Source organism: Micromonospora sp. NPDC047793, from assembly GCF_040642635.1.
Taxonomy (GTDB): Bacteria; Actinomycetota; Actinomycetes; order Mycobacteriales; family Micromonosporaceae; genus Micromonospora.
In genome coordinates, this window is the sequence record NZ_JBEYSG010000004.1 from 458,533 (window position 1) to 514,142 (window position 55,610).

A 55,610-nucleotide genomic window follows, 5' to 3' on the forward strand; every position below is an offset into this window, starting at 1 on the left:
CCCGGGCTGGTGCACGCCGCCGCCCGGGCACTCGGCACCGTACCCGCGCGCTGCGTCATGATCGGCGACATCGGCCGGGACGTCACCGCGGCGCTGGCCGCCGGTGCGGCGGGCATCCTGGTGCCCACACCGGTCACCCGCGCCGAGGAGATCGCCGCCGCCGGGTGGCTCGCCGCCGACCTGCCGTCGGCCGTGGACGAGATCCTGCGCCGTCAGCAGGCGCTACGCCCGGCCACGCCACGGCCGACCGGTGCGGGACGGGGGCGGACGGTGCTGGTGGTGCGCGCCGACTCGGTCGGGGACGTGCTGGTCACCGGCCCCGGAATCCGGGCCGTGGCCGCCGGTGCGGACCGGGTGGTGCTGCTCTGCGGCCCGCGCGGCCGGGCCGCCGCCGAGATGCTGCCCGGCGTCGACGAGATCGTGGAGCACCGGCTGCCGTGGATCGATCCCGCGCCCGGTCCCGTCGACCCGGCCGAGATGGCCGCGCTGACCGCCCGGTTGGCGGCCGTCGCCGCCGACGAGGCGGTCGTCTTCACCTCGTTCCACCAGTCGCCGTTGCCGCTGGCCCTGCTGCTGCGGATGGCCGGTGTCCGGCGGATCGCCGCGATCAGCGACGACTACCCGGGAAGCCTGCTGGACGTCCGGCACCGGGTGCCGGCCGGTGTGCCGGAGGCCGAACGCGCCCTGTCGCTGGCGGCCGCCGCCGGGTACGCGCTGCCCGCCCACGACGAGCCGCGCCTGCGACTGCGTCCGGCGCTCGCCCCGCCGCCGGAGACCGGCGCACCGGGCTACGTGGTGCTGCACCCGGGTTCGGACGCGCCGGCCCGGGGCTGCCCGCCGGAACTGGCCGAGCGGATCGCCCGGGACCTCTCCGCCGCAGGCCACCGGGTGGTGGTCACCGGCGGCCCGCAGGAACGGGACCTGACCGCCCGGGTCGCCGGCCGGTACGCCCACGACCTCGGCGGCCGGACCGGGCTCGCCGAGCTGGCCGCCGTGGTGGCCGGTGCCGGCGCGCTCGTGGTCGGCAACACCGGCCCGGCGCACCTGGCCGCCGCCTCCGGGGTGCCGGTGGTGAGCCTCTTCGCCCCCACCGTCCCGTTCGGGCAGTGGGGTCCCTGGCGGGTGCCGACGGTACGCCTCGGCGACGCCGCCGCCGGATGCCGCGACACCCGCGCCGCACGCTGCCCGGTGCCCGGTCACCCCTGCCTCAGCGGGATCTCCCCGGGCGCGGTCGTCGAGGCGCTCCGGCTGCTGGGCGTACCGCCGGACCGGGTGCCCTCCCGCCCGGCGGTGTCCCGTGCGGCGGTATCCACCGGAGGCGGCCGATGAACATCCTGCTCTGGCACGTGCACGGTTCGTGGACCACGTCGTTCGTGCACGGCAAACACCGCTACCTGGTCCCGGCCACCCCGGACCGGGGGCCGTACGGGCTGGGCCGGGCACGGACGTACACCTGGCCGGAGAGCGCCGCCGAGGTGAGCCCGGAGCAGTTGCGCGACACCGAGGTCGACGTGGTCGTCCTGCAACGCCCCGAGGAACTGGAGCTGGCGCAGCGGTGGCTGGGTCGTCGGCCCGGCCGGGACGTGCCGGCGGTCTACGTCGAGCACAACACCCCGAAGGACGGGGACGTGCCGCACAGCCGCCACCCGATGGCCGACCGCGACGACCTGCTCGTCGCCCACGTGACCGCCTTCAACGAGCTGTTCTGGGACACCGGAACGACCCGGACCGCCGTCGTCGACCACGGCATCGTGCCGCCGACGGTGGAGTACACCGGGGAACTGGACCGGCTGGCCGTGGTGATCAACGAACCGGTGCGCCGGTGGCGGGTCACCGGCACCGACCTGCTGCCCCGGTTCGCCGAGATCGCCCCGCTGGACGTCTTCGGCATGAAGGTGGCCGGGCTCGCCGACCACCTCGGCCTGCCCGCCGACCGCCTCACCAGCCACGACGACGTTCCGCAGCACCGGATGCACGCCGAGTTGGCGCGCCGCCGGGCGTACCTGCACCTGTGCCGGTGGACCTCGCTCGGGCTGAGCCTGATCGAGGCGATGAGCATCGGCATGCCGGTGGTGGCACTGGCCAGCACCGAGGCGGTGATGGCCGTGCCGCCGGACGCCGGTGCCCTGGACACCCGCGTCGAGGAGCTGCTGGAGGCCGCCGGCCGGTTCGTCGCCGAGCCGCAGGTGGCCCGGCTCGCGGGACAGGCGGCCCGGGCCGCCGCCCGGGAACGCTACGGCCTCGACCGTTTCCTCGCCGACTGGGACCGGCTGCTGGAGGAGGAAGTATGCGGATAGCGATGATCTCGGAGCACGCCAGCCCGCTCGCCATCCTGGGCGGGGAGGACGCCGGCGGCCAGAACACGCACGTCGCGGAACTCTCCGCCGCGCTCGCCGCGGCCGGGCACGACGTCCGCGTCTACACCCGGCGCGACGCGGTGGACCTGCCGGTGACCGTGCGCAGTCCGGACGGCTACGACGTGGTGCACGTACCCGCCGGGCCGGCCGAGCCGGTGGCCAAGGACGCGCTGCTGCCGCACATGCGCGCGTTCGGCGCCTGGCTGGTGGAGCGCTGGCGCGGCGACTGGACGCCCGAGGTGATCCACGCGCACTTCTGGATGAGCGGGCTGGCGGCGGTGCAGGCCGGTCGGCAGGTCGGGGTGCCGGTGGTGCAGACGTACCACGCCCTCGGCACGGTCAAGCGCCGTCACCAGGGCGTCCAGGACACCAGCCCGGCCCGGCGGATCGGCTACGAACTCCAGCTCGGCCGCTCGGTGGACCGGGTGGTCGCGCAGTGCCGCGACGAGGTCGGCGAACTGGTCCGGATGGGGGTGCCCCGCTCGGCGATGACGGTCGTGCCGTCCGGGGTGAACCTGGGCACGTTCGCCCCGCTCGGCCCGGCCGCCGAGCGGGAGCCGGGACGGCCCCGGATCCTCACCGTCGGGCGGCTGGTGGAACGCAAGGGCTTCCAGACCGTGGTCCGCGCGATGGCGCACGTGCCGGACGCCGAGTGCGTGGTGGTGGGCGGCCCGCCCGCCGGGCTGCTGGAGACCGACCCGTACGCCCGGCGGCTGCGCGCGTTGGCCCGTAGCTGCGGGGTGGCCGACCGGGTCCGGCTGGTCGGCGCGGTGCCGAGGGAGGAGATGGGCCGCTGGTACCGGTCGGCGGACATCCTGGTCGCCGCCCCCTGGTACGAACCGTTCGGCCTGACCCCGCTGGAGGCGATGGCCTGCGGGGTGCCGGTGGTGGCGACCGCTGTGGGCGGGTTGCGGGACACCGTGGTCGACGGGGTGACCGGGGACCTGGTGCCGGCGCGGGACCCGAGGGCCCTGGGCGAGGCGCTGGCCGGGCTGCTGGACGACCGGATCCGCCGGTTCGCGTACGCGGGCGCGGCGCGGGCACGGGCCCGGCAGCACTACTCGTGGACGGTCACCGCGGAACGTCTCGCCGAGGTGTACGCCGAGGTGGCCGCCGTGCACCGGCCGACCCGGGTGGTGGCCTGATGCCGGGGCGCAACCCGCTGGAGACGCACCTGGCGCACCTGGCCGCCGCGCTGCCGCCGTACCGGCGGTGCGAGCCGCTGCTGGTCCGGTGGGGAGCCGCCCTGGCGCAGCACCTGACCGCCGGGGGCCGGTTGCTGGTGGCCGGTAACGGGGGCAGTGCCGCCGAGGCGCAGCACCTCACCGCCGAGCTGGTCGGCAAACTGCGCGAGGACCGGCAGCCGCTGTCCGCCATCGCCCTGCACGCCGAGACCTCGGCGTTGACCGCGATCGGCAACGACTACGGCTACGACGAGGTCTTCGCCCGGCAGGTCCGCGCGCACGGCCGCCCCGACGACGTCCTGCTGCTGCTCTCCACCAGCGGCGGCAGCACGAACCTGCTGGCCGCCGCGCGGGCGGGCCGCCAGGCCGGGCTGCGGTGCTGGGCGTTCACCGGACCGGCGCCCAACCCCCTCGCGGACGCGTGTCACGAGGCGCTCGCGGTGGACTGCCCGGACTCCCAGGTCGTGCAGGAACTGCACCTGGTCTCCAGTCACCTGCTCTGCGAGTACGTGGAGTTGGCGATGGCCGAGCGGCCGACGGTGGAGTACGTGGAGCCGGTGGTGCCGGCGGCGTCGGACGCACCGGCGGCCGGTCCGGTCCGCGCCGGGGTCGAGGTGGTGCTGGACGGTGGGGCCGGCCGACCGGTCGAAGCATGAGGAGGCAAGTGTGAGGGGACCCGTGGTGGTGGTCGGCGACACCCTGCTCGACCGGGACGTGGAGGGCGTGGTGAACCGCCTCTGTCCGGACTCGCCGGTCCCGGTGCTCGACGAGACCGCGCACGTCGACCGGCCCGGCGGGGCCGGGCTCGCCGCCGTCTTCGCCGCCGCGCAGGGCGCCGAGGTGGTGCTGGTCACCGCGCTGGCCGACGACGCCGGTGGAGCCCGGCTGGGAGTGCTGCTGGCCGCTGCCGGGGTGCAGGTGTACCCGTTGCGGCTGGCCGGGTCCACCCCGGAGAAGATCCGGTTGCGGGCCGGCGGGCGGGTGCTGCTGCGCCACGACCGGGGCGGCGGCGCCCAGACGCCGGGCGAACCCGCCGAGGCGGTGCTGCGCGTCATCGAGCGGGCGTCGGTGGTGCTGGTCAGCGACTACGGCCGGGGGGTGGCACGGCAGCCCGCGCTGCGGGCGGCCCTGGCGGCGACCCGGGCCCCGGTGGTCTGGGATCCGCACCCCCGTGGCCCGGCGGCGGTGCCCGGGGTGCACCTGGTGACACCGAACGAGACGGAGGTGCAGGAGCTGGTGGAGGCGCCGGCCGCCGCCACCCGGCTGGCCACCGCCGCCGACGGTGCCGAGCGTCTGCGGCAACGCTGGCGGGCCGGTGCGGTGGCGGTGACGTTGGGCGCCGACGGCGCGTTGCTCAGCCACGCCGGGTCGACGCCGCTGGTGGTGCCGACGCCGATGGCCGCCGAGGGTGACACCTGCGGCGCGGGCGACCGGTTCGCGGTCGCCGCCGGCCTGGCCCTGGGCCGGGGTGCGCTGCTCTCCGAGGCGGTGCAGGAGGCGGTGACCGAGGCGTCGGCGTACGTGGCGGACGGGGGCGTGGCGACCGCGTTGCCGCCGCCGGTGCGGCGGGCGCCGCAGGCGGTGCACACGGCGGTGGGCGGTGACCGGGTCGGGGTGGCGGCAGCCGCCGCCGCGGTCGCCCGGGTCCGCGCCGCCGGGGGGACGGTCGTGGCGACCGGAGGCTGCTTCGACCTGCTGCACGCCGGTCACGTGGCGACCCTCCAGGCCGCCCGGCAACTCGGTGACTGCCTGGTGGTGTGCCTCAACTCCGACACCAGCGTCAGCGGCCTGAAGGGACCGGACCGGCCGGTCGTGGGGCAGGACGACCGGAGCCGCCTGCTGGCGGCGCTGAGCTGCGTGGACGCGGTGATGATCTTCGACGAGTCGACCCCGGCGGCGGCCCTGTCCTGGCTGCGGCCGGACATCTGGGTCAAGGGCGGGGACTACGCCACCGGCGGCGGGGACGGTGACTGTCTGCCCGAGGCCGAGATCCTGCGCCGCTGGGGCGGCCACACCGTGGTGGTGCCGTACCTGGACGGCCGGTCCACCACCGAGATGATCGCCGCGACGGCCGCCCGTACCGGCGTGGGGGTGTCCCGATGAGCGCGCCCGGCACCGGCCGCACCGTGCTGGTCACCGGCGGATCCAGCGGGTTGGGCGCGGCCGTGGTGGCCGCGGTGGCCCGCTCCGGCGGGCGGCCCCTGGTGCTGGACCGGCAGGCGCCCGGCGACGGGGTGGCCTGGGTCGAGTGCGACCTGGCCGACACCCGGGCGGCGGAGGCCGCCACCCGGCAGCTCGCCGAGCGGGAGGGCGGTCTCGACGCGGTGGTCACCGCCGCCGGGGTGGACGTGCCCGGCCGGTTGGCCGACGTGCCCGGCGAGACCTGGGACCGGATCGTCGCGGTGGACCTGCTGGCCACGGCGGCGGTGATCCGGGCCGCGCTGCCGTTCCTGGAGGCCGCCCGGGGCAGCGTCGTCACGGTGGCGTCCACGCTCGGGGTGAAGGCGGTCAGCGACGCCACGGCGTACTGCGCGGCGAAGTTCGGCGTGGTCGGGTTCACCCGCGCGCTCGCCGCCGAGCTGGCCGGGTCGGTGAACGTGACGCTGCTGGTGCCGGGCGGCATGCGGACCGCCTTCTTCGACGACCGCGACGCGCAGTACCGGCCGGGGCCGGACGCGATCCTCAACGACCCGGCGCACACCGCCGCCGCCGTGATGTTCGCGCTCTCCCAGCCGGCCGGCTGCGCGGTCCGCGAGATGGTGGTCTGCGCCGAGCAGGAGACCTCGTACCCGTGATCCTGGCGCTGCGTGCCCTCGGCGTCGGTGACCTCGCCACGGCGGTCCCGGCGGTGCGGGCGTTGCGGGCGGCGTACCCGGACCGGGAACTGGTGCTCGCCGCGCCGGCCTGGCTCGGCCCGCTGGTCGAGCTGGTCGGCGGCGTGGACCGGCTGCTGCCCGCCGACGGTCTGGACCGGCTGGGGACTCCCGGCGGGCCGGTGGAGGTGGCGGTGAACCTGCACGGCCGGGGGCCGCGTTCGCACCGGCTGCTCGCCACCACCGGCCCGGACCGGTTGTTCGCCTTCGCCGACGCGCGGGCGGACCACGCCGACGGGCCCGGGTGGGACGAGGAGGAGCACGAGGTGGCGCGCTGGTGCCGGCTGCTGCGCTGGTACGGGATCCCGACCGACCCGACCGACCTGGACCTGCGACGGCCGGCGTCGGGGACGATGCCGACCGGCGTGACGGTGCTGCATCCGGGCTCCAAGGTGCCGGCCAAGCGCTGGCCTCCCGGGCGGTACGCGGCGGTGGCCCGGGAGCTGACCGGCCGGGGACACCGGGTGGTGCTGACCGGCGGTACGGGGGAGCGGGCCACCGCCGTACGGGTCGCGGACGAGGTCGGGTTGCCCGCCGACGCGGTGCTGGCCGGGCAGACCGACCTCGGGCAGCTCGCCGCCCTGGTCGCCGGTGCGCGGCTGGTGGTCAGCGGGGACACCGGAGTGGCGCACCTGGCCACCGGCTACCGCACCCCGTCGGTGGTGATCTTCGGTCCGGTCCCGCCCGCCCGATGGGGGCCGCCGCCGGAGCGACGACGACACCGGGTGCTCTGGGCCGGACCGGCGGCATCCCCGGGCCGGGACGGGGTAGACGGTCATCCGGCGGTCACCGCCGTCGGGGTCGACGCGGTGCTGGCCGCCGTCGAGGAGGTGGAACGGGTGGTGCGGGCGGATCGTGCGGTTGCGGCGTAGTGATCCGGGCCGGCCGGGATACGGCCGCCGGCGACGCGGTCCGGGCTGGTCGTTCGTCGACCCGCGCGGCGAGCCGGTGCGCGACCCGGACGACCTGGCCCGGCTGCGTGCCCTGGTCATCCCGCCGGCCTGGCGCCAGGTGTGGATCTCGCCGCACCCGAACGGGCACATCCAGGCCATCGGGACCGACGCCGCCGGCCGCAAGCAGTACCTCTACCACCCGATGTGGCGGCAGCGGCAGGACGAGGCCAAGTTCGAGCACGTGCTGGAGGTGGCCCGCCGGCTGCCGGTGCTGCGCGAACGGGTCGGCCACGACCTGACCGGGCGCGGGCTGCGCCGCGAGCGGGTGCTGGCCACCGTGACCCGGCTGCTCGACATGGGCACCTTCCGGGTCGGCAGCGACCAGTACGCGGCCGGGGACGACCCGACGTTCGGCGTCGCCACCCTCCGCCCCGAACACGCCCGGTCCCGCCAGGGCTGCGTGGTCTTCGAGTTCCCGGCGAAGGGCGGCATCGAGCAGGTGCGTCGGGTCTCCGACCCGGAGCTGTGCCGGGTGCTCACCCATCTGCGTCGCAGTCGCCGGGCGGCGGACCGGTTGTTCGGCTACTGGGACGGCCGGCAGTGGCGCGACGTGCGGGCCGACGAGGTCAACGACTACCTGCGCGACGCCAGCGGCGGCGAGATGACCGCCAAGGACTTCCGCACCTGGCACGCCACCGTCCGGGCGGCCACCGAACTGGCCGTCCTCGGGCAGCCGAGGTCGGTCACCGCCCGTCGGCGCGCGGTGGCCGGCGTGATGCGCGAGGTGGCGGAGCTGCTCGGCAACACCCCGACGGTGGCCCGGACGTCCTACGTGGACCCGAGGGTGGTCGACCTGTTCCACGACGGTGTGGTGGTGCCGGTCACCCGGGACACCGACCGCGAGCAGGCCGAGCGCGCCGTGCTCGACCTGCTGGACCGGTCCTGACCGGTCACCGGCCGCCCGCCGTACGCGTCCGGATCATCGCCTCGACTCCGTCGAGCACGCGGCCGAGCCCGAACCGCCACTCGGCGTCGACGTAGTCCTCGTCGTCGTCGCCCTCGGCGATCAGTTCGTGGATCGCCGGGTACGGCCCGTCGGCGGTGAGCCGGGCCAGGTGCCGCCAGTAGTGCAGGCCCACCTGTTCGGGGGTCTGCCCGCTGCGCACCGCCGCCTCCATTAGGTCGGCGGTGGTGGTGGCCCAGCTCCGGGCGTACCCGCTGACCAGCATGATGGTGGAGACCCGCTCGGTGCCGCGTAGGCCGGTGCCGGCCAGGGCGAGGAGTCCGTACTCCAGCCAGCGGACCTGGTTGGGGTTAATCGGCGGGCCGCTGATCGGCACGTGCCGTATCCACGGCTGTCGGCGTAACGCCTCCAGGCTCCCCTCGGCCCACCGGGTCAGTGCGGGACGCCACCCCTCGTCGGGGGCACGTGGGCGCGGGGGCGGTCCGTACGCGGTGTCGACCATGAGGTCGAGCAGGTCGTGTTTGGTCGGCACGTACCGGTAGAGCGACATCGTCGACGCGCCCAGCTCGCGGGCGACGCGGCTCATCGACACCGCGCCGAGCCCCTCCGACTGGGCGACCTGGATCCCGGCGGAGACCACCTGCTCCAGACTGAGGCCACGCTTCGGGCCACGGCTCGGACGCTCGCGCAGCCCCCAGGCGAGCGCGACGTTCTCGGGCAGTTCGACCTCGGGGCCGTCGCTCACTTCCACCTCCACCGGACCGGCTTGACCCTCATCCTAACTTCTGCGTATGTTCTACGCAGATAAGCGTACGGCATACGCAGAAAGCGGAGGGTGACCCATGACGAACGGACCACCGGCGGTCGAGCTGGTCGAGCTGAGGAAGTCCTTCGGCGACCTCGTCGTCCTCGACGGGCTGACCATGCGGGTGCCGGCCGGCGGCGTACACGCGCTGCTCGGCCAGAACGGGGCCGGCAAGACCACCACCGTGCGGATCCTGGCCACGCTGACCCGGCCCGACGGGGGCAGCGCCCGGGTCGCCGGCCACGACGTGGTGCGCGACCGGCGGCGGGTCCGGCGGACGATCAGCCTCGCCGGCCAGCACGCCGCCCTGGACGACACCCAGACCGGCCTGGAGAACCTGACCATGCTGGCCCGGCTCACCGGGCTGTCCGGGTCGGCGGCCCGGAAGCGCGCCACCGACCTGTTGGAACGCTTCGCGCTGAGCGACGCGGGCGGGCGGCAGGCGATCACCTACTCCGGGGGCATGCGCCGCCGCCTGGACCTCGCCGCCAGCCTGGTCGGGCAGCCGTCCGTGGTCTTCCTCGACGAGCCCACCACCGGCCTGGACGTGCGCAGCCGGCAGGGGCTCTGGGAGGTCGTCGGCGAACTCGCCCGCACCGGGGTGACCGTGCTGCTCACCACGCAGTACCTGGAGGAGGCCGACCGACTGGCCGACCGGATCACCGTGTTGCACCAGGGCGCGATCGCCGCCGAGGGCACCGCCGACGACCTCAAGCGCCGTTTCGGCGCGCACCGGCTGGAGCTGACCTGGCACGAGGAGGCCGGCCTCCGCGCGGCGGCCGCGCTGTTGGGCGACCGGGTCACCGGCCGGGACCCCGAGTGGCTCGCCCTCTCGGTGGCCACCGACGGCAGTGCGGCACAGGTGCGCGCGCTGCTCGACGAGATCGATCCGGACCGTCACGGGGTGGCCCGGTTCGCCGTCCGGGAGGCGACCCTCGACGACGTCTTCCTCACCCTCACCGGCACTCCGGTGCCCGCGAAACGGCAGGTGGCCCATGTCTGAGCTGGCGGTACGCGGATCGCAGACGGCGGTGATGATCGGCCGTTGCGTCCGGCTGTCCCGCCGCAACGTCGACGCGTTGCTCACCTCGCTGCTGCTGCCGGTGATGCTGATGCTGGTCTTCGTCTACCTCTTCGGCGGGGCGATCGACACCGGCTCGGCGTACGTCACCTACGTGGTGCCCGGCGTGCTGCTGCTCTGCGCCGGGTTCGGTGCGGCGGGCACGGCGGTGAGTGTCACCACGGACATGACCAACGGCATGATCGAGCGGCTGCGCACCATGGACGTCGGCGCGACCTCGATCATCGGCGGTCACGTGGTGGCCAGCATCGCCCGCAACACGGTCTCCACCGTGCTGGTGCTGGCCGTCGCCGTCGCCATCGGGTTCCGGCCCGCCGTGGCACCGCTGCGGTGGCTGGCCGCCGCCGGGGTGCTGCTGCTGTTCCTGCTGGCGGTCTCCTGGCTGTCGGCGGCGTTCGGGCTGTTGGCCCGTACCCCCGAGGCGGCCAGCGGCTACACCTTCCTGGTGATGTTCCTGCCCTACCCGAGCAGTGCCTTCGTGCCGGTCGAGACGCTGCCCGGTTGGCTGCGTGGCTTCGCCGAACACCAACCCGTCACGCCGGTCATCGAGTCCCTGCGCGGGTTGCTGCTCGACCTGCCGGTCGGCACGGCGCCGGCCCGTGCGGCGGCCTGGTGCCTGGGTCTGCTGGCGGTCGCGGTGCTGCTCTCGGCGGTGCTGTTCCGTCGCCGGATCGCCTGATCCGCACGACGCGGGGGGCGACACCCGACGGGTGTCGCCCCCCGACCGTCACTGTCGCTCAGTCGTTGAGGACCTGGGCCAGCCGGTCCCGGAAGCGCCGCTCCGAGGGGCTGACCTGACTGCCGCCGAGCCCGAGGATGCCGCCGCTGGTGGCCGCCCCCACCACCTGGTCGGTGATCTCCACCAGCCAGTGCCGGTACGCGCCGGCCTCGCCCTCGTCGACCTTCTCCGCCAGCAGCGCCGCAGCGGCCTTGGCCCGGCCCAACACGTCCTCGGCGTACGCGCGCGGGTCGTCCGGCGCGATCACCGGCAACTCCTCACCGGCCTCCGGGTCGCCCACCCGGGTCACGATCTCCCCGGCCACGGCGGCCACCAACGGGCTGGCCGACTCCCGACCGGTGGAGATGGTCTCCAGCCCGGCCGCGCTCTCGGCCATCGTCGCCCGGGTGCTGTCGGACTCCGCGGCGCTCGCCGCGGTGAGCACCGCCTGCGGCAGGCCGACAAGCAACCCCCACTCCTCGTCGGAGAAACCGAAAGCGGTGTACGCCGGCTCTTCGATCACGACCGTGCCTCTCCCGTTCGTCGTCCGGATCCCGGTCACGCGCCATCCGTGCTGGCCGCGCCGGGCCCGGTATGTCCCCGCCGCCATCGCGGCGGGCTCAGGTTAGTCCAGCGTCAGCAGTCCCTGTTCGGACACCACGCTGACCGACAGCGTCTTGTACCCGACCTCCTCGAAGAGGACCGTCATCCGGTCGTCCTCGTAGCTGAGCACCAGGCCGCCGCCCCACTCCGGGTGCCGCACCTGGCTGTGCACCGGGAACGGACCCACCGCGCCGTCGTCGGCGGTGCTGGTGCCGGCGTGGCAGTTGTCGCAGTGCCCGCAGATCTGGGTCATCTGCTCGCCGAAGTACGCCAGCAGGGTCTGCCCCCGGCAGCCCGTGGTCTCGGCGAAGGCCCGCATCATGTCGGTCCGTGAGCGGGTCAGGTTCTGCTGCCGCTCGGCCTCGGCCACGGCCGCCTCGGCGGCCTCCACCGGGGTCGGCGAGTAGCGCGGCGCGCCGATCCGCTGCCGGGCGCGCGGCTGCGCCGCACCGACCTGCTCCAGCAGGGCCAGGTACTGCCCGAGCTTGCGCGGCCCCAGCCCGGTCACCTCGCGCAGCTCCTTCTTGGTGGCCGGTCCCTGCCGCAGCAGGGCGGCCAGGTCCCGCAACTCGGTGGCGTCCGGCAGGCCACCGCTGAAGAAGCGTTGCAGGCCGACGTCCTCGGCCTGCCAGAGCAGCAGGACGCGGGCGGGCTGGCCGTCGCGCCCGGCCCGGCCGATCTCCTGGAAGTAGCTGTCCGGCGAGTCGGGCAGCGCCATGTGCACCACCCAGGCGATGTTCGGCTTGTCGATGCCCATGCCGAACGCCGACGTGGCGACCATGATCGGCACCTGGTCGGCGAGGAACGCCTCGTGCAGCCGGGCGCGGGCGCTGGCGGACATTCCACCGTGGTAGAACTGCGCCGGGTAGCCGGCGTCGGTGATCCGGGCCGCGAGGTCCTCGGCGGCCCGCCGGGTGGGTACGTAGATGATGCCCGGCCGCTCCTCGTCGCGCAGCAGGGCGATCAGCCGCCGCCACCGGTAGTCCTCGGTCGGGCAGTGCGCCACCTCGAAGAAGAGGTTCGGCCGGTCCAGTCCGGACACCACGATCTCGGGATCACGCAGCCGCAGCCGCGCCACGATGTCGTCGCGTACCGGCGGCGAGGCGGTGGCGGTCAGTGCCACCACCGGCGGCCGCCCGATGCCCTCGATGAGCTGACCGAGTGCCAGGTAGTCCGGGCGGAAGTCGTGCCCCCAGGCCGAGATGCAGTGCGCCTCGTCGATCGCGACCAGCGCCGGCTTCAACGCGCGCACCTCGGCCAGCCGGTCCGGGTTGGCCAACTGCTCCGGCGTGATGAAGAGGAACTCGGCCCGGCCGTCGCGGATCTCGGCGATCGCCTCGGCCTGCTGGGCCGGCGACTCGTCCGAGCTGATCCGGACCGCCCGCAACTCGGCCCGTTGCCGCTCGTTGAGCGCGGCGATCTGGTCCTGTTGCAGGGCGAGCAGGGGGGAGATGACCACGGTCGGGCCGGGGATCAGGCTCGCCGGGATCTGATAGATCGCCGACTTGCCGGCGCCGGTGGGCAGCACCACCAACGCGTCGCGCCGCCGCATCACCGCGCGCATCGCGGCCAGCTGGTTGGGGCGCAGGGTGGACCAGCCGAACAGGCTGCGCGCCGCGCGGCGCAACGACATCGAGTGCGTGGTGAGCTTCATCGAGGGCCGCAGGTACCCGGCCGGACCAGCGCCGAAACACCGGTCCGGCCACGCGGGACCGCCAGGTGTGGCAACGGTCTCGCTACGTCACCGCTCAGGGCAGTCGGGGTAGCACGTCGCGCTGGTACAGGTCCATCAGCCCCTGCCAGTCCGGCCCGGTGTTGGCGACGTAGACCTCGTCGAAACCGGCCTTCGCGTACGCGTCGATCTTCGCCAGGTGTGCGTCGGCGTCGTTGCCGCAGACGAACGCCTCGCGCATCGCCTCCGGGTCGACCAGTTGGGCGGCCTGCTCGAAGTGCCGGGGCGAGGGCAGCACCTGCAACAGTTCACCCGGGATCGCCTCGGTCGGCCAGCGCTCGTACGCCAGCCGCATACCCTCCTCCACGGTCGGCGCGTACGCCGCCTTGAAACCCGCCTGGCACGGCTTGTCTCCGCCGCCGTTGTCCCGGAACCGGTTCACCAGCTCGGCGTCGGGCATGGTGTTGACGAAGCCGTCGCCGATCCGGGCGGCCAGGTCCACCGCCTTGGGGCCGAAGGCGGAGACGTAGATCGGCGGAGGCGTCTCGGGCAGCGTGTAGATCCGCGCGTGCTCCACCCGGTAGTGCTTGCCGTAGTGGTTGACGAAGCCCCCGTCCCACAGTTTCCGCATCACCTCGACCGCCTCCTCCAGCATCTCCAGCCGGACGCCGGCCTGCGGCCAGTGGTCGCCGAGGATGTGCTCGTTGAGTGCCTCGCCGGAGCCCACCCCGAGCACGAACCGCCCGGAGTGCAGCACCGCGCTGGTCGCCGCCGCCTGGGCCAGCACCGCCGGGTGGATGCGGACGGTGGGACACGTCACCGCCGTGGTGACCGGCAGGCGGCAGGTCTGGCTCAACGCGCCGATCATCGACCAGACGAACGGGGCCTGGCCCTGTGCGTCGGTCCAGGGGTGATAGTGGTCGGAGATCCAGAGCGCCTGGAAGCCGGCGCGTTCGGCGGCCTGCGCCTGCGCCAGCAACTGCTCCGGCGGATACTCCTCAGTGGACAGGAAGTAGCCGATCTTCATGGGTGCCCCCTCGCCGTGATGGTGTCCAGAGCCAGGCGGTACCCCGGCGGGGGCGGGTCACACCCGGCGGCGAGGTCAGCGCCGGAACATCGCCCGGATGGCCAGGAGCAGCAGCAGGCCGCCCACCACCAGGCCGAGCAGGCGTACGCCGGGGATGTCGGCCGGGCTCGTCGCGTCGGCGAGCAACAGCAGCGGGTCCATCTCCGCACTCTGCTGGCAGAGCGCTCCCAAGGCAACTGTAAGGTTTATTGACTATTCGGTGGCACGGTGTGACCATTGCTGCACCGCCGGGTGGCGGGGGGAGTCCGCGGCGGAGGATGACGGGGGTACGCGACCGCATGAGCGAGCGTCAGCGAGCGAATCTTCAACGCAGTGCGGTGGTGCCTCATGGCGGCCCGGAGCGTAGCGGAGGGCGGGCATGAGCGAGCGTCAGCGAGCGAATCTTCAGCGAGCGAACGGGAATCTGGCGGCGTTGGCCGCCGCGGTCCTGCAACCCGGGTTCGTCGGCACCGTACCGCCCGCGTGGGTCTGCCGCTGGCTCGGCGACGGCCTCGGCGCGGTGGTGTTGTTCAGCCGCAACGTCGTCGACCCGGAGCAGGTGGCGGCGCTCACCGCCGGGCTGCGGGCGGAGCGGCCGGACGTGATCGTGGCGATCGACGAGGAGGCGGGCGACGTCACCCGCATCGAGTCGGGTCGGGGCAGCACCCGGCCGGGCAACTTCGCTCTCGGCGTGGTGGACGACCCGGCCCTGACCGAGGAGGTCGCCCGCGACCTGGGTGTCGAACTCGCCGCGCTGGGCGTGACCCTGGACTACGCGCCGGACGCCGACGTCAACTCCAATCCGGACAATCCGGTGATCGGCGTCCGCTCGTTCGGTGCCGATCCGTCCGTGGTGGCCCGGCACACCACCGCCTGGGTGCACGGACTCCAGTCGGGCGGCGTGGCGGCCTGCGCCAAGCACTTCCCGGGGCACGGCGACACCCGGGTGGACTCCCATCACGACCTGCCCCGGATCAGCGGGGACCGGGATCGGCTGGACGCCGTCGAGCTGGCCCCGTTCCGGGCCGCCGTCGAAGCGGGCGTGCAGGCGGTGATGACCGGGCACCTGCTGGTGCCGGCGCTGGATCCGGAGCTGCCGGCGACGCTGAGCACCCGGATCCTGGGCGGCGTGCTCCGCGAGGAGATGGGCTTCAACGGCGTGGTGGTGACCGACGCGGTGGAGATGCAGGCGGTCGCCGGCCGGTACGGCCTCGCCGGTGCGGCGGTGCGGGCGTTGGCCGCCGGGGTGGACGCGATCTGTGTCGGCGGTGAGCACGCCGACGAGGAGACGGCCCGGCACCTGCGCGACGCCATCGTGGACGCGGTCGTGGCCGGGGACCTGCCGGAGGAGCGGCTGGCCGAGGCGGCGAAGCGGGTCGGTCAGCTCGCGGCCTGGACGGTGGCCGCCCGGACGGCCGGTGGACGTGTCCCGGTGCCGGCCGGCGGGTCGGGCGTCGGGCTGGTCGCCGCGCGGCGGGCGCTCCGGGTGACCCGTGCCGACGGGGGTGCCGCGCTGCCGTTGGCCGCCCCCGCGCACGTGGTCGAGTTCCAGCCGCCGCACAACATCGCGATCGGGGCGGAGACCCCGTGGGGAGTGGCCGCGCCGCTGACCGCGCTCGTGCCGGGCACCACCAGTGCCCGTTACGCGCGGGGCGAGGTGCCGGCCGACCCGGCCTTGGGCGCCGCCGGCCGACCGCTCGTCCTGGTGGTGCGCGACCTGCACCGGCACGACTGGATGCGGGCTGCCGTCGACCGGGTGCTGGCGGACCGGCCCGACGCCGTGGTGGTGGAGTTGGGGGTGCCCGCACTGGTCACCGGCACGGTGCACGTCGCCACGCACGGGGCCACCCGGGCCGCCGGTCGGGCCGTGGCCGAGCTGCTGGGTGGGACCGCCGTCACGCGGGGCTGGTGACCAGGTCCGCGTACTCGGGATGGCGCTCGATGTAGGCGTGCATGAACGGGCACTGCGGCACCACCCGCTGCCCCTGTGCGCGGACCTGGTCCAGGGTGCCGCGCATCAGTGCCGTGCCGACGCCCCTGTTCTGGAAGGCCGGGTCCACCTCGGTGTGCGTGAAGACCAGCGCCTCCCCCCGGGGAAGGTATGCGGTGAACCCGGCCAGCGCGTCGTCGACCAGGATCTCGTAACGGTGCTTGGCGGCGTTCTCCTCGACCAGCATGCTCACCGACCCATTGTCCACCGCCGGTTCGGCACGCCGGGCCCGTTCGCCTACGTCTCGTACGCTGAGGCGGTGACGAACCGATCGCTCGCCGGCCACCGCCGGCGCACCCTCGCCTGGAGGGTCCCCACCCGCAAGTCGGCCGGTCTGCTGGCCGGACTCGCACTCGGTGCCGCCCTGCTCATGGGGTGCAGCTCCGAGGGTGCCCGCACCGACTGCGGGCTGGACGCCTGCACGGTGACCTTCGACCGGGGGGTGGACGCGCGCGCCAACATTCTCGGTGTCGAGGCCCGGCTCGTCGAGGCCCAGGACGACGTGGTGACCATCGAGGTCGCCGGTGAGCAACTGTCGCTGACCGTCGGCCAGCAGGCCGCCGATGTCGGCGGCCTGGCGGTCACCCTGGACAGCGTCACCGATGCCGAGGTCAAGGTACGCATCTCGCGCAATTCCGGCTGACGCCGACAGCCGTCCGATCCGTCCGTCCAGCCGTCGCTTCCCCGCGGCGGCTGGACACGTTTGGAAATCTTCGCGTCCGGAGATTGAGGCCCCATGTCTCTCACCCGGAACGCCGAAGCCACCGCCGCCCGTACGGCCGACAGCCGGTGGCTGGAACTCCTCGCCCGGGCCGGTTTCATCGGCTACGGGATCGTGCACCTGTTGTTCGGTTGGTTGGCGTTGCAGATCGCATTCGGCAACTCCTCCGACGACGGTGACCAGTCCGGCGCGCTGCGGACACTCGCCGCGCAGCCGATGGGCACATTCGTGGTCATCGCCATCGCCGTCGGCATGGTCGCCATGGCGATCTGGCAGGCCCTCGAAGCCGCCGTCGGGCACCAGACCGAGAGCGGCAACGACCGGATCAAGGAGCGGGTCTTCTCCGCCGCCCGCGCGGTCATCTACCTCTGGCTGGCCTGGACGGCCTGGAAGGTCTTCTCCAACGCCAACTCCGACAGCGCCTCCCAGCAGGAGGAGATGACCGCCCGTCTGATGGAGTCGACCGGCGGTCGGTGGCTGGTCGGTCTCGCCGGCCTGGTCCTCATCGGTGTCGGCGTCGGCATGTTCATCTACGGCGTCAAGAAGAAGTTCATGAAGCGGCTGAAGACCGGCGAGATGAACGCCAAGACCACCCAGCTCGCCCGGCGGCTCGGCATGGCCGGCTACACCGCCCGGGGCAGCGCGTTCGCGGTGACCGGAGTGCTGGTCGTGCTGGCCGCGGTCAACTACGACCCGGAGAAGGCCCGGGGCCTGGACGCCGCCCTGCGGACGCTGCGGGACCAGGCGTTCGGCACCATCCTGCTGTCGCTGGTCGGCCTGGGCATCGCCGCCTTCGGCCTGTACTGCTTCCTCCAGGCCCGCTACCGCAAGGTCTGAGGTACTCCGTCCCGACGCCGGCCATCGCAGCACCGCTGCGGTGGCCGGTTTCGACGGTCCGGGGCAGACTTGCCCCTTTGCGTGGATCTTGTTGTCGGTCCGGAAGGAGAACCACACGTGCACAGCTACCTCGTGACGGTCGTCGCCGCGCTCGCCGCGGCGGCGATCGCCATTGCCGTGGTCGAGGTGGTGCATCGCTCGATCCGGCGGTGGGGCCACCGGTCACGACTCATGATGGAGTTGACCGAGCACGCCCACCGCTCGTTCCAGATCGCGGCCACCGTGCTGGCCGTGCAGTTCGCCGTCCGGTTCAGCACCGGCTACGCGGTCGGCACCGGGTGGCGGCAGGCGCTGCTGCACATGCTGGTGCTCGCGGTCATCGCGGCCACCGCCTGGCTGGTCACCTCGCTGCTGGTGGTGGTGGAGGACACCGCGCTGGCCCGGTTCCGGGTGGACGTGCCGGACAACCGGCACGCCCGCCGGGTCCGCACCCAGGTCGTCATGCTGCGCCGGGTGACCATCGTGGTGATCGTGGTGCTCACCGTCGGCGTGATGCTGATGACGTTCCCGGCCGTCCGTGGCATCGGTGCCGGTGTGCTGACCAGCGCCGGTGTGGTCGGTATCGTCGCCGCGCTGGCCGCGCAGAGCCTGCTCGGCAACGTCTTCGCGGGCCTGCAACTCGCCTTCAGCGACGCGGTCCGTCTGGACGACGTGGTCGTGGTCGAGGGGGAGTGGGGCCGGATCGAGGAGCTGACCCTCAGCTACGTGGTGGTGCAGATCTGGGACGACCGACGGTTGATCCTGCCCACCTCCTACTTCACCAGCACCCCGTTCCAGAACTGGACGCGGACCGAGGCGGCGGTGCTCGGCACTGCGGAGTTCGACGTCGACTGGTCGCTCCCGGTGCAGGCGATGCGGGAGGAGTTGCGTCGCCTGGTCGAGGGCACCGAGCTCTGGGACGGCCGGGTCTGCGTACTCCAGGTGACGGACGCGACCGGCGGCATGGTCAAGCTGCGGGCGTTGGTGAGCGCCGCCAGCGCCGGCGCGTTGTGGGACCTGCGCTGCCTGGTCCGCGAGCACATGGTGGCCTGGGTACGCGACCAGCGGCCCACCGCGTTGCCACGGCTGCGGACCGAGGTCGGTGACGGTGCCGGCTCGCTGCCCTGGCAGTGGGTGAACCCCAAGCGGCGGGTCCGCCGCTTCGAGGACGGGGAGGTCCCCGACGACGCCCGCCTCTTCGGTGGCAGCGACGACCGCGACGCCCGCAGCGAAGCCTTCGTCGGTCCCGACGAGCCCGTCGAGGCGCGTCGCTGACGCCGATCGGGTGCGGACGCCCGAACGGGACGGGCCGGGAAGGTTTGACGGAACGTGTACCGGGGACCTCGTGCGGGACGCCCTGCTCCTTCTTCGCAGACAGGATTGGCGGGCGGCTACTTCGGGCATACAGCGCGGTGACGACGAGAGGGGGACAGCATGGCTGACGTGGCTGACGTCCGTACATCCCACAACGGAAGCGAGCCCTCCACCGCCGAGCTGGTCCAGCGGGCGACGGAGCAGGTGTCCCGCCTGGTCCGGGACGAGCTCGCGCTGGCCCGTGCGGAGCTGACAGAGAAGGGCAAGCACGCGGGTATCGGCGTCGGCCTGCTGGCCGGCGGCGGCGCACTGGCCTTCCTGGGTCTCGGCGCGCTGATCACCGCCGCGATCCTGCTGCTGGCCCTGGTCCTACCGGCGTGGGCGGCCGCGCTCATCGTGGCGGCGGTCGTCTTCCTGATCGCCGGCGTCCTCGCGCTGCTCGGCAAGAAGCAGGTCAGCCAGGCGGTGCCGCCGGTGCCGCAGGCGACCGTGCAGAGCCTGCGGGCCGACGTGGACGTGGTCAGCGCGGCGGTGAAGGACAGGGGACGGGCATGACACACAACGGGACGCGCAACGGGCACGGCAACGGGACCGGTGACCCCGACGCGCTGCGGGCGGAGATCCGGCGGACCCGGGTCGAGCTGGGCGAGACGGTGGAGGCGCTGGCCGCCAAGGCCGACGTCAAGAAGCGGTTGAAGTCCTCGGCGGACCAGGCCCGCGAGCGGGTCCGGGAGCAGGCGGCGTTGACCGTCGCCCGGGTCCGTGGCCAGGCGGCGCTGACCCATCCGCCGGTGCGGGGACGGCACGGTCCGGCGCCGTTCGTCGCCCTCGCGGCGGGCGCGATCGTGACCGCCGTGGTGCTGATGATCATTCGAGGGAGGCGTGGGTGAGCAAGGGGTTGAGCAAGGTCGCCTACCGGCCGGTGGGCATCCTGGCCGGCATCGCCGCGGGTGCGCTCGCGGGTGCCATCTTCCGGCAGGTGTGGAAGATGACCGCCGGCGACGGTGACGCCCCCGATCCCGTCGACGAGGACCGCCACTGGGGCGAGATCCTCGCGGCGGCGGCGTTGCAGGGCGCCATCTTCTCCGTCGTCCGGGCGGCCGTGGACCGTGGCGGCGCGGTGGGCGTACGCCGGTTGACCGGCCGCTGGCCCGACTAGCTTCGCCGTGCCCGAGGCCGACCCGGCCCCCTCGTCCGTAACCCGGTCGAGGGGGCCTTTTGCCCTACCTCGCGCATGCCGCACAGCGGATCTTTCGCATCCGTCAGGTCACATGTCGGAGAATTTCGTCGGGTAGGCTGTGCAGAGTTTTTGCGTACGTGGTTTGCTGTTCCACGCTGTTGAGAGATGGCGTGGGTTGAGAGAAGTCTCCTTCATTGGGGGCCGCCTCAGGCGCCGCTGCTCGAAAACGGCCAACCGGCCGCACGGCGTGCTCGGCCGCCAGTTTTAGAAGGAGATACACATGGCGCAGGGAACCGTGAAGTGGTTCAACGCTGACAAGGGCTTCGGCTTCATCACCGTCGACGGCGGGGGTGCTGACGTGTTCGTCCACTTCTCGGCCATCCAGTCCAGCGGCTACCGGTCGCTGGAGGAGAACCAGCGGGTGGAGTTCGAGATCGCCCAGGGCCAGAAGGGTCCGCAGGCCGAGCAGGTCCGCCCCCTCTGACGCACCGGTCGGCGACCGCCGGCCGCCAGACGGCGAGGCTGTCCCCGCCCAGGTGCAAAAGCCCCGCGTTCCGTACGGACGCGGGGCTTTCCGCATCCGTCGGTCAGCGCCGCGTCCGGGCCCGCATGCCCCACCAGAGCAGCGCCACACCAGCGAGGGCCAGCAGCGGACCGAGTACGGCCCAGATCCGCTGGTCGGTCATCAGGCCGTCCTCGACGTACCCGAGGCCCTGCACCGTCCAGATCGCCCCGACCACCACGGCCAGCAGGCCGAGCGTGAGTCGGAACCAGCCGCTCATCCGTTCCGGCGGGGCCGGGCTGCCCGTGCCGCCGGCCGGATCGCCGGTCACCTCCCCGGTCACCATCGCTGGTGCACCTGCGGACGGATCAGCTCGTCGTAGACGGCGGCCACGGCGGCCTGCTCGTCCGTCGACAGTGGCCGCTGACCGGCCACCACGGCGTTGCCCCGGGCCTGGTCCGCGTCGCGGGCGCCCGGGATGACCACGGTGACCCCGTGCTGGTCGAGCACCCACCGCAGGGCGAACTGGGCCATCGTCCGGTCGTCGCCGACCAGCGGGGCGAGTCGGCGTACCGCCTCCAGCCCGAGCGTGTAGTCGACGCCGGAGAACGTCTCGCCGACGTCGAACGCCTCCCCGTGCCGGTTGAAGGAGCGGTGGTCGTCGGCGGCGAAGGTGGTCCGCTCGTCGTACCGGCCGGAGAGCAGCCCGCTGGCCAGCGGTACGCGGGCTATGACGCCCACCCCGGCGGCCGAAGCGGCCGGCAGCACCTGCTCCAGCGGCTTGTGGCGCAACGCGTTCAGGATGATCTGGACGCTGGCCACCCCCGGGCGGGCGATCGCGGTGAGCGCCTCGTCGCAGGTCTCCACGCTGACGCCGTACGCGGCGATGCGCTTCTCGGCGACGAGGGTGTCCAGGGCGTCGAAGACCGCGTCGGTGGCGAACACGGGCGTCGGCGGGCAGTGCAACTGCACCAGGTCCAGTGTGTCGACGCCGAGGTTGGCCCGCGAACGATCGGTCCAGTCACGGAAATTGTCCAGAATGTACGCATCGGGGGTCTGTGTCACCCGACGCCCCATCTTGGTGGCCACCGTCAGCCCGGCGTCCGGGTGGGCCGCCAGGTACCGCCCGATGAGCTGCTCGCTGCGGCCGTCGCCGTAGACGTCGGCGGTGTCCAGGAAGGTGATGCCGGCGTCGACCGCGGCGTCCAGCACCGCCATGGCGTCGTCCTCGGTGACCGTGCCCCAGTCGGCGCCGAGCTGCCAGGCGCCGAGCCCGACCACGCCGACCTGTCGGCCCATCCGGGGGAAGGTGCGTTGCTCCATACGACCGAGCCTAGTGACCCCTGGCGTCCGTGCCGAGGCCGGGCCGCGCGCCCGACCCGGCTGGACGTGCCGCCCCCTGATCGCGCCGACGGCCTGTAAGACTGCGCACGGACCGTCGTCGTCGCCGGTGTACCGGTGTCATCGCCCAGGAGAAAACGTGACCGATCTGCGTACCTTCATCGCCGGACTGCCCAAGGTCGAACTGCACGTGCACCACGTCGGTTCCGCCTCGCCCCGGATCGTCGCCGAGCTGGCCGCCCGCCACGAGGGTCGTACGCCGGTCCCCACCGACCCGGAGCTGCTCGCCGACTACTTCGTCTTCCGCGACTTCGCGCACTTCGTCGAGCTGTACCTGAGCGTCGTCGACCTGGTGCGCGACCAGGAGGACGTCTGGATCCTCACCCACGAGGTGGCCCGGGAACTGGCCCGCCAGCAGGTGCGCTACGCCGAGTTGACGGTGACGCCGTACTCGCACGTGAGCCGGGGCATCCCGGCACCGGCGTTCTGCGAGGCGATCGAGGACGCCCGCAAGCGGGCCGCCGCCGACTTCGGCATCGAGCTGCGCTGGTGCTTCGACATCCCCGGCGAGGCGGGCCTGCCGGCCGCCGAGGAGACGCTGCGGATCGCCCTCGACGAGCGCCCGGACGGGCTGGTCAGCTTCGGCCTGGGCGGCCCCGAGATCGGGGTGCCCCGGCCGCAGTTCAAGCCCTACTTCGACCAGGCCCGGGCGGCGGGGCTGCACTCGGTGCCGCACGCGGGGGAGACCACCGGCCCGCAGACCGTCTGGGACGCCCTGCGCGAGCTGGGCGCCGAGCGGATCGGTCACGGCATCTCCGCCGCACAGGACCCGGAACTGCTGGCGTACCTCGCGGAGCGGCAGATCGCCATGGAGGTCTGCCCGACCTCCAACGTCCGGACCCGGGCGGTGGCCGTCATCGAGGAGCACCCGTTGCCGACGCTGGTCGAGGCCGGGCTGCTGGTGACGATCAACTCCGACGACCCGCCGATGTTCGGCACCACCCTCGACGACGAGTACGCGGTGGCCGCCCGACTGCTCGACGCCGGCCCGGAGCAGGTGGCGGCGTTGGCCCGCAACGCGGTGGCCGCCTCGTTCCTCGACCCGGTGGGCAAGCAGCGGATCATCGCGGAGATCGACGCCTACCTGGCCGCCGCGCGCGACTGACCGCGCGGTCCGTGGGGACGTCCCCGGTCCCGGCCGACCCCGGTCGGGACCGGCGGAGGCATCGAGGTGCGCGCGACGGGAGGAGGTGTGGGGGGACCGTGTCTCCCGCCGCGCGCACGGCTCCGCCGGCCGATGTGCGCTGGGAGCGGTAGGCCGACGGAACTGCTGGTTTCGGACCTGATCCTGACACCCGTACCGGGCCAATGGGACGTCGTTAATTCGGATCTAAGGAAGACTTGTGCCGCCGCACAACCCGGCGGCTCGTGCCGTCGTCAGCCGTCGGTGGGCCGTTGCCTCGGCCAGCGCCGGCCGCTGCCCTTCTGCTCCCGTGCCTCCCGGGCCATCCGACCCACCAGGCCGAACCGGCTGACCTGCCGGGGCGTCGCCTCCGGGTCGGCGAGCAGCATCACCACGCTGGCGCCGCCGAGTCGGGCCCGGTCGATGCTCACCGAACCGTTGGCCTGCAACGCCACCCGCTTGGCGATGTCCAGCCCGAGGCCGGTGGAGCCCTGGTCGCTGGTGCCCCGGCGCAGCGCGCGATCCGGGTTGGCGATGCCCGGCCCGGCGTCGTCGATCCGGATGGCCACGTACCCGTCGCGGCGGGACACCGCCACCTCGAACGCGGTGCCCTGCGGGGTGTACCGGAACACGTTGCCGATCACCGCGTCGAGCGCGGCGGCCAACTCGGCCCGGGGCACCGGCGCCGGGATCCGCAACTGGGCCCCGACCACCCGGTGCGGGCGGTTCTGGTCGCCGGCGAGGGCCGCCCAGAACACCATCCGATCCCGGACCACCTCGCTCACGTCGCACATCGCCGGTGCCGCCTCGGTGGCCACCGCCTTGCGGGTGGTCTTGATCAGCACGTCGATCTCACCCTCCAGGGTGACGATCGCCTGCCGGATCCGCCGGATGCCGCGTCGGTGGTCCAGCTCCGCCTGGCTGAACGCGTCCACGCTGGTGTCGTCGGACTCCAGCGCCTCCGCGTCGAGCCGGAGCACGGTCAGCGGGGTCCGCAGCCGGTGGGACAGGTCCGCCACCAGCTCCCGCTCCTCGGTGCGGGCCGCGACGAACCGCTCCGCCATCCGGTTGAACGCGTGCCCGGCCTCGGCCAGCTCGCGCGGGCCGCTCGGCTCCACGCGTACGCCCAGGTCGCCGTCGCTGACCGCGCGGGCCGCCTTGACCAGCCCCCGGGTGGCGTCGACCGTACGGGCGGCGAGCCGGTCCACCACCAGCACGGCGGCACCCACCAGGGCGACGGCCACTCCGACCAGCAGCCACCAGCGGCCCGAACCGCCGAGCGCCTCGTCCGAGACGAAGACCTCCACCACGGCCGTCCGGTCGCCCAGCACCACCGGGTCCAGCCGCAGCACCCCGCCGTCGACGTCGACCACCAGTGAACGTCCCTCGGCGCGGGCCCGGTCGAGCTGGCCTGCGTCGGCGCGTCCGGCCCCGGCGTCCACGTCGTCGAGACCGTGCACCACCGGGCGGGTCGCCGGGTCGACGCCGCTCGCCTCGATCGCGCGCTCCACCAGCACCGGCTGGGTACTCACCGCGAGCGCGCCGGTGACCAGCGCGCTGCGCCGGGCCGCGTCGGCGATCGCCTCGTCGCGGGCCTGGCCGCCCAGGGTCAGGCCGAGCGGGATCAGGAAGGCCAGTGCCAGCAGGATGCCGGTGCCGCCGGTCAGCAGCGCCAGCGAGCGCCTCAGTCCGGCGCCACCAGCCGGAAGCCCACCCCCCGCACGGTGCGAAGGTAGCGGGGTTTCGCCGCGGACTCGCCCATTTTGCGGCGTAGCCAGTACAGGTGCACGTCGATTGTCTGGTCCTCGCCGACCGATGGCTGCCGCCATACCTCCTCCAAGAGTTCCCGCCGGGACACTACCCGGCCAGGTCGGGCGGCGAGATAGGCCAGCAGGTCGAATTCCTTACGTGTCAGCGCCAGCGCCTCACCGTCCAGGAGGGCGCTGCGTTCACCGACGTCGACCCGGAGCCCGCCGACGCTGTGCACGGCCGGTGCCACGCCGCGACTGGCGCGGCCGACCCGGCGCAGCACGGTGGTGATCCGCGCGTCCAGGTGCGCGCCGGTGAACGGTTTGACCATGTAGTCGTCGGCGCCGGCCCGCAGCAGCTTCACCACGGACTGCTCGTCGTCGCGGGCGGTGGCGATGATGATCGGTACGTCGGTGATGCCGCGCAGCATCCGCAGCGCGTCCGACCCGTCCAGGTCCGGCAGGCCCAGGTCGAGCACGACCAGATCGGGGGTCTCGGCGGCCACCCGGCGCAGCGCGTCCAGCGCGGTGCCGACCGCGTGCACAGCGTGGCCCCGGTCGGTGAGGGAACGAAGCATCGCGCCGCGTACGACGTGATCGTCTTCGACCAGCAGGACGGTGGCCACGCCAGAACGGTACTCGGAGTGGCGCGGTACGTCGTTGCGGCCCACCCGACAACGCGCCAAGCTGGTACGACGATGACCTTCACCCGCTATCCCGACACCCGCCTGTCCTTGGCCCGGGACTCGCTGGCCGGCCTCTCGGTCGGCGGCGCCCTCGGCTCCCAGTACTTCGTCCCCGGCAACACCCCGGCCGACCTGACCGCCGGCCGGCTTCCCCCGCCACCGTGGCAGTGGACCGACGACACCGAGATGGCCTGCTCGGTCGTGGCGGCGCTGGCCGAGAACGGCCGCGTCGACCGGGACGCCCTCGCCCTGGCCTTCGCCGAGCGCTGCGAGCCGTACCGGGGGTACGGGCCGGGCGCGGTCCGCATCCTGCGCCTGATCCGGACCGGCACCCCGTGGCCGGTCGCCGCCTCGCTGGCCGCCCGCGCGCGGCGGGACGGGGACCGCCCCGACCCGGCCCGCCTGCTCGCCGGGGTGGCCGCCGCGCTGGACCCGGCGACCGAGGTGCACCACACCGTACGTCGGGTCGCCCGGCTGCTCGACCGCCCACTGCCCGAGGTCGTGGCGGCGGTCGGCAACGGCGCGCGGGTCACCGCACAGGACACCGTCGCCTTCACCCTGTGGGTGGCCGCCGTGCACCTGACCGACTATCCGGCGGCGATCCGGGCCTGCGTCCAGGCGGGCGGTGACGTGGACACCACCGCCGCCATCGCCGGCTCGGTGGTGGCCGCCCACACCGGAGTGGGCACCCCGGGCGGGGTACCGGCCGACTGGCTGGCGGCCCGGGAACCCCTACCCGACTGGACCGGCTGACCCGCCACGCTCAACGGGTCGCGGCGGCCGGGACCGGCGTCGACTCGGCGTCGGCCGTCGGCTCGGCGGTGGGCTGCTCGTCGAGGACCGACCGGTCGATCTCCTCGGCGGTGCTGCGGCGGCGTCGACTGATCAGCCAGCCGATCACCGCGCCGCCGCCGAGACCGGCGACCAGGCCGGCGGCGAGCAGGCTGTTGGCGTTCGGGCCCTCGTCGGGCGTGGCGGCGGCCGGCGCGGGATCGCCCGGCGCGGCCCCGCCGGGGGCCGCGCCGTGAGCGCCGTGGGCGGCACCCGGGTACGCCGGGTCGCCCGGGGTGAGGGTCAGCGCGGGCAGCGGACGCTGGCCGGGACCGTTGCCCCAGTGCACCTGGAGGCCGTCGGCGTAGGTCTGGGTCAGCGCGAACTGCACCTGCTCGGTCTGCGGCAGCGGCGCCATCGAGAACATCAGCCGGGCCGGTCCCTGCGCCGCCGGCCCCGAGGCCCGGGTCCAGGTCAACGCGGCGGTCACCACGTCGGTCGCCGGGCCGTGCATGCCCGCGATCGGGACGTCCAGTTTGCGGGGAGTGATCGCGGGTGCCCAGCCCTCCACCGAGAGCGGATACACCTCGGCCACCGGCGTCTCCACCGGCATCCGGATCTCGATCCGTTCGGTCCGGACCCCGGGCCGCTCGTCGGGCACCACGAACTCGAGCTTGACCGAGTTGCCCTGCTGGGCCTCGGCCGGAGTGAACGTCACACCGTCGGCCCACGCCGTGCTCGCGGGCCAGAGCAGTACCCCGGCCGTGGCCAGGGCGGCCACCAGCGCGCCCCGGCGTCGACGGCTGCCGCCGCGCGTCATCGCCATGCTGGGTTCCCCTCCACATCGACGTGGCCGGAACCGGCTCCGGCCACACCTGGTAGTTCGGATCCCGGGCCGAAAAGGTTCAACGGTGGCGGGATTCGTCCCCTACGGTGTCGGGGACGGTGGCCACCACGCCGACCGATACCATCGCGGTGAGCCGTCACCGGCACCTTTCCGTCACATCTGCTGCGAGGAGTTCACCCGTGTCCGCACCCCGTACCCCCGCCGTGGCCGACCCCGTCGTCGTCGCCGCCGGGACCACGGCGGCCGACGCGGTGGCGGCGGCCGGGTTGCCCACCACCGGCCCGAAGGCGATCGTGGTGGTCCGCGACCCGCAGGGCACCCTGCGCGACCTGGACTGGCGTCCGGCCGAGGAGACCGCCGTCGAGCCGGTCGCGCTGGACTCGCCGGACGGGCTCGACGTGCTGCGGCACTCGACCGCCCACGTGCTGGCCCAGGCGGTGCAGGACGTCTTCCCCGAGGCCCGCCTCGGCATCGGTCCGCCGATCGAGAACGGCTTCTACTACGACTTCGCGGTGGAGAAGCCCTTCCAGCCGGACGACCTCGCCAAGGTCGAGAAGCGGATGCAGGAGATCGTCAAGTCCGGACAGCGGTTCCGGCGGCGGCGCTTCGACAGCCTCGACGAGGCCAAGGTCGAGCTGGCGGCCGAGCCGTTCAAGCTGGAGCTCATCGACGTCAAGGGCGAGGGGCTGGACTCCTCCGAGGTGATGGAGGTGGGCGGCGGCGAGCTGACCATCTACGACAACCTCGCCGCCGACTCCGACAAGGTCTGCTGGTCCGACCTGTGCCGGGGCCCGCACCTGCCCAACACCCGGCTGATCGGCGCGTTCAAGCTGATGCGCTCGGCCGCCGCCTACTGGCGGGGTAGCGAGAAGAACCCCCAGCTCCAGCGGGTGTACGGCACCGCGTGGCCGACCCGGGACGCGCTCAAGGCGTACCTGAAGCTGCTGGAGGAGGCGGCCCGGCGCGACCACCGCAAGCTCGGCGCGGACCTCGACCTGTTCAGCTTCCCCGACGAGCTCGGCTCCGGCCTGGCGGTCTTCCACCCCAAGGGCGGCATCATCCGCCGCGAGATGGAGAACTACTCGCGGATCAAGCACGAGCAGGCCGGGTACGACTTCGTCAACACCCCGCACATCACCAAGGGCCACCTCTACGAGGTCTCCGGGCACCTCGACTGGTACGCCGACGGCATGTTCCCGCCCATGGAGGTGGACGGCGCCAGCTACTACCTCAAGCCGATGAACTGCCCGATGCACGACCTGATCTTCCGGTCCCGTGGTCGCTCCTACCGCGAGTTGCCGCTGCGGATGTTCGAGTTCGGCACGGTCTACCGGTACGAGAAGTCCGGTGTGGTGCACGGCCTGACCCGGGTGCGCGGCATGACCCAGGACGACGCGCACATCTTCTGCTCCGAGGAGCAGATGGCGGGGGAGCTGAAGTCCCTGCTCGCCTTCGTGCTCGAACTCCTGCGCGACTACGGGCTGGACGACTTCTATCTGGAGCTGTCCACCCGCAACCCGGAGAAGTCGGTCGGCACCGACGAGAACTGGGAGCGGGCCACCGAGGCGCTGCGGTCGGCGGCCGAGGAGTCCGGCCTGGACCTGGTGCCCGACCCGGGTGGCGCGGCCTTCTACGGCCCCAAGATCTCCGTGCAGGCCAAGGACGCCATCGGCCGGACCTGGCAGATGTCCACCATCCAGGTCGACTTCAACCTGCCGGAGCGCTTCGGTCTGGAGTACCAGGCCGCCGACGGCACCCGGCAGCGGCCGGTCATGATCCACCGGGCGTTGTTCGGCTCGATCGAGCGGTTCTTCGGCGTGCTCACCGAGCACTACGCCGGGGCGTTCCCGGCCTGGCTGGCCCCGGTGCAGGTGGTCGGCATCCCGATCCGTGAGGACCACGCCGACTATCTGCACGGCTTCGTCGCCGCGCTGCGCGCCGAGGGCGTCCGCGCCCAGGTGGACGCCGGTGACGACCGGATGCAGAAGAAGATCCGCACTGCCCAGCAGCAGAAGATCCCGTTCATGGTGATCGCGGGGGACGACGACGTGGCCGCCGGCACCGTCTCGTTCCGCTACCGTGACGGCTCGCAGCGCAACGGGGTGCCGCTGGACGAGGCGGTCTCCCACGTACTCGACGTCGTCCGCACCCGCACCAACGTCGGCCCCTCCGCCCAGATGTAAGGAAGGGCACCTTATTAACGCCTGCGGTAGAGCAGGGGACCCTTCCTCACATCACGGCGCGTGCCGCTCCACTGATCACGACGCGTGCCGCTTCTCCGCTCACGACGGGTGCCGGGCCGAGGCTCGGCACCCGCCCGTTGGGGCCGTAGGATCGCCGGTGTGACTGGGGGAGCGGACGAGCACAGCGACAGGGACATGGCCGACGGGCTGGACCGGCTCTGGACGCCCCACCGGATGACCTACATCTCCGGCGAGGACCGACCCGAGGGCGGGTACGAGCAGCCCTCCGGTTGCCCGTTCTGCCTGGCGCCGGCCCGGTCGGCGGAGGAGAGCCTGGTCGTGGCGCGGGGCGAGCACGTCTTCGTGGTGCTCAACCTCTATCCGTACAACCCGGGGCATCTGCTGGTCTGCCCGTACCGTCACGTGGCCGACTACACCGACCTGGACGAGCCGGAGACGGTCGAGCTGGCGTCGTTCACCCAGGCCGCCATGCGGGTGATCCGCAAGGTCAGCAATGCGCACGGCTTCAACCTGGGCATGAACCAGGGCGGGGTGGCGGGCGCCGGCATCGCCGCCCACCTGCACCAGCACGTGGTGCCCCGCTGGGGCGGCGACGCCAACTTCATGCCGGTGATCGGGCAGACCAAGGTGTTGCCGCAACTGCTCGGCGACACCCGGGACCTGCTCGTACGCGCCTGGCCGACCTGACCTCACCCGCGCCTCTCGCGCCGCGCCTCCGGCACCCTGGGCTCCGCGCCTCGCGCCTCGCCTCCGCCCTGGGGCCGGCGAGGTGTGCGCCGACCGCTACCGCTGCGCCGCCTTTGCTCTGCTTCACCCCACGCAACGGTTACGCGCTGAAGTCGATGCGTATCGGTGAGCAGAGCAAAGGGGGCGGGGAGGGAAACCGGATCCGGGCCGATCCGCAGGTCGTCCGGGTGGGGCACGAAACGGGGCGGATCCGGGTCGATCAGGGGTGATCCGTGGGAGACGGTCCCCCGTACGGATGATCGTGCTGGATGTCTGTCAAACCCTGTCCGGAAGATGGCACGATGCGCCGGTGGCGGAGTCGACGCGGACGCTCGGGCGCAGCGGGATCGAGGTCAGTGCCCTCGGCATGGGCTGCTGGGCGATCGCTGGCCCCTGGTCCGAGGGACACACCCCGCTCGGCTGGGGGGCGGTCGACGACGAGGAGTCCGTCCGGGCGGTCCGCCGCGCCCTCGACCTCGGCGTGACCCTCTTCGACACCGCCGACTCGTACGGTGCCGGGCACGGCGAACGGCTCCTCGGCCGGGCCCTGGGCCGCCGGCGCGACGAGGCGGTGATCGCCACCAAGTGGGGGTACACGTTCGACGAGCGGTCCCGGCAGGCCACCGGCAGGGACGCGTCCCCGGCATACCTGCACCGGGCGGTACGGGACTCGCTGCGCCGTATCGGCACCGATCGGATCGACCTGTACCAACTGCACCTGGCCGACCTGCCGGTCGCCCCGGCGCAGGCGTTGATCGGCGTCCTGGAGGACCTGGTCACCGACGGGCTGGTGCGGGCGTACGGCTGGAGCACCGACCGGGTCGACCGGGCCGTCGCGCTCGGTCAGGACGCCCGGCACGGCGCGGTCGTCCAGCACAGCCTGTCGGTCCTCCGGGACGCCCCCGACCTGCTCGCGGTCTGCGACAAGTACGACCTGGCCAGCGTCAACCGGGGGCCGCTGGGGATGGGGCTGCTCACCGGCAAGTACCACCACTGTTCGACGCTGCCGCACGACGACGTCCGGGGGATGACCTCGGGATGGCTGGAGTGGTTCCGGGGTGGGCGGCCCGCGCCGGAGTGGCTGCGTCGGGTGCACGCCGTGCGGGCGGCGCTGACCGCCGACGGGCGCACCCTGGCGCAGGGCGCGCTGGGCTGGATCTGGGCCCGCAGCGACCGCACCATCCCGATTCCGGGGTGCCGTACGGTCGCCCAGGTCGAGGAGAACGCCGCCGCCCTGGCCCTCGGTCCGCTGCGCCCGGACCACTTCGCCGAGGTCGAACGCCGACTCGCCGCCCTGCGCTCGGCCGCCCTGCGTGAGGTGGACCGCCCCTACTGGCCCAGCCCCATGCTCCCCACCGCCCGCCCCTGACCACACCTTCGCGCCGATCATGGAGTTGTGGCGCTCCCAAAAGGCCAAATTCGGACCAATGGACAGCCACAAGTCCATGATCGCGGCGACGGCGGGCGGGCGGCGACGGCGGGCGGGCGACGGCGGTGGTGTCAGGGGGTGGGATGGGAGTCGAAGCGGAGGAAGCGGCGGTGGAAGGTGCCGGTGCCGGCGGTCATCGCGCGCAGCTCCACCGCGTACCGGAGCAGACCCGTCGCGGGCACCTCGGCGCGTACCAGGGTGCGGCCCTCGGCGTCCGGGTCCGGTTCGGTGCCGAGCACCCGGCCGCGTCGACCGGAGAGGTCACCCATCACCGCGCCCACGTTGCCGTCGGGGACCCGGACCGTCACCTCGTCGATCGGCTCCAGCACGACCGGTGCGCCCTGCTCGGCGGCGTCGCGCAGGGCCAGCGCCCCGGCGGTCTGGAACGCCGCGTCGGAGGAGTCGACGCTGTGTGCCTTGCCGTCGACCAGGGTCACCCGCAGGTCCACCACCGGGTGACCGGCGACCAGCCCGCGTTCCATCTGGGCGCGTACGCCCTTCTCGACCGAGGGGACGTAGTGGTGCGGTACGGCGCCGCCGACGACCCGGTCGACGAAATCGAAGCCGGCTCCGCGCGGCAGCGGTTCCACCTCGATGTCGCAGACCGCGTACTGGCCGTGCCCGCCGGACTGTTTGACGTGCCGGCCGTGTCCACGGGCCGGTGCGGTCAGGGTCTCCCGCATCGGCACCCGCACCGGTTCGGTGTCCACCTCGACCCCGCCGGCGCGCAACCGGTCCAGGACCACGTCGGCGTGTGCCTCGCCCATGCACCAGAGCACCACCTGGTGGGTATCCGGGTTGCGTTCCAGCCGCATCGTCGGGTCACCCGCCACCAACCGGGCCAGGTTGCGGGCCAACGCGTCCTCGTCCGAGCGGGTCTTCGCGACCACGGCCACCGGCAGCAGCGGCTCGGGCATCTCCCACGGGGCGATCAGCAGCGGGTCGTCCTTGGCCGAGATGGTGTCGCCGGTCTCCGCGCTGCCGGACTTGGTGATCGCGCAGATGTCACCGGCCACCGCGACACCGACCTCGCGCAGTGTGGCGCCCAGCGGGCTGTAGAGGTGGGCGACGCGCTCGTCGGCGTCGTGGTCCGGGTGGCCGCGTTCGGCCAGGCCGTGTCCGGCGATGTGCACGGTACGGTCCGGAGTCAGCGTGCCGGAGAAGACGCGTACCACGCAGACCCGCCCGACGTGCCGGTCCACGGTCGTCTTGACCACCTCGGCGACCAGGGGACCGTCCGGGTCGCAGGTCAGCGGCGGGCGGGGCGAGCCGTCGACGCCGGTGACCGGCGGCAGGTCGTGCTCGGGCGGGGACGGGAATCCGGCGGTGAGCACCTCCAGCAGCACGTCCAGCCCGACGCCGGTGGCCGCGCAGACCGGCACCACCGGATAGAAGTGACCTCGGGCGACGGCCTTCTCCAGGTCCTCGACCAGCAGGGCGGGATCGATCTCCTCGCCGCCGAGGTACCGGTCCATCAGGGTCTCGTCCTCGCTCTCCGCGATGATCCCCTCGATCAGCTCGTCGCGGGACTCCGCGATCGCCGGCAGGTGCTCCGGGTCGGGTTCGCGGACCTGCGCGGGCAGGCCGGCGGTGTAGTCGAAGACCCGTCGGGTGATCAGCCCGAGCAGGCCGGCGGTGGACTCGCCGTCGTCACCCAGCATCGGCAGGTAGAGCGGGACCACGTTGTCGCCGAAGACGCGCTGGCACAGCGCCACCGCCTCGTCGAAGTCGGCGCGCGGGTGGTCCAGGCGGGCGACGGCCACCGCCCGGGGCATGTCGACGGCGGCGCACTCCTCCCAGAGCGCGGCGGTGGCGGCGTCCATGCCGTCGACGGCGGAGACCACGAACAGGGCGGCGTCGGCGGCCCGCAGTCCGGCCCGCAACTCGCCGACGAAGTCGGCGTAGCCGGGCGTGTCCAGCAGGTTGACCTTGATCCCGTCGTGGTGCAGCGGCGCGCAGGAGAGCGCCACCGAGCGCTGCTGGCGTACGGCGGCGGGGTCGTGGTCGCAGACGGTGGTCCCGTCGGCGATCGAACCCGGCCGGTCGATCGTGCCGCTGGCGGCGAGCAACGCCTCGACGAGCGTGGTCTTGCCCGCCCCGGAGTGCCCGACGAGCACCACGTTGCGGATCCTGGCGGGGTCGGTCACCGCCGGCACGCCGCCGGCGGGCCCCTTGTCGTGACTCTTCTGCGCCATCGGGGCGCACCTCCCTCAACCGGTGGTGGTAGGTGGCGACCGCCGCGCGCGACGGAGACGCGGCCCGGGCGGGTACTGCGGCGATATCTTCCGGGGGACCGCTCCGCAGCGTGCAGTCAACGGGTGGTCGGGTGAGCCGCGTCACCTTACTGCTCGATCTCACACCCGCAGGCGGACCGACACAAGCCTTGCCACGCGGACCGGCGGTGTCGTCGGCCAGGGAGCCGACCGTTATCGTGGGACCGCCATGGCGAAGATCTTCCAAGTGTCGGCCCGCGCGGGGATGACCCGCGTCGTCGAGCCGATCGCCCGCAGCCTGCTGCGCGCGGGCGTGTCCCCCAACGCGGTCACCGTCGCGGGCACCGTCGGAGTGCTCATCGGCGCACTCGGCTTCGGTGCACGCGGCCATCTGGTCGCCGGTGCGCTGATCGTGACGGTCTTCGCGCTCACCGACCTGCTCGACGGGACGATGGCCCGGATGAGCGGCGGGTCCACCAAGTTCGGCGCGTTCCTCGACTCCAGCATGGACCGGGTCGCCGACAGCGCCGTCTTCGGCGCGGTCGCCTTCTATCTGGCCGGGGAGGGGGACCGCGGGGGCATGGCCGCCGCGTTGATCTGCCTGGCCGCGGGGGGTCTCGTCTCGTACGTCAAGGCCCGCGCCGAGGGGCTCGGGATGAGCGGCGACGTGGGCATCGCGGAGCGTACGGAGCGGCTGCTGATCGTCGGCGTCGGCGGCGTGCTCGCCGCGCTGGTCCACCCGGCGGCGCTGCCGATCGCGCTCTGGCTGCTGGCGGCGGTGTCGCTGTTCACCGTCGGCCAGCGGATGCGGTACGTCTACCGGCAGGCCCAGCTCAGGTGAACCTCACCGAACTCGGGTTCGTCGCCGGCTGGCGGCTGGTCCGGGTGCTGCCCCGGCCGGTGGCGGCGGCGGCGTTCGACGCGGTGGCGGACCGGGCCCACCGCCGTCGGGGCAGGGGTGCCAGCCGGCTGCGCGCCAACCTGCGCCGGGTGGTCGGTCCGGAGCTGCCCGACCAGGAGCTGGACGAGCTGGTCCGGGCGGGCCTGCGGTCGTACTCCCGCTACTGGATGGAGGTGTTCCGGCTGCCGTCGCTGAGCCGGGAGCAGGTGCTCGCCGGTTTCCGGCTGGACGGCACCGAGATGCTCGCCGCCGACGTGGCGGCCGGGCGGGGCGCGGTGGTCGCGCTGCCGCACGCCGGTAACTGGGACCTGGCCGGTGCCTGGGTGGCGGCCAACGGGTGGCCGCTCTCCACCGTCGCCGAGCGGCTCAAGCCGGAGGGGGTCTTCGAGCGGTTCGTGGCATTCCGGGAGGGCCTGGGCATGGAGATCCTGCCCACCACCGGGGGAGACCGTCAGCCCATCGACGTGCTGACCGACCGGCTCCAGGCCGGTGCGGTGGTGCCGCTGCTGGCCGACCGCGACCTCTCCGCCCGGGGCGTGGAGGTGGACTTCTTCGGCGGCCGGAGTCGGATGCCGGCCGGTCCGGCGCTGCTGGCGCTGCGCACCGGTGCCCCGCTGTACGTGGCGTCGCTGTGGTACGAAGCGGATACGGCGTGCGCCTCGATCGAGGGGCCGTTGCCGCTGCCGGGGCCGGCGGAGGGCTCGCTGGACGAGCGGGTCCGTACGCTGACCCAGCGGATCGCCGACGGTCTCGCGTCGGGCATCGCCCGGCATCCGCAAGACTGGCACATGTTGCAGCGGATGTGGCTGGACTGAGGGGACGGGACGCAATGCGGATCGGCATCGTCTCCCCGTACTCCTTCGACGTGCCGGGCGGGGTGCAGAACCACGTCATGGATCTCGCCGAGGCGCTGATCGGGCTCGGCCACGAGGTGAGTGTGCTGGCTCCGGCGGACGAGGACTCGCCGCTGCCGCCGTACGTGGTGCCGGCCGGCCGGTCGGTGCCGCTGCCGTACAACGGCTCGGTGGCCCGGATCGCGTTCGGCCCGGTCTCCACCGCCCGGGTGCGCCGGTGGATCACCCGGGGCGACTTCGACGTGCTGCACGTGCACGAGCCGCTGACGTTGAGCCTCTCCATGCTCGCCGTGCTCTCCGCGCGGGGGCCGGTGGTGGCCACCTTCCACACCGCGATGACCCGCTCCCGGGTGCTCTCGGTCGCCCAGGGCGTCCTGCAGATCGTGCTGGAACGCATCACCGCGCGGATCGCGGTCAGCGCGCTGGCCCGCAAGGTGCAGGTCGAGCACCTGGACGGCGGTGCGGTGGAGATCCCCAACGGGGTGGCGGTGGCCAAGTTCGCCGGGGTGGCGCCGCTGCCGGGCTGGCCGGGCGAGTACGCGCCGGGCGACGGCGGGACGCTGGGCTTCCTGGGCCGGTTCACCGAGCCCCGCAAGGGGTTCCCGATCCTGCGCGACGCGTTCGTGGAGTTGGCCCGGCAGCGCCCCGGGTTGCGCCTGTTGGTCGCCGGACCGGGGGACCGGGACGACCTGTTCGACCAGTTTCCGCCCGATCTTCGGGATCGGGTGACCTTCCTCGGGCTGGTCTCCGAGGAGGAGAAGGCCCGGATGCTGCGTAGTGTGCACCTGTACGTGGCGCCGAACACCGGCGGCGAGTCCTTCGGCATGATCCTCACCGAGGCGCTGGCCGCCGGCACCACGGTCGTCGCCAGCGATCTGGACGCGTTCCGCCGGGTGCTCGACGGCGGGCGGGCCGGGCGGCTCTTCCCCACCGGTGACGCGGTGACGCTGCGCGGGCGCCTGGCCGAGCTGCTGGACGATCCCGCCCAGCGGGCCGAGCTGACCGCCTGCGGGCACCAGGTGGTGGCGAATTTCGACTGGCCCGTGGTTGCCCGGCGCGTTCTGGAGGTATACGCAGCGGCGATCGAGGCGACCGACGGGCGGGTGATCGACCAGGAGTGGGTGGGGCCGGACTGACCGGGAGGAACGGGAGCAGCACTACGATGCCGGGCATGTGGTGGGTGGTGGGCGCGACGGTGGTCGTCGCCCTGGTGGCGGCGTACCTGATCTGGACCGCCGGCCGGGTCGAGCGGCTCCAGTCCCGTGCGCAGCTCGCCGCGCGGGCCCTGGACGCCCATCTGCTACGCCGGGCCGCTGCGGCGGCCGTGCTGGCGGAGCGGCGGTACGGCGTCGAGCTGTACGCGGCGGCGCGGATCGCGCTCGACGCCGGCCCGGACGAGCGGGAGGCGGCCGAGAACGACCTGACCCGGCAGTTGCGTGCGGTCGAACTCGATCCCGCCGACCCGGACTGCGACGCGGTGATCGCGGCCAGCCGGCGACTCGCGTTGGCCCGGCAGGTGCACACCGACCTGGTCCGGGACGCCCGTTCGGCGCGCGGACGGCCGCTGGTGCGGCTGTTGCGGATGGGGCGGCGCCACACCTGGCCGCGCTACTTCGACATCGACGACCCGACGCTGACCGTGCCCGCCGTCGACGTGCGTACCCGCTGATCTGCTCTCTGCGCCGGTCTCCCGGCAGGCGGGTGACCGGGGCCACAGAGCAGGCCACCACGCCTGGAATTGGCTGTCGGAGGGGCGTCGCGCCGCGCGTAGCATCTGCGCTGCCCCCGCCCCGAGCCGCCTGAGGAGCCTGTCCCAGATGACTTCCCCGACCAGCAGTGCCACCCCGGTCGTCGGCACCGGCCGCGTCAAGCGCGGCATGGCCGAGATGCTCAAGGGTGGCGTGATCATGGACGTGGTCACCCCCGAGCAGGCCAAGATCGCCGAGGACGCCGGAGCGGTCGCGGTGATGGCGCTGGAGCGGGTCCCCGCCGACATCCGCGCCCAGGGCGGGGTCTCCCGGATGAGCGACCCCGACATGATCGACGGCATCATCCAGGCGGTCTCCATCCCGGTGATGGCCAAGGCCCGGATCGGGCACTTCGTGGAGGCGCAGATCCTCCAGGCGCTCGGCGTGGACTACGTCGACGAGTCCGAGGTGCTGACCCCGGCCGACTACGCCAACCACATCGACAAGTGGGCGTTCACCGTCCCGTTCGTCTGCGGGGCGACCAACCTGGGCGAGGCGCTGCGCCGGATCACCGAGGGCGCGGCCATGATCCGTTCCAAGGGCGAGGCCGGCACCGGTGACGTCTCCAACGCCACCACCCACATGCGCAAGATCCGCCAGGAGATCCGGCGGCTCTCCACCCTGCCGACCGACGAGCTGTTCGTCGCGGCGAAGGAGTTGCAGGCGCCGTACGAGCTGGTCAAGGAGGTCGCCGAGAGCGGCAAGCTGCCGGTGGTGCTGTTCACCGCCGGTGGCATCGCCACCCCCGCCGACGCGGCGATGATGATGCAGCTCGGTGCCGAGGGCGTCTTCGTCGGCTCCGGCATCTTCAAGGCCGGCAACCCGGCGCAGCGGGCCGCCGCGATCGTCAAGGCGACCACGTTCCACGACGACCCGGACGTGCTGGCCAAGGTCTCCCGGGGGCTCGGTGAGGCGATGGTCGGCATCAACGTCGACGACATCCCGGTCCCGCACCGCCTCGCCGACCGCGGCTGGTGACGTGAAAGGAAGGGCCCCCTGCTAACGCCTCGTGCATAGCAGGGGACCCCTGCTAACACCTCGGAAGGAACGCCTGTGACGGCACCCGTGATCGGTGTGCTCGCCCTGCAGGGCGACGTCCGCGAGCACGTCGCCGCCCTGACCGGGGCGGGCGCGCAGGCCCGACCGGTACGCCGGCCGGCGGAGCTGGACGCGGTCGACGGCCTGGTCATCCCCGGCGGGGAGTCCACCACGATCAGCAAGCTGGTGGACATCTTCGAGTTGCGCGAGCCGATCGCCAAGCGCATCGCCGCCGGCCTGCCGGTCTACGGCTCCTGCGCCGGCATGATCATGCTGGCCACCGAGGTCCTCGACGGCCGCCCGGACCAGCGGGGCTTCGACGGCATCTCGATGACCGTCCGGCGCAACGCGTTCGGCCGCCAGGTCGACTCGTTCGAGGCACCGGTGGAGATCGCCGGGGTCGAGGGCGGCCCGCTGCATGCCGTCTTCATCCGTGCCCCGTGGGTCGAGCGGGTCGGCGACGACGTCGAGGTGCTCGGCACGGTCACCGCCGGCCCGGCCGCCGGGCGGATCGTGGCCGTACGCCAGGACAACCTGCTCGCCACCTCGTTCCACCCGGAACTCACCGGCGACGCGCGGCTGCACGCCTACTTCGTGGACCTGGTCCGCACGGCGGGCTGACCGCGCCACGGGGGCGCGCTCGCGCGGTCGGATCGCGCAGACCAGCTCGCGCGGGCGGTTCGACCACGCACGCGGGGGTCGCCTTCGCGCGGAGCGCGCGCGACCTCCACCACGGGTGTGGCCACGCTCGCGCGGCGGGTCGACCACCTCCCGGGCGTACGCCTCACCCGGGCGGTGGTGGGGTGCCGTGTCGGGGGTTGGCGCGGGCCCAGCCGCGTAGCACCGGGTCGGTGAGGTGGTTGAAGCGTTCCATCTTCGTGGGCCATTCGTTCTTGAACGCGATGACCTGCTCGTCCGGGGCGAGTTGCAGCAGTTCACCGACGCTGCACCCGATCCGCAGCGACAGGGCGGTGGCGGCACCGAAGTTCGCCGGGCTGAACACCTGGAGCACGCCCGAGTTGTTGATCATGGTCTCGGCGGCGACGCCGTAGAGGCTGGACAACTGCGCGAGGTCCTGCCAGAAGGTCCAGGTGCGCAGCCCGTACCCGCGCAGCAGGGTGATCGCCTCCTGGAGCAGCGAGAAGCGGCCGAGCTGGGCGGCCTCGTCGATGAGGAACAGCAGCCGGGAATGGTTGATCGACCGGCTGTTCATCACGTAGTAGAGCAGGCATCCCACCCAGGCCCGCAGCAGACGCTGATGGGTCCGCAGCTTGTGCGGCGGGATGACCACGTAGATGGAGATCCGGCGCTCGGGGGCGGTCAGGTCGCTCAGCGCGAAGCTCGTCCGGGCGGTGGCGTCCACGGTCCGTCGGGAGCTGAAGGCGGCCAGCTGCTGGGCTGCGGTCGCCACGATCCCGCTGAAGGTCTTCTCCGCGTCCGCGATGCTGAGCAGCATCTCGAACTCCTGCCGGGTGCCCGGTGGCATCGACGTCGAGCGGGTGTCCAGCGCCACCGCGAGCCGGTAGCGCAGGTCCGACTCGAAGAGTTGGGTACGCAGCTCCTGCAGGGTGTCGGGGCGGTCCGGCTGACCGGTCATCAGGTCGGTGGCGAGCGCGGCGATCAGCAGCTGCGCCATCTCGTCCCAGAACGGGTCGGACAGCGACTGGATGCCGCCCATCAGGATGTCGGAGACGACCCGGCCGAAGTCCTCGGCCTCCTCGGCGGCGTCGTCGTCGCGCCGCAGCGCACCGAACACGTCGAACGGGTTCAGCGAGCCACGCTTGTCGCTGCCGCCGTGGCTGGCACCGAAGGGGTCGAGCAGCACGATCTCGTTGCCGAGTACGGTCCGGCGGTGCTCGTGCGTGACGTCGTAGTTCTCGCCCTTCGGGTCGATCACCACCACCGAACCCTCGTAGGTGAGCAGGTTCGGGATGATCACGTCCCGGCCCTTGCCGGCTCCGGTGGGCGCGATCGTCATCAGGTGGCTGTCGTCGTCCGAGGCGACCACCGGACCCAGTTCGGCGTCGTCGATGATGTGTTCCTCGCCCAGTCCGAGGCGGGCGCGTACGCCGGTGTCGCTGGGTCGCCGTTGGGCGAACTGGCTCTTGGACAGCGGCTCGGGTTCCAGGTGACGCACGACTGCCCGGCCGAGAATGAGCTTGGACATCCGCGACTGCCTCTCTAGGGGTTCCGGCTGATGCGGGCGGGACGGACTCCGGCCATGGCGCCGCTGCCGGTGCCGGAGACGACCGTCAACGGAAGCGGCTGCTGGTAGTGGTTGCCCAGCACGTCGAAGTACTCGATCTCGACGAGCACCAGACTCGGCTGCGCGATCTGCGGTGGGTCGACGAACCGGAGCCGCTGCTCGACGTCCGTGGTGGGCATGACGACGTCCGCCTTCGGGGCGCTCAGGGCCTCGAACGCCAGGCTGGTGCGGTCGATCCGGATGCCGGCGATCTGGATGCCGAGGATCGGCCCGGCACCGACGTTGCGGAGCCGGACGGAGAGCACCACCAGGGTCTGCCCGCGCCAGGTCAGCCGGGAGTCCTGGATCATCGGGACGGGGATGATCGAGGCACGTAGCTGTTCGGCGGCGACCCGCACCTCCCGGTCCGAGGAGCGGTTGTTCTGCCAGGACAGGAAGAGTGCGGCGATGCTGCAGACGAAGGTGGCCACCAGCCCCGCGAACTGGATGACGTTGAGCGTCTCCTGCGTCACGGCATGGTCCCGACGGCGCAGGAGAACTCGCAGTCCTTGAAGAAGTCGGCGAGGAAGCCCTTGACGACGCGGTCCCGGAAGAAGTCGCGGTACGGGACCGTGTACTGCTCCAGCAGGAACTCGGGCCGTGGGGCGATGCGCGACTCCAGAGCCGGGTCACCGTCGCCGACGGTCTCGGAGATGCAGTAGAAGTCCAGCCAGATGCCGCGGTAGCCCTGGTTCGAGGGGGCCTGGATGTCGTAGATCTCGCGGACGTGCACGTCGGGGGCGACCTCCCGGAAGTTGGAGATCTCCACGTCGAGCCGGCCGGTGCGCAGCGGCCCGGCCGCACCACCGCTGGGTACGGAGAGGAATCGGCCGTCCTCGCCGGGGCGGTGCGACAGCAGGTTGCCGATCAGTTGGTGGCTGCTGACCGGACGGGGTGCGCGTACCGGAATGAAATCGTAGGTGAGCAGGGAGAAGAGGTAACTGGTCCGGATCGGTTGCAGGTCGAAATCGGAATGGAGGATGTCGGACAGGTCGATGGCGATTCGCGACACCAGCCCCTGGATGTAGGGCATGAACACCCGGTACCAATTGTGGAAGAGGCGCAGCGACGATCCGGGCCGTTCGAGGATGATGCGCAGGTCGCGCCGGATCGCCATCCGGAAGCCGAATGACGAGTCGTCGTAGACGATCCCGATGTTGCCGTCGGACCAGTCCAGCCGCAGGTGCTGCACCGAGTACAGTTCGGCGGCCTCCAGCACCTCGGCGACACTGCGGTACAGCCGGGCACCCACGGCGCGTTTGTGCTCGGGCGGAAGGTCGAGATCCTGCGCGTACGGCAGTTCCACCATGAGCGAGAACTTGTTGAGCGCGCTGACGCCGCCCTTGCCGATCATCGGCAGATCGCGGCCGAATTCCTCGAATTCCTCCAGCACGTATCGCCTCCCGGGGTCGGTGTGCTGCTCACGACAGCGACAGTGTGTGGCACCCGGGCCAGTCGGAAGAAGCGTGCCCGGGGGCCGGAAGAATGCCCGTTTGGCGGATCCTCGGCAATTGCCGGATGTGCCGGGGAGGATCGTCGGGCGGTTTTAGGGGAATTGCGATGCGCGCCGTCGGCGACCTCTGCGTCATCTGTCGGGAAGCCGCCAAGAAGGCGACTCCGTCGACCCGACGGCACCGGGACGGATCGCGCCCGCCGCCGCGCGCGCCGAGGCGCTCACCGCGCTCTCACCGAGATCGAGGCGGCGGTCGTCGAGCGCCGCACCGACCGGACCAGGCCGAGCAGGCGGTGCTCGGCGACGCGGCGGGTGTGCGATCCAGTGGCTTTTGTCTGATCTGTGAAGCTCGGGAGAGATCGGGCCGGCGGCCGACGTGCGGCGGGTGACGACCACCTGCCGCACGTCGGTAGGATTGTCGAGATTCGGCAGGGCCATCTGGCCGCCAGGCTTCCACCAGAGCTGACCGGCACCACCGCGTGCGCGGGTGCGGAGCAGGGCGTGCGCGGTGCGGTCGATGCAGACGGCGGGTAGCAACGGAGGTAACAGATGTCCGGCCACTCAAAGTGGGCGACGACCAAGCACAAGAAAGCGGTCATCGACGCCAAGCGCGGCAAGATGTTCGCCAAGCTGATCAAGAACGTCGAGGTCGCGGCGCGGACCGGCGGCGGTGACCCGGCCGGCAACCCGACCCTCTTCGACGCGATCCAGAAGGCCAAGAAGAGCTCGGTCCCGAACGACAACATCGACCGGGCGGTCAAGCGCGGCTCCGGCCTGGAGGCCGGCGGCGCCGACTACCAGACGATCATGTATGAGGGGTACGGCCCGAACGGCGTCGCGCTGCTCATCGAGTGCCTGACCGACAACCGCAACCGCGCCGCCACCGAGGTGCGCACCGCGCTGACCCGCAACGGCGGCTCGTTCGCCGACGCCGGCTCGGTGTCGTACATGTTCTCCCGCAAGGGCGTGGTGATCGTGCCGAAGGCGGGCACCACCGAGGACGACGTGATGCTGGCAGTCCTCGACGCGGGCGCCGAGGAGGTCAACGACCTGGGTGAGGCGTTCGAGGTGGTCTCCGAGCCGGGTGACCTGATCGCCGTGCGCACCGCACTCCAGGACGCCGGCATCGAGTACGAGTCGGCCGAGTCCTCGCTCATCCCCAGCGTCACCGTGCCGCTGGACGAGGAGGGCGCCCGCAAGATATTCAAGCTGATCGACGTCCTGGAGGACAGCGACGACGTGCAGAACGTCTTCGCGAACTTCGACGTCTCGGACGAGGTGATGGAGGCGGTCGGCTGATCCGCCGCACCGCCGACGCATCCGTGGACGGCCCGGCACCCGGTCATCGGGTGCCGGGCCGTCCGCTGTCCGTCAGGCCACCGGCCGCAGCGGGATCAGGCCTGGGGCTGAGCTTCCGCTGCGCTTGCCCCCGGGGCTGAGTCTCCGCCGCCCGTGCCGATCCGCGCGTCCGGCGTCGCCATCTCGGAGATCTTGGAGAGTTGCCGTTTCGCCGCCAGGACGGTAACTGTCCAAGATCTACGGGTGGCGGTCGGCGAACAGGCCGGTGGGTGGGGGGAAGCTGCCCTCCTTGGCGTGCGAGTAGTCGCGGGACTCGGCGACCAGACCGTCGGCGTCGAAACGGACCACCGTGCAGCCGGAGAGGGTGACCGGCTGGTCGTACGGGTAGGTGATCGCCCAGTATTCGACGGTCGCGGTGTCGCCGTCGACTCGGGGAACGCCGAACCAGACCTCGGCCGGTCGGGCCTCCTCGCCGAAGCACTCCTCGACGTAGGCGCGCAGCCCGACGCGGCCCCGGCACGGGCGGAACATCGACGCCCAGTGGTCGCCCTGCTCGGCCTGCAACTCGACGATGCGTTCCCCGTCCTGGGCGGGCCAGCCCGTGGCCCAGGCGTCGGCCCATCGTTGGGCCGCGTCGCGTACGTCCATGATCGTGCTCCTCGGGTCGGCGGGTGCTGGACTTCTACCAGCCACGGGTGACATTCCGGCCGGCTCAGGTGGCTGTCGCCGGGGCGGTGGCTGCCGCCCGAGCTCCGGCGCTTGCCCGGCCTGTGGCTGCCGCCAGGACTGTGGTGCTCGCCGGGACTGTGGTGCTCGCCGGGACTGTGGTGCTCGCCGGGACTGTGGTGCTCGCCAGGACTGTGGGGTCGCCCAGGCCAGGAAGCGGTTGTACAACTCGCCGGGTGTCGGCAGCGGGCCCTCGGTGAGCCGCAGCAGGTCGCCGGTGGCGTCGAACAACTGGCCGCCGAGATAGACGGCGAGACCGACCCGGTCGAGGTCGTACTCGACCCGCAGCAGCATCCGGGCCGCCGGACACGGCCAGTCCCGTGAGCAGGCTCGACACGTCCAGTGGGGTCGGTCGGGCAGGTGCTGGTACACGGGATGCAGCCGACCCAGCGGCTCACGCCGAGCAGGCGGCGGGTGGGGCGTGCGCATATCTCCATGCTGTCGCTAGCTATTGCCTGTGTCAATAGGCTCCGTAGTTGTCGGTGTCGAGAGTGATCGTCGCTGTCATTGTCAACCTATGGAGCTGGTCGGCGTGTCGGAGATCCGCGAGATGTTGGGGAACGTCTCCCGGCAGCGCGCGTCGGTCATCGCCAACCAGCGCAACTTCCCGGAGCCGCTTGCCGTGCTCGCCATGGGCAAGGTGTGGCGGAAGTCGGATGTGCAGGCGTGGATCAGGGAGCATCGGCCGGAGCTGGCGGGGGACTGACCAGCACACACGCTGGAGGAGCGGTGACGGAGACGGGACGCTTCCATCCCGGTGACGTGGTCGTCCGCCGGGAGATCCTGCGCTTCGAGGTGCCGCGAACGGCGTCACGGCCTGCTCGATCCGGGATCGAGTGGTCTCGGGGTGCCGGGGAAGGCACTCGATCCCCGATCGAGCGTGATCAAGGCCGTTACCAAGAGCGTGATCAAGGCCGTTACCAACAGCGTGGTCAAGGCCGTGACCAAGAGCGTGGTCAAGAGCAGGGCCGTGAGGTCTGGTTCGCCGTGCCGACGATCTGCGTCGAGGACTCCGCCGACCTGCTGGCGCTCTATCTGCCGACGGGTGCCGAGTTCGGGTTTCCCGACGAGGGCACCTTCCCGTGCGGACGGCACCCGTGGCAGGCGGCCGGGCACACCGCCTGGACCGGACACGGCAAGCTGATGCTCCAGCGCCCCGGTGAGGCGCACTCGGTCGACGTGTTCTGGTCCGGCCCGCAGCGCGACTTCGCCGGGTGGTACTTCAACCTCCAGGACCCGTTCCGGCGTACCCCCATCGGGGTCGACACGCTCGACCACGAGCTGGACCTGTGGTGGGCGGCGGACGCCGACCGGTACGTCTTCAAGGATGTGGAGATCTTCGCCCAGCGGCTGGTGGAGGGGCGCTACCCGGGGATGGGGGAGGCGATCCGCGCCGAAGGCGACCGGATCGCGGCCCTTCTCGATGCCGGTGAGCGCTGGTGGGACGAGTCCTGGGCGGCCTGGCGGCCCGACCCGGCCTGGCCGACGCCGCGCCTGCCCGCCGGTTGGTCCACCGTCCCCTGGTGACCTCGGCGGCGAGTGGTCCCGGCGGCACCGAATTGCCTCGACAGCCCGGCCGGGGTCCTGCGAGGGTGCCCGGATGACGGATCTCGGTCTGCACGAGCTGCGGTTGATGCAGGGGTTGGCCCAGCAGGTGATGGCCCGGCGGCCGGAGCTGGTCAACGGCGAGGCGACCGTCGGTGAGCTGGCCTGGGGCTGGGCCAAGGACCACGACGCCCTGCACCGGTACTGGCGGCACCGGCTGTGGTTCGTCGACGACCGGCTGGCCGCGTGGGGGTGGGCGTACCTGCCGCACCGGGTGGCGCGCAGCGACGGGACGTTCCGCGAGGTCACCCGGGCCAACCTGATCTGGCAGGCGCATCCGGACCGGCCCGAGCTGCTGGCCGAGGTCCTCGACTGGTACGACGAGGTGGCCGGCGACGTCGACCGCGCGCTGACCGTGCAGGTCGGGGACGCGGCGTCGCGGGCCGCCGTGGCCGCCCACGGGTACGTGTTCGACGCCGAGACCGGCTCCGACACCGGCTCCTGGGTGCAGTTCAACGCGCGGGAGCTGGTCGACGTGCCGGAGCCGGTGCTGCCGGAGGGTTTCCGGCTGCGTACCGCCGAGCACCTGTCGACGGTGGCCCTGGCCCGGGCGCACCGGGACGCCTGGCCCCGGTCCAGTTTCACCGACACCGCCTGCGCGCGGGTGCAGCGGACCTGGCCCTACCGTGCCGACCTGCACGTGGTGGTCGAGGCGCCGGAGGGCACGCTCGCCGCGACCGCGATCGTCTGGCTCGACGAGGCCACGCGGACCGCCGAGTTCGAACCCGTCGGCACTCACCGGGACTTCCGGCGGCGGGGGTTGGGCACCGCCTTGCAGCTCTACGGGATGCAGCTCGCCCGCGCCGCCGGGGCACGCCGCATGCTGGTCGCCTGCCTCGGCGCTCCGGGCCACCCGGCCGCCCGGGGCCTGTACCTCGGTGTCGGCTTCCGCGAGTTCACCCGCGACCTGCCGCACCTCAAGCTCGCCCGAGGGCGTTGACGGCACGACCTGCCGTAACTCGCCCTCGCCCGAGCGCGCTGACAGCGACGCGCTGACGGCGACGCGCCGACGACCCCGTGCGGGGCCGCCGACGCGTGGCGCGGGTCGGACGGTCAGCCGATCGTCTCGCGCTCCCGCCAGGCGGTCCGCAGCGAGGTGCGGCCGTTGGTCCGCAGCAGCGACCCCTCGTAGACGCGGGCCCCGGCCAGCAGGAATCCGGCCGCCGCCACCAGCAGCAGCGCCAGCGAGGCGAACAGCTCCCAGAGCGCCGCGTCCCCGGCGAACAGCCGCAGCGGCATCGCCGTCGGCGACGAGAACGGCAGGTAGGAGAGCACCGTCATGGCGGTGGGGTTGTCGTTGAGGAAGACCACCCCGAAGAAGGGCAGCATCACCGCGAGCTGCACCGGCGTCGACACCCCACCGATGTCCTCCAGCCGGTTGACCAGCGCACCGGCCGCCGCCCACATCGCCGCGATCAGCACGAAGCCGAGCAGGAAGAACGGGATGAACCAGCCGATCGCCGGGCCGAGCAGGGTGATCATGTCGGTACTGCCGCTGAACGCCATGCCGGCCACCGCGACCAGGGCCACCAGGGCTATCTGACCGAGCGCGAGGACCGTGCCGGCGAGCATCTTGCCGGCCAGCAACGCCTTGACCGGTACGGCCGCGACGAGGATCTCCACGATCCGGGTCTGCTTCTCCTCGATGATGCTCTGCGCGATCTGCACGCCGAAGGTCTGCGAGGTGATGAAGAAGATGAACGCGAAGGCGAACGGCACCAGGAACGCCAGCAGCGGGTCGATCGCGTCCGGGTTCAGCAACTCGACCGGAGGCCGGGTGCTCAACGCGTTGACCACGTCGTTGGGGGCGTCGTTCATGGCCAGCACCCTCGGGCCGGCGACGACTGCGGCGTCCGTGTCACCGTCGCGGACGGCCTGCTCGGCGGCGGCGTCGTCGGGGACGACGCGTACCTCCAGACCGGCCGCGCGCAGCGGAGCCGCCGCCGCCTCGGTCGCCGCCACGGTGGACGGCCCGCCGGAGAACAGCGGCGGCAGGATGGTCGCCGCCGCGGCGATCAGCAGGAAGACGACCGTGCTGATCAGGAAGGTGCGGTCGCGCAGCTTGACCCGGATCTCGCGGGCGGCGACCAGTCGGGTGGCCTGCATGGTGTTCACTGGGCGACCTCTCGGAAGATCTCGGCGAGGGAGGGCGTGACCGGGCGGAACGTGCGGACCGCGCCACGCTCCAGCGCGGCGCGCAGCACGACCTGCTCGTCCGCGCCGGGCGTCAGGTCGACGACGGCGCGGGCGCCGTCCAGGTCGACCAGGGTCACCCCGGGCTGGTCCCGCAGCCAACCGGCGTCGGTCTCCACCACCAGCTCGTAGCGGGGCGTGGTGTACGCGGCCCGCAGCTCGTCACGGCTGCCGGCGGCCCGGATCGACCCGTCGGCGATGATCACGAGGTCGTCGCAGAGCCGCTCGACGACGTCCAACTGGTGGCTGGAGAAGAGCACCGGGGCACCGGCGGCGGCGCGCTCGCGCAGCACGGCCACGACGGTGTCCACGGCCATCGGGTCCAACCCGGAGAACGGCTCGTCGAGCACCAGCACCTCGGGGTCGTGCACCAGGGCGGCGGCGATCTGGGCACGCTGCTGGTTGCCCAGCGACAGCGTCTCCAGCAGGTCGTCGCCGCGCTCGCCGAGCCCGACCCGCTCCAGCAGGTCGTCGGTGGCGCGCCGGGCGCCCTCGGCGGTCAGCCCGTGCAGCCGGCCCAGGTAGACCACCTGCTCACGGACGCTCATCTTGGGATAGAGGCCGCGCTCCTCGGGCATGTAGCCGAACCGTCCCCGGATCTCGCGGCTCAGCGGCGCGTCCCGCCACGTCACCCGGCCCGAGTCGGCGGCGAGGACACCGAGGATGATCCGCATGGTGGTGGTCTTGCCGGCGCCGTTGCCGCCGACGAAGCCGGTCATCCGCCCGGCGACGACATCGAAGGACACATTCTTGAGCACCTGGCGGTCGCCGAAGCTGCGGTCGACGCCGTCGAGGCGGAGTACAGGGGTCACGTCCTCCACGCTAGGAGTTCGGTCCTCGACTGCCCTCCGTCCGTCGACGGAAATCCGGGCTCCTCCTCCGGGTGGAGATCACCCGCCGGGCCGGACCACCCCCTGCTCGTACGCGAAGACCACCGCCTGCACCCGGTCACGCAGACCCAACTTGGCCAGCACCCGGCTGACGTGCGACTTCACGGTGGCCTCGCCCAGGTGCAGGGCGGTGGCGATCTCGGCGTTGCTGGCTCCGCCGGCCACCAGGACCAGCACTTCCCGCTCCCGGGGGGTCAGGTCGCTCAGTGCCTCCTCCGGGGTGGGACCGCCGACGGTCCCGGTCGCGCCGCCCGGCCGGGCGAACGTGGCGATCACCCGGCGGGTGAGTTCCGGGGCGAGCAGACCGTCTCCCCGGGCCACCACCCGGATCGCGTCGACCAACGACTCCGGCGTGCCGTTCTTGAGCAGGAACCCGCTCGCCCCGGCGCGCAGCGCGGCGAACAGGTAGTCGTCCCGGTCGAACGTGGTGAGCATGAGTACGGCGGGGCCGCCCGGCTCGTCCGTCTCGGTGCTGATCCGGCGGGTGGCCTCCAACCCGTCCACGCCGGGCATCTCGACGTCCATCAGCACCACGTCCGGACGCAGCGCCCGCGCCATGGCGACCGCCCGTTCCCCGTCGGCGGCCTCGCCGACCACCTCGATGTCGTCCTCGATCTCCAGGATCACCCGGAAACCGGTCCGCACCAGGTGATGATCGTCGGCGAGCAGCACCCGGACCGGCGGCGTCGCCCCGGTCACGGCGTGCTCCCGGCCGCCAGCGGCAGCGGGAACCGGACCCGCACCCGCCACCCACCACCGGTACGCGGGCCCACCTCCAGCTCGCCGTCGTGGGTGGCGACCCGTTCCCGCATCCCGACCAGCCCCAACCCGTCGTCGTTCGCCGGGCGGGTGGCCCGTCCGTCGTCAGTCACCTCGACCTCCATCTCCTGGGCCAGATAACGGACCCGGACGTCGAGCAGGGTCGCCCCGCTCGCGTGTTTCAACACGTTGGTCACCGCCTCCTGCACCACCCGGTACGCGGCCTGGGACACCGACTCGGGCAGCGGCGTCGGGTCGCCGTACACGCCCAACGTGGCGTGCAGCCCGGCCTCCCGCGCCCGGTCCACCACGGTGGCGATCCGGTCGACCCCGGCGGGCTGCCCGGTGCCCTCCGGGCCGTTGTCCCGGGCACGCAGCACCCCGAGCATCCGGCGCAGCTCGTCCACCGCCGTCCGGGCCGACTCCTCGATCGAGGTGAGCGCGGTCCGTGCCTTGGCCGGATCCTTGTCGAAGACCCGACGGCACGCCGCCGCCTGCACACCCATCACCGACACGTGGTGGGCGACCACGTCGTGCAGCTCCCGGGCGATCCGGACCCGCTCGCCGACCACCGCGTGCTGCCGGGCCTCCGCCTGCGACCGGCGCAGCCGCTCTGCCTGCTCGGCCAGCTCGTGCTGCCGGCGGGCGGCGATCCAGGCGGTCTCGCCGAAGAAGTACGCGAACCCGAAGAACAACACGTTGATCAGCAGACCGGTGACGATCGCGGCGAGCACCGGCGGCACCGGCCCGAGCGCGTTCTCGAAGGAGTCCGGGGTGATCTCGTCGAGGCTGATCGAGTACGCGATGGCGAGCCAGGCGAACATGGCGGCGATGATGCCGATCCGCAGCCGCCGGGACATCCGGCGGTTCGGCCCCCAGGCGCCGAGCGTGAAGATGGCGGCGAACAGCGCCCACTGGGAGAGCTGCCACTCGGGGACGGCCCGGACCTGCGCACCGATGAACGCGGCGGACACGGCCAGCGTGGTCACGACCGGGTACCGGCGTCGCCAGATCAGCGGCAGCGGCACCGCGACGGTCCAGAGGATCTGTTCGAGCCAGGACGGCGGAGGCCCGAGCAGGAACGTGCCGGTGCTGCGGGCCAGCGTGAGGCTGAACAGGGCGATGACCGTCGCGGCCAGCCCGGCGTAGAGGTCCAGGCGCCGTTGCTCAGGCGTGGGGCCCGGCCGCCGCCAGTCGTCGCTGCTCTCGGTGGTCACCTGCTGAGAATGCCATCCCGCCGCATGGTGGGGCGGCGGGCACCTCCGGCGGCCGGATGAGGGAACGGGCGACGCGGCAGGTCAGGCGTCGTCGACCGGAATCACGTGCACCAGATCGGCGGCGATGACCGCCGGGACGAGGTGCGGTTCGGTGGTGAGGTAGTAGGCATCGTGCCGCAGCGCGGCCCATACGGCGTGAGCGCGGGCGAGGTCGCCCTTCACCATGCGGACCGTGGCGGACACCTCGGCCGCCTGCACCGCTCCGAGCGGAAGAATCGCCACGCCGGGCAGGGTGGCCAGTACGCCGAGGCGTGCGGTAGCCGGTTGGTCCGCGCTGATCTGTGCGTAAGCCTCCAACAGAGCCACCGTGGGCAGCCCCACGTAGGCACCCTCATCGGCGATGTCGACCAGCAGTTCCCCGACATGCACGTGCCCTCGGGAGAAGGAGAGCACTGCCGAGGAGTCGAGCACGGCCCGGATCTCGATGTCCTGGCGCATCAGGCGGCGATGTCGTTGTCCGCAGGCCAGGTGCCGGCTGCCAGCATGTCACGCCGTCGCGCGTTCTCCGCCCGCTGCTCAGGTGTGAGGCGAGGAAGCCTTCCGTGTACCCGCGCGACACCCTCCTCGGTCACATCGATGCCCACTGCCCGCAACATCGCAGCAGTGGCGGCGGCCCGATCCAGGCGAGCCCGTAGGGCGTCCGCGACGGCCGCCGAGGCGTTCTCCTCACCTTCGAGGTAGGCCGCGATGTCGTCCGGCAGGCTGACCGTCACACGCTTTGTCATACCCGGATCATACTGGTCGCCCTCGCCTCTGCCGGACTTCTCGGCAAGCCACGCCGAGTACGTCAAGGGGGAGTGGGCCGACGAGGTCATCTACGCGATGCTGGCCCGCGAGTGGCAGGACCGCCGTCCGGTCGCCGCGCCGGTCGCGCCCTGACGGGCCCGACCGGCGGGTGGTGCGGCGGTCAGCCGATGCCGTCGCCGGCCATCGGCGGCAGCGGGCAGTGCAGCAGGCCGCAGATCGTCCGCAGCAGCTCGATCTCCGGCACCGTCATCATCCCGTCGTGGCTGATCACCGCCACCACGGCGGCGACCAGCCGCTCCTTGTCGCCCGGACGTAGTCCGTCCAGCACCGGCCAGGCGGTCTCCAACGCGTGTACGCCGTTCTCCGGCGGCGCGTACGGCAGGGAGGTGCCAGGCAGCAGCGTGGCGACACCGGCCTGGAACGCCTGCTCGGCGGCGGCCCGGTCACCGTGCCCGACCTGGGCCAGGAGGGCGAGCAGGTGGGCCGCCGCGGAACGGGAGTCGGTGAGCGTACGCCGGTCGGTGCGCCACCGGGAGTCCGGCTTGAGTGACTCCTGGATCTCGGCCAGCAGCAGTCGGGAGAGGCAGTACTCGGACACGTTGATCGCGCCGTCGGCGTGGATCAGCGTGAACACGGCCGCCATCAGCGACTCCAGTTCCCCGTTCGTACGGGCGCGCAGGGCCGGGAACGCCAGTTCGGCCAGGGGCAGCCGGAGCATCGGGTGCAGTCCGGCCACCTCGTCGGCCTCCCGCAGGGCGGCGTCCGCCAGCGCCTGACCGTGCTGCCGGGTGATCGCGTCGTACTGGTGTCGCCGTACGTCCGGCTCGGCTGCGAGCAGCAGCCCGAGCACCAGTGGCGCGGCCGAGTCCCGGTTGCGGGCCCGGTCCAGCAGCGGTTGCGGGATGCGGTCGAGGATCGCCGCGGCGTGCGTGTACGCCGTCTCGGTGGGTGCGGCCACCCGGCCCAGCATCTCGGCCGGCGCGACGCGTACCCGGGTGCCCTCCACCGGCAGCGCCGCTGCGGTCGGGCGGGCGGAGTCACGACGGCCCGGCGCGGTGCCGGGACCGCTCGGGGCCAGGCCGAGGGCGATGTCCTCCTGCCGTCCCGACGGCGGTGCGGCGGCCCAGCGCTGGGCGAGCTGCCGCAGCTCGTTCGGGTCGAACGAGGGCTCCAACGCCTGGATCCGCTTGGCCAGCGGCGGGTGGGTGGCGAGCCAGGACGCCCGGCCCGCCTCGCCGAAGAGCATGTGCCCCACCTCGTCGCGCTTGGGCGTGCGCAGCTCGGAGCCGTCGGAGAGGCCACCGATCTTCTTGAGTGCCCCGGCGATGCCGCTGGTCTGCCGGGTGAACTGCACGGCCGAGGCGTCGGCGAGGTACTCCCGCTGCCGGGACACCGACGCCTGGATGAGCCGGCCGGCGAGCACGCCGATGTACCCGGCCACCAGCAACGCCAGCCCGACCAGCATGAACGGCAGGGCACCACCGTTGTTGTTGCTGCGGCTCCGTCCGCCGCCGAGGGCGCCGGCCCGGGCCAGGCCCCGACCGACCACGGTCAGGAACAGGATGCCGAAGAGCAGGCCCATCAGCCGGATATTGAGCCGCATGTCGCCGTTGACCACGTGGCTGAACTCGTGGGCGATGACGCCCTGGAGTTCGTCGCGGTTGAGCCGTTGCAACGCGCCCCGGGTGACCGCGACGGCCGCGTCGGAGGGGCTCCACCCCGCCGCGAAGGCGTTGATCGCCGTCTCCTCCGGGAGCACGTAGACCTCGGGCACGGGTACGCCGGAGGCCAGCGCCATCTCCTCGACGACGTTGCGCAGCCGCCGCAGCTCCGGGTCGGTGGTGTCCGTCGGAACCGGGACCCCGCCCAGCTCACGGGCCACCTTCCCGCCACCGCCGCGTAGCGTGAGCGTCCGCAGCGTCGCGGCCAGCCCGATCGCGGCGACGGTGGCCACGGTGACCATGACGATCATCCCGGCGAGCTGGGGCGGGTTGCTGGTGCCGACGTTGAAGGCGAACACCACCGCGAGGTTCACCACCACCACGATGCCGATGACGGCCAGCACGAACAGCAGGACCAGGCGGGTCGACAGCCGGCGTACCTGGCGCTGTCGTTCGAAGAAGTTCATCGGTGCCTCAGAACGACACCTGCGGGGCATTGCGCTGCGTCGGGTCGTCCGGCTGGAACAGCGCCGCCGGACCGAACGAGAACATCCCGGCCAGCATGCTCGCGGGGAACACCTCGCGCTTGTTGTTGTAGGCCATCACCGAGTCGTTGTACGCCTGCCGGGCGAAGGCGACCCGGTTCTCCGTGGAGGTCAGCTCCTCCGACAGTTGCATCATGTTCTGGTTGGCCTTGAGGTCCGGGTACGCCTCGGAGAGCGCGAACAGTCGGCCCAGCGTGGCGCTCAGCGCGTTCTCCGCGCCGCTGAGCTGCTGCATCGCCGCCGGGTCGCCGGGCGCGGCCGACGCGGCGGTCTGCGCGTTGACGGCGTTGTTGCGCGCCGAGATGACCGCCTCCAGCGTCTCCCGCTCGTGCTTGAGGTATCCCTTGGCGGTCTCCACCAGGTTGGGGATCAGGTCGTGCCGGCGGACCAGCTGCACGTCGATCTGCGCGAAGGCGTTGCGGTACGCGTTGCGGGCCCGGACCAGCCCGTTGTAGATCGACACGCCGAAGCCGAGCACCGCTACGACGATCACCACCAGACACAGCAATCCGATGATCAGTTCCATGGCCGCTCCCTCGGTTGCACGTCGGTTCCAGCGCTCATGATCGTACGGGCGACGGTCCAGAGCTGCCCGTTCTCCCCTGAGGTGTACGCCCGGTGAGGGCGGGACCGCTATGCGTCCCGCCCTCACCCGACTGTCGGATCAGCGTCCGGCCCGGTACGCCTTGACCGCGCTGTCGGCGACGTCCCAGATGGCGATCACGACGATCACCACGATGCTGATCCGGCTGACCGTGGCGAGGCCGCCGTCGCGCAGCCAGGCGAAACGGTCGACGAACTCCGGGTTGAGCAGCCGCTCGTCCTGGAGCAGCCAGATCGCCGGCACCGCGAAGCCCAGGTTGAGCAGGACGTTGACGCCGACCAGCGGCCAGGTCCACCGGCGGGCCCGGTACTTGGCGAACTCCAGACCGATGCTGGCGACCAGGACCACGAGGAACACCGGCAGCCAGAACGTCCAGAGCGCCGGGTCGAGGATCGGCAGCCGGTCGCCGTCACCGATCACCCGCTGGAACTGCTGCCACGGCAGGAAGGCGATGAACAGGACCAGGAACACGATCGAGGCCACCACGTCGGTGAGGCTGACGTCCCGCTCGACGGGCTCCTCGGGTAGTTGGTCGACGGTCCATTCCGGCAGGTGCAGCGGGGTGCCGAACCGTTCCATCGCCGCGAAGACAAGCGTCACCCAGAAGCCGATGTGCACCGCGACGTTGAACGCCGCCCCGATGCCCTCGCCGACCGCGCCGGCCGGGTTCGCGGCGGTGGTGGCCTCCAGCACGCCCATCAGCACGCCGACGACGGCGGGCACGGTGCTCAGCAGCACGATCATCAGGCGTTGCCAGGCCGGGTAGTACTCCGGGCCGATGAGCTGGAGTCTCCGGTCGCTGTAGCGGGCGGCCAACTGTGCCGGGTTGCCCAGCTCGGTGAGGACCTCGCGCTCGGCGGTGGTGGCGTCGAGCCCGGCGGCGGTCCGGCCGTCGACCATGTCGGCGATCGAGGCGCGCAACTCGTCGGCGATCTCCGCACGCCGTCCGGTCGGCACGGAACGCAGCGTGGCGGCGAGATACCGGTCGGTCAGGGAGGTCGTCATCTCCGGGCTCCTTCGATCAGGTCGGTCAGGGAGGTCTGTACGGCGGAGAGGTCGTCCAGCAGCCGGCGCAGCACCTGCTCGCCGGACTCGCTGGTGCGGTAGAACTTGCGCGG

At 72.6% G+C, this 55,610-nt stretch carries 59 protein-coding genes (2 of these 59 only partly in view); 33 read left to right on the forward strand and 26 right to left on the reverse strand.

Annotation, left to right across the window (positions count from 1 at the left end):
* The 8 genes in view from ABZ738_RS12155 to ABZ738_RS12190 are tightly spaced (at most 10 nt apart) and all read left to right on the forward strand, a layout consistent with a single transcriptional unit that may run on beyond the window.
* On the forward strand, positions 1-1,329 hold the 3' portion of the coding sequence (locus ABZ738_RS12155) for an HAD-IIIA family hydrolase (RefSeq protein WP_357212757.1). Its footprint begins 285 nt before the window's first position; only the last 1,329 of its 1,614 coding nucleotides appear in the window; its start codon lies beyond the left edge, outside the window; it ends in the stop codon at positions 1,327-1,329.
* A complete protein-coding gene (locus tag ABZ738_RS12160; RefSeq protein ID WP_131056823.1) occupies positions 1,326-2,297 on the forward strand; it encodes a glycosyltransferase in 972 nt (323 codons plus the stop codon). Before ABZ738_RS12155 ends, ABZ738_RS12160 begins: the two co-directional genes overlap by 4 nt.
* Complete coding sequence (locus tag ABZ738_RS12165; protein ID WP_131056821.1) at positions 2,288-3,502, forward strand: glycosyltransferase; 1,215 nt, start codon at positions 2,288-2,290, stop codon at positions 3,500-3,502. The genes ABZ738_RS12160 and ABZ738_RS12165 overlap by 10 nt, the downstream gene beginning before the upstream one ends.
* The gene (locus ABZ738_RS12170; protein ID WP_131056825.1) at positions 3,499-4,197 is read left to right on the forward strand and encodes an SIS domain-containing protein; all 699 of its coding nucleotides are present in this window, start codon (positions 3,499-3,501) and stop codon (positions 4,195-4,197) included. Before ABZ738_RS12165 ends, ABZ738_RS12170 begins: the two co-directional genes overlap by 4 nt.
* Before the next feature lie 10 nt (positions 4,198-4,207).
* Positions 4,208-5,644, forward strand: coding sequence for a PfkB family carbohydrate kinase (locus tag ABZ738_RS12175; protein WP_357212666.1), 1,437 nt, complete (start codon positions 4,208-4,210; stop codon positions 5,642-5,644).
* Positions 5,641-6,336: an SDR family oxidoreductase gene (locus ABZ738_RS12180; RefSeq protein ID WP_176093251.1), complete on the forward strand. Its 696-nt coding sequence runs from the start codon at positions 5,641-5,643 to the stop codon at positions 6,334-6,336. The genes ABZ738_RS12175 and ABZ738_RS12180 overlap by 4 nt, the downstream gene beginning before the upstream one ends.
* The gene (locus ABZ738_RS12185) at positions 6,333-7,286 is read left to right on the forward strand and encodes a glycosyltransferase family 9 protein (protein WP_357212668.1); all 954 of its coding nucleotides are present in this window, start codon (positions 6,333-6,335) and stop codon (positions 7,284-7,286) included. Before ABZ738_RS12180 ends, ABZ738_RS12185 begins: the two co-directional genes overlap by 4 nt.
* A complete protein-coding gene (locus ABZ738_RS12190) occupies positions 7,270-8,253 on the forward strand; it encodes a DNA topoisomerase IB (protein ID WP_131055891.1) in 984 nt (327 codons plus the stop codon). Before ABZ738_RS12185 ends, ABZ738_RS12190 begins: the two co-directional genes overlap by 17 nt.
* A 4-nt stretch (positions 8,254-8,257) precedes the next feature.
* On the opposite strand, the gene ABZ738_RS12195 is transcribed toward ABZ738_RS12190, so the two are convergent.
* Positions 8,258-9,016, reverse strand: a complete 759-nt coding sequence (locus ABZ738_RS12195; RefSeq protein WP_236145949.1) for a TetR/AcrR family transcriptional regulator — start codon at positions 9,014-9,016, stop codon at positions 8,258-8,260.
* A gap of 97 nt (positions 9,017-9,113) precedes the next feature.
* On the opposite strand from ABZ738_RS12195, the gene ABZ738_RS12200 reads away from it, so the two are divergent.
* Together ABZ738_RS12200 and ABZ738_RS12205 are read left to right on the forward strand one after the other, a co-directional pair.
* Positions 9,114-10,079, forward strand: a complete 966-nt coding sequence (locus ABZ738_RS12200; RefSeq protein ID WP_131055893.1) for an ATP-binding cassette domain-containing protein — start codon at positions 9,114-9,116, stop codon at positions 10,077-10,079.
* The gene (locus tag ABZ738_RS12205; protein WP_131055895.1) at positions 10,072-10,836 is read left to right on the forward strand and encodes an ABC transporter permease; all 765 of its coding nucleotides are present in this window, start codon (positions 10,072-10,074) and stop codon (positions 10,834-10,836) included. Before ABZ738_RS12200 ends, ABZ738_RS12205 begins: the two co-directional genes overlap by 8 nt.
* A gap of 58 nt (positions 10,837-10,894) precedes the next feature.
* Here the strand turns inward: ABZ738_RS12205 and ABZ738_RS12210 are convergent, their stop codons facing one another.
* The 4 genes from ABZ738_RS12210 to ABZ738_RS12225 form a co-directional block, all read right to left on the reverse strand.
* Positions 10,895-11,398 carry a hypothetical protein gene (locus tag ABZ738_RS12210; RefSeq protein WP_131055897.1) on the reverse strand — a complete coding sequence of 168 codons (504 nt, stop codon included), beginning with the start codon at positions 11,396-11,398 and terminating at the stop codon, positions 10,895-10,897.
* A gap of 102 nt (positions 11,399-11,500) precedes the next feature.
* Entirely contained in the window at positions 11,501-13,132 is a 1,632-nt protein-coding gene (locus ABZ738_RS12215) for a RecQ family ATP-dependent DNA helicase (RefSeq protein WP_357212672.1), read from the reverse strand.
* A gap of 94 nt (positions 13,133-13,226) precedes the next feature.
* Positions 13,227-14,177 carry a TIGR03557 family F420-dependent LLM class oxidoreductase gene (locus tag ABZ738_RS12220; RefSeq protein WP_131057010.1) on the reverse strand — a complete coding sequence of 317 codons (951 nt, stop codon included), beginning with the start codon at positions 14,175-14,177 and terminating at the stop codon, positions 13,227-13,229.
* 75 nt (positions 14,178-14,252) lie between these two features.
* Complete coding sequence (locus ABZ738_RS12225) at positions 14,253-14,378, reverse strand: hypothetical protein (protein ID WP_255446669.1); 126 nt, start codon at positions 14,376-14,378, stop codon at positions 14,253-14,255.
* Positions 14,379-14,595: 217 nt separating this feature from the next.
* Here ABZ738_RS12225 and ABZ738_RS12230 point away from each other — a divergent pair, with 217 nt between their 5' ends.
* The gene (locus tag ABZ738_RS12230; protein ID WP_357212674.1) at positions 14,596-16,128 is read left to right on the forward strand and encodes a glycoside hydrolase family 3 N-terminal domain-containing protein; all 1,533 of its coding nucleotides are present in this window, start codon (positions 14,596-14,598) and stop codon (positions 16,126-16,128) included.
* Here ABZ738_RS12230 and ABZ738_RS12235 read toward each other — a convergent pair.
* Positions 16,112-16,393 carry a GNAT family N-acetyltransferase gene (locus tag ABZ738_RS12235; protein ID WP_236145836.1) on the reverse strand — a complete coding sequence of 94 codons (282 nt, stop codon included), beginning with the start codon at positions 16,391-16,393 and terminating at the stop codon, positions 16,112-16,114. The genes ABZ738_RS12230 and ABZ738_RS12235 overlap by 17 nt on opposite strands.
* A 72-nt stretch (positions 16,394-16,465) precedes the next feature.
* Here ABZ738_RS12235 and ABZ738_RS12240 point away from each other — a divergent pair, with 72 nt between their 5' ends.
* The 7 genes from ABZ738_RS12240 (at position 16,466) to ABZ738_RS12270 (ending at position 20,781) form a co-directional block, all read left to right on the forward strand.
* Positions 16,466-16,849, forward strand: coding sequence for a hypothetical protein (locus ABZ738_RS12240; RefSeq protein ID WP_131054354.1), 384 nt, complete (start codon positions 16,466-16,468; stop codon positions 16,847-16,849).
* Between the two features lie 93 nt (positions 16,850-16,942).
* Positions 16,943-17,764: a DUF1206 domain-containing protein gene (locus ABZ738_RS12245; protein WP_131054353.1), complete on the forward strand. Its 822-nt coding sequence runs from the start codon at positions 16,943-16,945 to the stop codon at positions 17,762-17,764.
* A 117-nt stretch (positions 17,765-17,881) separates the two neighbouring features.
* Positions 17,882-19,078, forward strand: a complete 1,197-nt coding sequence (locus ABZ738_RS12250; protein WP_357212676.1) for a mechanosensitive ion channel domain-containing protein — start codon at positions 17,882-17,884, stop codon at positions 19,076-19,078.
* Positions 19,079-19,237: 159 nt separating this feature from the next.
* Positions 19,238-19,672 (forward strand): phage holin family protein, encoded by a 435-nt coding sequence (locus tag ABZ738_RS12255; RefSeq protein WP_131054351.1) that lies wholly within the window; start codon positions 19,238-19,240, stop codon positions 19,670-19,672.
* A complete protein-coding gene (locus tag ABZ738_RS12260) occupies positions 19,669-20,007 on the forward strand; it encodes a DUF3618 domain-containing protein (RefSeq protein ID WP_131054350.1) in 339 nt (112 codons plus the stop codon). The genes ABZ738_RS12255 and ABZ738_RS12260 overlap by 4 nt, the downstream gene beginning before the upstream one ends.
* Positions 20,004-20,276 (forward strand): DUF4235 domain-containing protein, encoded by a 273-nt coding sequence (locus ABZ738_RS12265; RefSeq protein ID WP_131054349.1) that lies wholly within the window; start codon positions 20,004-20,006, stop codon positions 20,274-20,276. The genes ABZ738_RS12260 and ABZ738_RS12265 overlap by 4 nt, the downstream gene beginning before the upstream one ends.
* 301 nt (positions 20,277-20,577) lie before the next feature.
* Entirely contained in the window at positions 20,578-20,781 is a 204-nt protein-coding gene (locus ABZ738_RS12270) for a cold-shock protein (RefSeq protein WP_067306996.1), read from the forward strand.
* 103 nt (positions 20,782-20,884) lie between these two features.
* On the opposite strand, the gene ABZ738_RS12275 is transcribed toward ABZ738_RS12270, so the two are convergent.
* Together ABZ738_RS12275 and ABZ738_RS12280 are read right to left on the reverse strand one after the other, a co-directional pair.
* On the reverse strand, positions 20,885-21,079 hold the full coding sequence (locus ABZ738_RS12275) for a hypothetical protein (RefSeq protein ID WP_131054357.1): 195 nt from the start codon (positions 21,077-21,079) through the stop codon (positions 20,885-20,887).
* A 59-nt stretch (positions 21,080-21,138) separates the two neighbouring features.
* Complete coding sequence (locus ABZ738_RS12280) at positions 21,139-22,122, reverse strand: aldo/keto reductase (protein WP_357212679.1); 984 nt, start codon at positions 22,120-22,122, stop codon at positions 21,139-21,141.
* A gap of 157 nt (positions 22,123-22,279) precedes the next feature.
* On the opposite strand from ABZ738_RS12280, the gene ABZ738_RS12285 reads away from it, so the two are divergent.
* Positions 22,280-23,305, forward strand: a complete 1,026-nt coding sequence (locus tag ABZ738_RS12285) for an adenosine deaminase (RefSeq protein ID WP_357212681.1) — start codon at positions 22,280-22,282, stop codon at positions 23,303-23,305.
* 272 nt (positions 23,306-23,577) lie between these two features.
* Here the strand turns inward: ABZ738_RS12285 and ABZ738_RS12290 are convergent, their stop codons facing one another.
* Together ABZ738_RS12290 and ABZ738_RS12295 are read right to left on the reverse strand one after the other, a co-directional pair.
* A complete protein-coding gene (locus ABZ738_RS12290) occupies positions 23,578-24,903 on the reverse strand; it encodes a HAMP domain-containing sensor histidine kinase (protein ID WP_236145835.1) in 1,326 nt (441 codons plus the stop codon).
* A 104-nt stretch (positions 24,904-25,007) separates the two neighbouring features.
* On the reverse strand, positions 25,008-25,697 hold the full coding sequence (locus tag ABZ738_RS12295) for a response regulator transcription factor (RefSeq protein WP_131054346.1): 690 nt from the start codon (positions 25,695-25,697) through the stop codon (positions 25,008-25,010).
* 72 nt (positions 25,698-25,769) lie between these two features.
* Here ABZ738_RS12295 and ABZ738_RS12300 point away from each other — a divergent pair, with 72 nt between their 5' ends.
* Positions 25,770-26,510: an ADP-ribosylglycohydrolase family protein gene (locus ABZ738_RS12300; RefSeq protein ID WP_357212683.1), complete on the forward strand. Its 741-nt coding sequence runs from the start codon at positions 25,770-25,772 to the stop codon at positions 26,508-26,510.
* Between the two features lie 10 nt (positions 26,511-26,520).
* Here the strand turns inward: ABZ738_RS12300 and ABZ738_RS12305 are convergent, their stop codons facing one another.
* Positions 26,521-27,354, reverse strand: coding sequence for a DUF1775 domain-containing protein (locus ABZ738_RS12305; RefSeq protein ID WP_357212685.1), 834 nt, complete (start codon positions 27,352-27,354; stop codon positions 26,521-26,523).
* A 200-nt stretch (positions 27,355-27,554) separates the two neighbouring features.
* On the opposite strand from ABZ738_RS12305, the gene thrS reads away from it, so the two are divergent.
* The 3 genes from thrS (at position 27,555) to ABZ738_RS12320 (ending at position 31,674) form a co-directional block, all read left to right on the forward strand.
* Positions 27,555-29,558, forward strand: a complete 2,004-nt coding sequence (gene thrS / locus ABZ738_RS12310) for a threonine--tRNA ligase (RefSeq protein WP_131054803.1) — start codon at positions 27,555-27,557, stop codon at positions 29,556-29,558.
* Positions 29,559-29,753: 195 nt separating this feature from the next.
* A complete protein-coding gene (locus ABZ738_RS12315; RefSeq protein WP_131054805.1) occupies positions 29,754-30,266 on the forward strand; it encodes an HIT domain-containing protein in 513 nt (170 codons plus the stop codon).
* Between the two features lie 349 nt (positions 30,267-30,615).
* Entirely contained in the window at positions 30,616-31,674 is a 1,059-nt protein-coding gene (locus ABZ738_RS12320) for an aldo/keto reductase (RefSeq protein WP_131054802.1), read from the forward strand.
* Positions 31,675-31,805: 131 nt separating this feature from the next.
* On the opposite strand, the gene ABZ738_RS12325 is transcribed toward ABZ738_RS12320, so the two are convergent.
* Positions 31,806-33,929 carry an elongation factor G-like protein EF-G2 gene (locus ABZ738_RS12325; protein ID WP_131054801.1) on the reverse strand — a complete coding sequence of 708 codons (2,124 nt, stop codon included), beginning with the start codon at positions 33,927-33,929 and terminating at the stop codon, positions 31,806-31,808.
* Positions 33,930-34,176: 247 nt separating this feature from the next.
* On the opposite strand from ABZ738_RS12325, the gene pgsA reads away from it, so the two are divergent.
* The 6 genes from pgsA (at position 34,177) to pdxT (ending at position 39,109) form a co-directional block, all read left to right on the forward strand.
* Positions 34,177-34,788, forward strand: a complete 612-nt coding sequence (gene pgsA, locus ABZ738_RS12330; RefSeq protein WP_131054800.1) for a phosphatidylinositol phosphate synthase — start codon at positions 34,177-34,179, stop codon at positions 34,786-34,788.
* Complete coding sequence (locus ABZ738_RS12335) at positions 34,785-35,663, forward strand: phosphatidylinositol mannoside acyltransferase (protein WP_176093265.1); 879 nt, start codon at positions 34,785-34,787, stop codon at positions 35,661-35,663. The genes pgsA and ABZ738_RS12335 overlap by 4 nt, the downstream gene beginning before the upstream one ends.
* Positions 35,664-35,677: 14 nt before the next feature.
* Complete coding sequence (locus ABZ738_RS12340) at positions 35,678-36,838, forward strand: glycosyltransferase family 4 protein (RefSeq protein ID WP_131053935.1); 1,161 nt, start codon at positions 35,678-35,680, stop codon at positions 36,836-36,838.
* Positions 36,839-36,864: 26 nt separating this feature from the next.
* Positions 36,865-37,371 carry a hypothetical protein gene (locus ABZ738_RS12345; RefSeq protein WP_131053936.1) on the forward strand — a complete coding sequence of 169 codons (507 nt, stop codon included), beginning with the start codon at positions 36,865-36,867 and terminating at the stop codon, positions 37,369-37,371.
* A gap of 148 nt (positions 37,372-37,519) precedes the next feature.
* On the forward strand, positions 37,520-38,428 hold the full coding sequence (pdxS, locus tag ABZ738_RS12350) for a pyridoxal 5'-phosphate synthase lyase subunit PdxS (protein ID WP_131053937.1): 909 nt from the start codon (positions 37,520-37,522) through the stop codon (positions 38,426-38,428).
* 75 nt (positions 38,429-38,503) lie between these two features.
* Entirely contained in the window at positions 38,504-39,109 is a 606-nt protein-coding gene (gene pdxT / locus ABZ738_RS12355) for a pyridoxal 5'-phosphate synthase glutaminase subunit PdxT (RefSeq protein ID WP_131053938.1), read from the forward strand.
* A 163-nt stretch (positions 39,110-39,272) separates the two neighbouring features.
* Here pdxT and ABZ738_RS12360 read toward each other — a convergent pair whose 3' ends face one another.
* Genes ABZ738_RS12360 through ABZ738_RS12370 form a run of 3 tightly spaced genes read right to left on the reverse strand, consistent with a single transcriptional unit; the run spans position 39,273 to position 42,126 of the window.
* The gene (locus ABZ738_RS12360) at positions 39,273-40,655 is read right to left on the reverse strand and encodes a type IV secretory system conjugative DNA transfer family protein (protein WP_357212690.1); all 1,383 of its coding nucleotides are present in this window, start codon (positions 40,653-40,655) and stop codon (positions 39,273-39,275) included.
* Positions 40,656-40,669: 14 nt separating this feature from the next.
* On the reverse strand, positions 40,670-41,206 hold the full coding sequence (locus ABZ738_RS12365) for a hypothetical protein (protein WP_131053940.1): 537 nt from the start codon (positions 41,204-41,206) through the stop codon (positions 40,670-40,672).
* Positions 41,203-42,126 carry a hypothetical protein gene (locus tag ABZ738_RS12370; RefSeq protein ID WP_131053941.1) on the reverse strand — a complete coding sequence of 308 codons (924 nt, stop codon included), beginning with the start codon at positions 42,124-42,126 and terminating at the stop codon, positions 41,203-41,205. The genes ABZ738_RS12365 and ABZ738_RS12370 overlap by 4 nt, the downstream gene beginning before the upstream one ends.
* 609 nt (positions 42,127-42,735) lie before the next feature.
* Here ABZ738_RS12370 and ABZ738_RS12375 point away from each other — a divergent pair.
* Positions 42,736-43,485, forward strand: a complete 750-nt coding sequence (locus ABZ738_RS12375) for a YebC/PmpR family DNA-binding transcriptional regulator (RefSeq protein WP_131053942.1) — start codon at positions 42,736-42,738, stop codon at positions 43,483-43,485.
* Between the two features lie 237 nt (positions 43,486-43,722).
* On the opposite strand, the gene ABZ738_RS12380 is transcribed toward ABZ738_RS12375, so the two are convergent.
* The gene (locus ABZ738_RS12380; RefSeq protein ID WP_357212693.1) at positions 43,723-44,640 is read right to left on the reverse strand and encodes a nuclear transport factor 2 family protein; all 918 of its coding nucleotides are present in this window, start codon (positions 44,638-44,640) and stop codon (positions 43,723-43,725) included.
* Positions 44,641-44,728: 88 nt separating this feature from the next.
* Between ABZ738_RS12380 and ABZ738_RS12385 the strand changes: the two genes are divergently transcribed.
* From ABZ738_RS12385 to ABZ738_RS12395, 3 genes are all read left to right on the forward strand, one after another.
* Positions 44,729-44,917, forward strand: a complete 189-nt coding sequence (locus ABZ738_RS12385) for a hypothetical protein (RefSeq protein WP_131053944.1) — start codon at positions 44,729-44,731, stop codon at positions 44,915-44,917.
* Positions 44,918-45,198: 281 nt separating this feature from the next.
* A complete protein-coding gene (locus tag ABZ738_RS12390; RefSeq protein WP_357212696.1) occupies positions 45,199-45,738 on the forward strand; it encodes a DUF402 domain-containing protein in 540 nt (179 codons plus the stop codon).
* 73 nt (positions 45,739-45,811) lie between these two features.
* Positions 45,812-46,756 carry a GNAT family N-acetyltransferase gene (locus tag ABZ738_RS12395; RefSeq protein WP_357212698.1) on the forward strand — a complete coding sequence of 315 codons (945 nt, stop codon included), beginning with the start codon at positions 45,812-45,814 and terminating at the stop codon, positions 46,754-46,756.
* 113 nt (positions 46,757-46,869) lie between these two features.
* Here ABZ738_RS12395 and ABZ738_RS12400 read toward each other — a convergent pair whose 3' ends face one another.
* The 10 genes from ABZ738_RS12400 to ABZ738_RS12445 all read right to left on the reverse strand — a co-directional run.
* Positions 46,870-47,931: an ABC transporter permease gene (locus ABZ738_RS12400; protein ID WP_357212700.1), complete on the reverse strand. Its 1,062-nt coding sequence runs from the start codon at positions 47,929-47,931 to the stop codon at positions 46,870-46,872.
* Positions 47,928-48,821, reverse strand: coding sequence for an ATP-binding cassette domain-containing protein (locus ABZ738_RS12405; RefSeq protein ID WP_131053743.1), 894 nt, complete (start codon positions 48,819-48,821; stop codon positions 47,928-47,930). The genes ABZ738_RS12400 and ABZ738_RS12405 overlap by 4 nt, the downstream gene beginning before the upstream one ends.
* Before the next feature lie 78 nt (positions 48,822-48,899).
* On the reverse strand, positions 48,900-49,598 hold the full coding sequence (locus tag ABZ738_RS12410; RefSeq protein WP_131053742.1) for a response regulator transcription factor: 699 nt from the start codon (positions 49,596-49,598) through the stop codon (positions 48,900-48,902).
* Positions 49,595-50,875, reverse strand: coding sequence for a sensor histidine kinase (locus ABZ738_RS12415; RefSeq protein WP_357212703.1), 1,281 nt, complete (start codon positions 50,873-50,875; stop codon positions 49,595-49,597). Before ABZ738_RS12415 ends, ABZ738_RS12410 begins: the two co-directional genes overlap by 4 nt.
* Positions 50,876-50,956: 81 nt before the next feature.
* Positions 50,957-51,373, reverse strand: a complete 417-nt coding sequence (locus ABZ738_RS12420; protein ID WP_131053740.1) for a hypothetical protein — start codon at positions 51,371-51,373, stop codon at positions 50,957-50,959.
* Complete coding sequence (locus tag ABZ738_RS12425) at positions 51,373-51,660, reverse strand: hypothetical protein (protein ID WP_131053739.1); 288 nt, start codon at positions 51,658-51,660, stop codon at positions 51,373-51,375. The genes ABZ738_RS12420 and ABZ738_RS12425 overlap by 1 nt, the downstream gene beginning before the upstream one ends.
* 182 nt (positions 51,661-51,842) lie before the next feature.
* Entirely contained in the window at positions 51,843-53,810 is a 1,968-nt protein-coding gene (locus tag ABZ738_RS12430) for a M48 family metallopeptidase (protein ID WP_131053738.1), read from the reverse strand.
* 7 nt (positions 53,811-53,817) lie between these two features.
* Positions 53,818-54,414 (reverse strand): LemA family protein, encoded by a 597-nt coding sequence (locus tag ABZ738_RS12435; protein ID WP_176093276.1) that lies wholly within the window; start codon positions 54,412-54,414, stop codon positions 53,818-53,820.
* Between the two features lie 138 nt (positions 54,415-54,552).
* A complete protein-coding gene (locus ABZ738_RS12440) occupies positions 54,553-55,497 on the reverse strand; it encodes a permease prefix domain 1-containing protein (RefSeq protein WP_131053737.1) in 945 nt (314 codons plus the stop codon).
* Positions 55,494-55,610: the final stretch of a PadR family transcriptional regulator gene (locus ABZ738_RS12445; protein WP_131053736.1), read on the reverse strand. The gene runs 225 nt beyond the window's last position; only the last 117 of its 342 coding nucleotides appear in the window; its start codon lies off the right edge, out of view; the stop codon is at positions 55,494-55,496. The genes ABZ738_RS12440 and ABZ738_RS12445 overlap by 4 nt, the downstream gene beginning before the upstream one ends.

Coding starts and splice junctions, on each gene's coding strand:
- ABZ738_RS12230 (WP_357212674.1), top strand. CDS start 14,596: ATGAGCGAGCGTCAGCGAGCGAATCTTCAGCGAGCGAACGGGAATCTG.
- ABZ738_RS12220 (WP_131057010.1), bottom strand. CDS start 14,177: ATGAAGATCGGCTACTTCCTGTCCACTGAGGAGTATCCGCCGGAGCAG.
- ABZ738_RS12180 (WP_176093251.1), top strand. CDS start 5,641: ATGAGCGCGCCCGGCACCGGCCGCACCGTGCTGGTCACCGGCGGATCC.
- ABZ738_RS12235 (WP_236145836.1), bottom strand. CDS start 16,393: ATGCTGGTCGAGGAGAACGCCGCCAAGCACCGTTACGAGATCCTGGTC.
- ABZ738_RS12325 (WP_131054801.1), bottom strand. CDS start 33,929: ATGGCGCAGAAGAGTCACGACAAGGGGCCCGCCGGCGGCGTGCCGGCG.
- ABZ738_RS12440 (WP_131053737.1), bottom strand. CDS start 55,497: ATGACGACCTCCCTGACCGACCGGTATCTCGCCGCCACGCTGCGTTCC.
- ABZ738_RS12205 (WP_131055895.1), top strand. CDS start 10,072: ATGTCTGAGCTGGCGGTACGCGGATCGCAGACGGCGGTGATGATCGGC.
- ABZ738_RS12420 (WP_131053740.1), bottom strand. CDS start 51,373: ATGCGCCAGGACATCGAGATCCGGGCCGTGCTCGACTCCTCGGCAGTG.
- ABZ738_RS12395 (WP_357212698.1), top strand. CDS start 45,812: ATGACGGATCTCGGTCTGCACGAGCTGCGGTTGATGCAGGGGTTGGCC.
- ABZ738_RS12425 (WP_131053739.1), bottom strand. CDS start 51,660: ATGACAAAGCGTGTGACGGTCAGCCTGCCGGACGACATCGCGGCCTAC.
- ABZ738_RS12340 (WP_131053935.1), top strand. CDS start 35,678: ATGCGGATCGGCATCGTCTCCCCGTACTCCTTCGACGTGCCGGGCGGG.
- ABZ738_RS12275 (WP_131054357.1), bottom strand. CDS start 21,079: ATGAGCGGCTGGTTCCGACTCACGCTCGGCCTGCTGGCCGTGGTGGTC.
- ABZ738_RS12385 (WP_131053944.1), top strand. CDS start 44,729: ATGGAGCTGGTCGGCGTGTCGGAGATCCGCGAGATGTTGGGGAACGTC.
- ABZ738_RS12315 (WP_131054805.1), top strand. CDS start 29,754: ATGGCCGACGGGCTGGACCGGCTCTGGACGCCCCACCGGATGACCTAC.
- ABZ738_RS12435 (WP_176093276.1), bottom strand. CDS start 54,414: ATGGAACTGATCATCGGATTGCTGTGTCTGGTGGTGATCGTCGTAGCG.
- ABZ738_RS12260 (WP_131054350.1), top strand. CDS start 19,669: ATGACACACAACGGGACGCGCAACGGGCACGGCAACGGGACCGGTGAC.
- ABZ738_RS12280 (WP_357212679.1), bottom strand. CDS start 22,122: ATGGAGCAACGCACCTTCCCCCGGATGGGCCGACAGGTCGGCGTGGTC.
- ABZ738_RS12270 (WP_067306996.1), top strand. CDS start 20,578: ATGGCGCAGGGAACCGTGAAGTGGTTCAACGCTGACAAGGGCTTCGGC.
- ABZ738_RS12300 (WP_357212683.1), top strand. CDS start 25,770: ATGACCTTCACCCGCTATCCCGACACCCGCCTGTCCTTGGCCCGGGAC.
- ABZ738_RS12225 (WP_255446669.1), bottom strand. CDS start 14,378: ATGGACCCGCTGCTGTTGCTCGCCGACGCGACGAGCCCGGCCGACATC.
- ABZ738_RS12380 (WP_357212693.1), bottom strand. CDS start 44,640: ATGCGCACGCCCCACCCGCCGCCTGCTCGGCGTGAGCCGCTGGGTCGG.
- ABZ738_RS12305 (WP_357212685.1), bottom strand. CDS start 27,354: ATGGCGATGACGCGCGGCGGCAGCCGTCGACGCCGGGGCGCGCTGGTG.
- ABZ738_RS12255 (WP_131054351.1), top strand. CDS start 19,238: ATGGCTGACGTGGCTGACGTCCGTACATCCCACAACGGAAGCGAGCCC.
- ABZ738_RS12200 (WP_131055893.1), top strand. CDS start 9,114: ATGACGAACGGACCACCGGCGGTCGAGCTGGTCGAGCTGAGGAAGTCC.
- ABZ738_RS12430 (WP_131053738.1), bottom strand. CDS start 53,810: ATGAACTTCTTCGAACGACAGCGCCAGGTACGCCGGCTGTCGACCCGC.
- pdxS (WP_131053937.1), top strand. CDS start 37,520: ATGACTTCCCCGACCAGCAGTGCCACCCCGGTCGTCGGCACCGGCCGC.
- ABZ738_RS12165 (WP_131056821.1), top strand. CDS start 2,288: ATGCGGATAGCGATGATCTCGGAGCACGCCAGCCCGCTCGCCATCCTG.
- ABZ738_RS12360 (WP_357212690.1), bottom strand. CDS start 40,655: ATGTCCAAGCTCATTCTCGGCCGGGCAGTCGTGCGTCACCTGGAACCC.
- ABZ738_RS12215 (WP_357212672.1), bottom strand. CDS start 13,132: ATGAAGCTCACCACGCACTCGATGTCGTTGCGCCGCGCGGCGCGCAGC.
- ABZ738_RS12160 (WP_131056823.1), top strand. CDS start 1,326: ATGAACATCCTGCTCTGGCACGTGCACGGTTCGTGGACCACGTCGTTC.
- ABZ738_RS12375 (WP_131053942.1), top strand. CDS start 42,736: ATGTCCGGCCACTCAAAGTGGGCGACGACCAAGCACAAGAAAGCGGTC.
- pgsA (WP_131054800.1), top strand. CDS start 34,177: ATGGCGAAGATCTTCCAAGTGTCGGCCCGCGCGGGGATGACCCGCGTC.
- ABZ738_RS12345 (WP_131053936.1), top strand. CDS start 36,865: ATGCCGGGCATGTGGTGGGTGGTGGGCGCGACGGTGGTCGTCGCCCTG.
- ABZ738_RS12245 (WP_131054353.1), top strand. CDS start 16,943: ATGTCTCTCACCCGGAACGCCGAAGCCACCGCCGCCCGTACGGCCGAC.